The 55,944-nt window shown below is 73.8% G+C and carries 46 protein-coding genes; 21 read left to right on the top strand and 25 right to left on the bottom strand.

What is annotated here, in order from left to right; genetic code table 11:
- Positions 1 to 158: 158 nt before the first annotated feature.
- Together fabG and ABZ234_RS25475 are read right to left on the bottom strand one after the other, a co-directional pair.
- The gene (gene fabG / locus ABZ234_RS25480) at positions 159 to 923 is read right to left on the bottom strand and encodes a 3-oxoacyl-ACP reductase FabG (protein ID WP_355013720.1); all 765 of its coding nucleotides are present in this window, start codon (positions 921 to 923) and stop codon (positions 159 to 161) included.
- A gap of 462 nt (positions 924 to 1,385) precedes the next feature.
- Positions 1,386 to 2,564: a beta-1,3-glucanase family protein gene (locus tag ABZ234_RS25475; protein ID WP_355013719.1), complete on the bottom strand. Its 1,179-nt coding sequence runs from the start codon at positions 2,562 to 2,564 to the stop codon at positions 1,386 to 1,388.
- Between the two features lie 337 nt (positions 2,565 to 2,901).
- Between ABZ234_RS25475 and ABZ234_RS25470 the strand changes: the two genes are divergently transcribed.
- Positions 2,902 to 3,504 carry a hypothetical protein gene (locus ABZ234_RS25470; protein ID WP_355013718.1) on the top strand — a complete coding sequence of 201 codons (603 nt, stop codon included), beginning with the start codon at positions 2,902 to 2,904 and terminating at the stop codon, positions 3,502 to 3,504.
- A 110-nt stretch (positions 3,505 to 3,614) separates the two neighbouring features.
- On the opposite strand, the gene prpB is transcribed toward ABZ234_RS25470, so the two are convergent.
- Positions 3,615 to 4,508, bottom strand: coding sequence for a methylisocitrate lyase (prpB, locus tag ABZ234_RS25465; protein ID WP_355013717.1), 894 nt, complete (start codon positions 4,506 to 4,508; stop codon positions 3,615 to 3,617).
- A 307-nt stretch (positions 4,509 to 4,815) separates the two neighbouring features.
- Here prpB and ABZ234_RS25460 point away from each other — a divergent pair, with 307 nt between their 5' ends.
- Positions 4,816 to 5,181: a hypothetical protein gene (locus ABZ234_RS25460; RefSeq protein ID WP_267946934.1), complete on the top strand. Its 366-nt coding sequence runs from the start codon at positions 4,816 to 4,818 to the stop codon at positions 5,179 to 5,181.
- A gap of 41 nt (positions 5,182 to 5,222) precedes the next feature.
- Positions 5,223 to 5,399, top strand: coding sequence for a hypothetical protein (locus ABZ234_RS25455; protein ID WP_355013716.1), 177 nt, complete (start codon positions 5,223 to 5,225; stop codon positions 5,397 to 5,399).
- 55 nt (positions 5,400 to 5,454) lie between these two features.
- Here the strand turns inward: ABZ234_RS25455 and ABZ234_RS25450 are convergent, their stop codons facing one another.
- Together ABZ234_RS25450 and ABZ234_RS25445 are read right to left on the bottom strand one after the other, a co-directional pair.
- Positions 5,455 to 7,044 carry a serine/threonine-protein kinase gene (locus tag ABZ234_RS25450; protein ID WP_355013715.1) on the bottom strand — a complete coding sequence of 530 codons (1,590 nt, stop codon included), beginning with the start codon at positions 7,042 to 7,044 and terminating at the stop codon, positions 5,455 to 5,457.
- A complete protein-coding gene (locus tag ABZ234_RS25445; protein WP_355013714.1) occupies positions 7,041 to 8,789 on the bottom strand; it encodes a serine/threonine-protein kinase in 1,749 nt (582 codons plus the stop codon). The genes ABZ234_RS25450 and ABZ234_RS25445 overlap by 4 nt, the downstream gene beginning before the upstream one ends.
- A gap of 204 nt (positions 8,790 to 8,993) precedes the next feature.
- On the opposite strand from ABZ234_RS25445, the gene ABZ234_RS25440 reads away from it, so the two are divergent.
- Together ABZ234_RS25440 and ABZ234_RS25435 are read left to right on the top strand one after the other, a co-directional pair.
- Positions 8,994 to 9,968 carry an ATP-binding cassette domain-containing protein gene (locus tag ABZ234_RS25440; protein ID WP_355013713.1) on the top strand — a complete coding sequence of 325 codons (975 nt, stop codon included), beginning with the start codon at positions 8,994 to 8,996 and terminating at the stop codon, positions 9,966 to 9,968.
- Positions 9,965 to 10,756: an ABC transporter gene (locus ABZ234_RS25435; RefSeq protein ID WP_355013712.1), complete on the top strand. Its 792-nt coding sequence runs from the start codon at positions 9,965 to 9,967 to the stop codon at positions 10,754 to 10,756. The genes ABZ234_RS25440 and ABZ234_RS25435 overlap by 4 nt, the downstream gene beginning before the upstream one ends.
- Positions 10,757 to 10,760: 4 nt before the next feature.
- On the opposite strand, the gene ABZ234_RS25430 is transcribed toward ABZ234_RS25435, so the two are convergent.
- The 3 genes from ABZ234_RS25430 to ABZ234_RS25420 all read right to left on the bottom strand — a co-directional run bounded on the left by ABZ234_RS25430 (position 10,761) and on the right by ABZ234_RS25420 (position 13,438).
- Positions 10,761 to 11,378, bottom strand: coding sequence for a response regulator transcription factor (locus tag ABZ234_RS25430; RefSeq protein WP_355013711.1), 618 nt, complete (start codon positions 11,376 to 11,378; stop codon positions 10,761 to 10,763).
- A complete protein-coding gene (locus tag ABZ234_RS25425; protein ID WP_355013710.1) occupies positions 11,375 to 12,673 on the bottom strand; it encodes a histidine kinase in 1,299 nt (432 codons plus the stop codon). Before ABZ234_RS25425 ends, ABZ234_RS25430 begins: the two co-directional genes overlap by 4 nt.
- A gap of 273 nt (positions 12,674 to 12,946) precedes the next feature.
- On the bottom strand, positions 12,947 to 13,438 hold the full coding sequence (locus ABZ234_RS25420) for a GreA/GreB family elongation factor (RefSeq protein ID WP_267946926.1): 492 nt from the start codon (positions 13,436 to 13,438) through the stop codon (positions 12,947 to 12,949).
- A gap of 201 nt (positions 13,439 to 13,639) precedes the next feature.
- On the opposite strand from ABZ234_RS25420, the gene ABZ234_RS25415 reads away from it, so the two are divergent.
- Positions 13,640 to 15,280 (top strand): helix-turn-helix domain-containing protein, encoded by a 1,641-nt coding sequence (locus tag ABZ234_RS25415; protein ID WP_355013709.1) that lies wholly within the window; start codon positions 13,640 to 13,642, stop codon positions 15,278 to 15,280.
- A 203-nt stretch (positions 15,281 to 15,483) separates the two neighbouring features.
- Here the strand turns inward: ABZ234_RS25415 and ABZ234_RS25410 are convergent, their stop codons facing one another.
- Entirely contained in the window at positions 15,484 to 16,638 is a 1,155-nt protein-coding gene (locus tag ABZ234_RS25410) for a hypothetical protein (protein ID WP_355013708.1), read from the bottom strand.
- Positions 16,639 to 16,980: 342 nt separating this feature from the next.
- On the opposite strand from ABZ234_RS25410, the gene ABZ234_RS25405 reads away from it, so the two are divergent.
- From ABZ234_RS25405 to ABZ234_RS25395, 3 genes are all read left to right on the top strand, one after another.
- Entirely contained in the window at positions 16,981 to 18,330 is a 1,350-nt protein-coding gene (locus ABZ234_RS25405) for a GAF domain-containing protein (RefSeq protein ID WP_355013707.1), read from the top strand.
- A 173-nt stretch (positions 18,331 to 18,503) separates the two neighbouring features.
- Positions 18,504 to 20,027: an aldehyde dehydrogenase family protein gene (locus ABZ234_RS25400; protein ID WP_267946922.1), complete on the top strand. Its 1,524-nt coding sequence runs from the start codon at positions 18,504 to 18,506 to the stop codon at positions 20,025 to 20,027.
- The gene (locus ABZ234_RS25395) at positions 20,027 to 20,422 is read left to right on the top strand and encodes a DUF779 domain-containing protein (RefSeq protein WP_355013706.1); all 396 of its coding nucleotides are present in this window, start codon (positions 20,027 to 20,029) and stop codon (positions 20,420 to 20,422) included. The genes ABZ234_RS25400 and ABZ234_RS25395 overlap by 1 nt, the downstream gene beginning before the upstream one ends.
- Before the next feature lie 138 nt (positions 20,423 to 20,560).
- On the opposite strand, the gene mnhG is transcribed toward ABZ234_RS25395, so the two are convergent.
- The 6 genes from mnhG to ABZ234_RS25365 are packed head-to-tail and all read right to left on the bottom strand — an operon-like array spanning position 20,561 to position 27,332.
- Positions 20,561 to 20,968 carry a monovalent cation/H(+) antiporter subunit G gene (mnhG, locus tag ABZ234_RS25390; RefSeq protein WP_267946920.1) on the bottom strand — a complete coding sequence of 136 codons (408 nt, stop codon included), beginning with the start codon at positions 20,966 to 20,968 and terminating at the stop codon, positions 20,561 to 20,563.
- Positions 20,965 to 21,285 carry a monovalent cation/H+ antiporter complex subunit F gene (locus ABZ234_RS25385; RefSeq protein WP_344182378.1) on the bottom strand — a complete coding sequence of 107 codons (321 nt, stop codon included), beginning with the start codon at positions 21,283 to 21,285 and terminating at the stop codon, positions 20,965 to 20,967. Before ABZ234_RS25385 ends, mnhG begins: the two co-directional genes overlap by 4 nt.
- Positions 21,282 to 21,896 (bottom strand): Na+/H+ antiporter subunit E, encoded by a 615-nt coding sequence (locus ABZ234_RS25380; protein ID WP_355013705.1) that lies wholly within the window; start codon positions 21,894 to 21,896, stop codon positions 21,282 to 21,284. Before ABZ234_RS25380 ends, ABZ234_RS25385 begins: the two co-directional genes overlap by 4 nt.
- On the bottom strand, positions 21,893 to 23,551 hold the full coding sequence (locus ABZ234_RS25375; protein WP_355013704.1) for a Na+/H+ antiporter subunit D: 1,659 nt from the start codon (positions 23,549 to 23,551) through the stop codon (positions 21,893 to 21,895). Before ABZ234_RS25375 ends, ABZ234_RS25380 begins: the two co-directional genes overlap by 4 nt.
- A 2-nt stretch (positions 23,552 to 23,553) precedes the next feature.
- Entirely contained in the window at positions 23,554 to 24,384 is an 831-nt protein-coding gene (locus ABZ234_RS25370; protein ID WP_267946916.1) for a Na(+)/H(+) antiporter subunit C, read from the bottom strand.
- Positions 24,381 to 27,332, bottom strand: a complete 2,952-nt coding sequence (locus ABZ234_RS25365) for a Na+/H+ antiporter subunit A (RefSeq protein ID WP_355013722.1) — start codon at positions 27,330 to 27,332, stop codon at positions 24,381 to 24,383. The genes ABZ234_RS25370 and ABZ234_RS25365 overlap by 4 nt, the downstream gene beginning before the upstream one ends.
- Before the next feature lie 248 nt (positions 27,333 to 27,580).
- Between ABZ234_RS25365 and ABZ234_RS25360 the strand changes: the two genes are divergently transcribed.
- Positions 27,581 to 28,057 carry a MarR family transcriptional regulator gene (locus ABZ234_RS25360; RefSeq protein ID WP_267946915.1) on the top strand — a complete coding sequence of 159 codons (477 nt, stop codon included), beginning with the start codon at positions 27,581 to 27,583 and terminating at the stop codon, positions 28,055 to 28,057.
- Positions 28,058 to 28,133: 76 nt separating this feature from the next.
- Here the strand turns inward: ABZ234_RS25360 and ABZ234_RS25355 are convergent, their stop codons facing one another.
- Together ABZ234_RS25355 and ABZ234_RS25350 are read right to left on the bottom strand one after the other, a co-directional pair.
- Positions 28,134 to 28,535, bottom strand: a complete 402-nt coding sequence (locus tag ABZ234_RS25355) for a multidrug efflux SMR transporter (RefSeq protein WP_355013703.1) — start codon at positions 28,533 to 28,535, stop codon at positions 28,134 to 28,136.
- Positions 28,532 to 29,290 carry an SDR family oxidoreductase gene (locus tag ABZ234_RS25350; RefSeq protein WP_267946913.1) on the bottom strand — a complete coding sequence of 253 codons (759 nt, stop codon included), beginning with the start codon at positions 29,288 to 29,290 and terminating at the stop codon, positions 28,532 to 28,534. Before ABZ234_RS25350 ends, ABZ234_RS25355 begins: the two co-directional genes overlap by 4 nt.
- 161 nt (positions 29,291 to 29,451) lie before the next feature.
- On the opposite strand from ABZ234_RS25350, the gene ABZ234_RS25345 reads away from it, so the two are divergent.
- Both ABZ234_RS25345 and ABZ234_RS25340 read left to right on the top strand, forming a co-directional pair.
- Positions 29,452 to 30,069, top strand: a complete 618-nt coding sequence (locus tag ABZ234_RS25345) for a helix-turn-helix domain-containing protein (RefSeq protein WP_355013702.1) — start codon at positions 29,452 to 29,454, stop codon at positions 30,067 to 30,069.
- Between the two features lie 223 nt (positions 30,070 to 30,292).
- Entirely contained in the window at positions 30,293 to 30,694 is a 402-nt protein-coding gene (locus tag ABZ234_RS25340; protein ID WP_355013701.1) for a helix-turn-helix transcriptional regulator, read from the top strand.
- Positions 30,695 to 30,895: 201 nt separating this feature from the next.
- Here the strand turns inward: ABZ234_RS25340 and ABZ234_RS25335 are convergent, their stop codons facing one another.
- Both ABZ234_RS25335 and ABZ234_RS25330 read right to left on the bottom strand, forming a co-directional pair.
- Positions 30,896 to 31,516 carry an ATP-dependent Clp protease proteolytic subunit gene (locus tag ABZ234_RS25335; RefSeq protein ID WP_267946911.1) on the bottom strand — a complete coding sequence of 207 codons (621 nt, stop codon included), beginning with the start codon at positions 31,514 to 31,516 and terminating at the stop codon, positions 30,896 to 30,898.
- Positions 31,513 to 32,178 carry an ATP-dependent Clp protease proteolytic subunit gene (locus ABZ234_RS25330; protein WP_355013700.1) on the bottom strand — a complete coding sequence of 222 codons (666 nt, stop codon included), beginning with the start codon at positions 32,176 to 32,178 and terminating at the stop codon, positions 31,513 to 31,515. Before ABZ234_RS25330 ends, ABZ234_RS25335 begins: the two co-directional genes overlap by 4 nt.
- Positions 32,179 to 32,642: 464 nt before the next feature.
- Between ABZ234_RS25330 and ABZ234_RS25325 the strand changes: the two genes are divergently transcribed.
- Complete coding sequence (locus ABZ234_RS25325) at positions 32,643 to 35,762, top strand: BTAD domain-containing putative transcriptional regulator (RefSeq protein ID WP_355013699.1); 3,120 nt, start codon at positions 32,643 to 32,645, stop codon at positions 35,760 to 35,762.
- Positions 35,763 to 36,289: 527 nt separating this feature from the next.
- Positions 36,290 to 37,462 carry a hypothetical protein gene (locus tag ABZ234_RS25320; protein WP_355013698.1) on the top strand — a complete coding sequence of 391 codons (1,173 nt, stop codon included), beginning with the start codon at positions 36,290 to 36,292 and terminating at the stop codon, positions 37,460 to 37,462.
- A 378-nt stretch (positions 37,463 to 37,840) separates the two neighbouring features.
- Here ABZ234_RS25320 and ABZ234_RS25315 read toward each other — a convergent pair whose 3' ends face one another.
- Positions 37,841 to 39,994, bottom strand: a complete 2,154-nt coding sequence (locus tag ABZ234_RS25315) for a tetratricopeptide repeat protein (protein ID WP_355013697.1) — start codon at positions 39,992 to 39,994, stop codon at positions 37,841 to 37,843.
- Between the two features lie 237 nt (positions 39,995 to 40,231).
- Here ABZ234_RS25315 and ABZ234_RS25310 point away from each other — a divergent pair, with 237 nt between their 5' ends.
- Positions 40,232 to 40,495 (top strand): GlsB/YeaQ/YmgE family stress response membrane protein, encoded by a 264-nt coding sequence (locus ABZ234_RS25310; RefSeq protein WP_267946905.1) that lies wholly within the window; start codon positions 40,232 to 40,234, stop codon positions 40,493 to 40,495.
- An 86-nt stretch (positions 40,496 to 40,581) separates the two neighbouring features.
- Here ABZ234_RS25310 and ABZ234_RS25305 read toward each other — a convergent pair whose 3' ends face one another.
- From ABZ234_RS25305 to ABZ234_RS25285, 5 genes are all read right to left on the bottom strand, one after another.
- Positions 40,582 to 41,493, bottom strand: a complete 912-nt coding sequence (locus ABZ234_RS25305; protein WP_355013696.1) for a Gfo/Idh/MocA family oxidoreductase — start codon at positions 41,491 to 41,493, stop codon at positions 40,582 to 40,584.
- A gap of 98 nt (positions 41,494 to 41,591) precedes the next feature.
- A complete protein-coding gene (gene galK, locus ABZ234_RS25300; protein WP_267946903.1) occupies positions 41,592 to 42,728 on the bottom strand; it encodes a galactokinase in 1,137 nt (378 codons plus the stop codon).
- A gap of 175 nt (positions 42,729 to 42,903) precedes the next feature.
- Entirely contained in the window at positions 42,904 to 43,863 is a 960-nt protein-coding gene (galE, locus tag ABZ234_RS25295) for a UDP-glucose 4-epimerase GalE (RefSeq protein WP_355013695.1), read from the bottom strand.
- Positions 43,860 to 44,945 carry a galactose-1-phosphate uridylyltransferase gene (gene galT, locus ABZ234_RS25290; RefSeq protein ID WP_355013721.1) on the bottom strand — a complete coding sequence of 362 codons (1,086 nt, stop codon included), beginning with the start codon at positions 44,943 to 44,945 and terminating at the stop codon, positions 43,860 to 43,862. Before galT ends, galE begins: the two co-directional genes overlap by 4 nt.
- A gap of 125 nt (positions 44,946 to 45,070) precedes the next feature.
- A complete protein-coding gene (locus ABZ234_RS25285; protein WP_352983658.1) occupies positions 45,071 to 45,865 on the bottom strand; it encodes a DeoR/GlpR family DNA-binding transcription regulator in 795 nt (264 codons plus the stop codon).
- Positions 45,866 to 46,058: 193 nt separating this feature from the next.
- On the opposite strand from ABZ234_RS25285, the gene ABZ234_RS25280 reads away from it, so the two are divergent.
- The 6 genes from ABZ234_RS25280 to ABZ234_RS25255 all read left to right on the top strand — a co-directional run bounded on the left by ABZ234_RS25280 (position 46,059) and on the right by ABZ234_RS25255 (position 55,663).
- Positions 46,059 to 47,357: an ABC transporter substrate-binding protein gene (locus ABZ234_RS25280; RefSeq protein ID WP_344182402.1), complete on the top strand. Its 1,299-nt coding sequence runs from the start codon at positions 46,059 to 46,061 to the stop codon at positions 47,355 to 47,357.
- A 22-nt stretch (positions 47,358 to 47,379) separates the two neighbouring features.
- The gene (locus ABZ234_RS25275) at positions 47,380 to 48,369 is read left to right on the top strand and encodes a sugar ABC transporter permease (protein WP_267946899.1); all 990 of its coding nucleotides are present in this window, start codon (positions 47,380 to 47,382) and stop codon (positions 48,367 to 48,369) included.
- An 86-nt stretch (positions 48,370 to 48,455) separates the two neighbouring features.
- Positions 48,456 to 49,286: a carbohydrate ABC transporter permease gene (locus tag ABZ234_RS25270; protein ID WP_267950545.1), complete on the top strand. Its 831-nt coding sequence runs from the start codon at positions 48,456 to 48,458 to the stop codon at positions 49,284 to 49,286.
- On the top strand, positions 49,283 to 51,457 hold the full coding sequence (locus tag ABZ234_RS25265) for an alpha-galactosidase (RefSeq protein ID WP_355013694.1): 2,175 nt from the start codon (positions 49,283 to 49,285) through the stop codon (positions 51,455 to 51,457). Before ABZ234_RS25270 ends, ABZ234_RS25265 begins: the two co-directional genes overlap by 4 nt.
- A 1-nt stretch (position 51,458) precedes the next feature.
- Positions 51,459 to 54,398, top strand: coding sequence for a glycoside hydrolase family 2 TIM barrel-domain containing protein (locus tag ABZ234_RS25260; RefSeq protein WP_355013693.1), 2,940 nt, complete (start codon positions 51,459 to 51,461; stop codon positions 54,396 to 54,398).
- A 200-nt stretch (positions 54,399 to 54,598) separates the two neighbouring features.
- Entirely contained in the window at positions 54,599 to 55,663 is a 1,065-nt protein-coding gene (locus ABZ234_RS25255) for a ferric reductase-like transmembrane domain-containing protein (RefSeq protein WP_355013692.1), read from the top strand.
- Positions 55,664 to 55,944: the final 281 nt, after the last annotated feature.

Raw genomic sequence — 55,944 nt, 5'->3', positions numbered from 1 at the left:
GGGCCGGGCGCCGGCCCCCCTCCCCGGCGCGCGCCGGCGGTGGGCGTGGGTGCCGGCCCCCCCGGGCCGGGCGCGGGGGGGGGGGGGGGGGGGGGGGGGGGGGGGGGCGGGGGGGGGGGGGGGCCCCCCCCCCCCCCCACGCCCCGGAGCGCGGGGCGTCAGTCCGAGCCGAGGGCCCGGCCGAAGGCCTGGCCGTCCTCGGGCAGCACCTGGCCCCCGTCCACCACGAGGGACTGGCCGGTGATGAAGGAGGCCCCGGCGCTCGCCAGGAACACGCAGGCCGCGGCGATGTCCTCGACCTCGCCGACGCGTCCGACCGGGATGGCCGCGCGCATGCGTTCGAGGTAGTCCGGGCCCATGTCGTCCAGGCCCTCGGTGCGCACGTTGCCGGGGAGCACGGCGTTGACGGTGATGCCGCGGGGCGCGAGCTCCAGGGCGGCGCTGCGCATGAACCCCAGCTGGGCGGCCTTGGTGGCCCCGTAGTGGGACCAGCCCGCGTACCCGGTCAGCGGCCCCGTGATGGAGGACGTGATCACCACCCGCCCCCGGCCCGAAGCCGTCAGGGCCTCCACCGCGGCCTGCACCATCAGCACGGTGCCCTTGACGTTGGTGTCGAGGACCCGGGCGAGCTCGTCCTCGCCCATCGACACCAGCGGCGAGGAGGGGAAGATCCCGGCGTTGGCGCAGAGCACGTCCAGCCCGCCGCTGCCCTCCACGACCTCCTCCACCACGCGGGCGCAGTCGGCGGCCCTGGCCACGTCCCCGACCACCCACCGCGCCCCCGGGACGCCCTCGGCGGCCTCACGGGTCCTGGCCTCGTCGCGGCCCATGATCACCACCCGGTCCCCGGCCTCCGCGAACCCCTTGGCGATGCCGAGCCCGATGCCCTTGGTACCGCCGGTCACCAGAACTGTTCTGCTCACAGCCGTCTCCCGCCATCCCGTTGGTCACTACCCTCCCGGTGCTCTCGGACAGTGCCGTCCCGCCCGCTCCGCTCTTCCGGCCCTTCCGGGCCTTTCCTCGCGTGCCACCGGGCCCGTCCACCATCCCCCCTCCGGTCGGCGCGGTGGCGGTCGGCCCCCGGGTTCCGTGCCCACAGGATCCGGTTTCCGCAACCGGGTGGGGAAGGAGCGGGCGCGGGGCCGTGTCCGGAGCAAGGGGACGCCCCCGTGCCCGGCGGCACGGGGGCGTCCCGGTCCCGGCCCACCGCGCCGCCGCGACCCGGCCCCGCGCCCCACACGCGGAACGGGCCCCGGCGACGGCCGGTGGGCCGGGCGTCGGAAGGGCTCGCCCCCGGGCCGGGCACGGGGCCGCCGCGGGCGGCTTCCCGGATCCGATCCCGGCCCGGGAGCCGCCCGCGTGCGCGGGCGGTGCGAGCCGCGGCGTCAGAACGCCGTGAGGGTGATCTCGAACGCGGAGGGCCCGTGGTCCTGGATGTAGGACGCGAAGTCCTCCACGTCGTCGAAGGCGAACCCGTAGGCCTTGCCGTCCACGGTGTTCGCGTGGAAGACGGCGGCGTAGTGGTTGGCGATCTCCGACTGGTAGAAGCCGGCCGGGTCGTCGGTCGGCTGCTGCGCGGCGGTCAGCAGGGTCGCCCTGTTGAACGCCGCGCCCAGGATGGCGGCGACGGGCCCGGTGATCCCGTCGTTGGGGGCGGCCAGGTTGCCGTCGCAGAAGAGGACGTCCCTGGTCGAGGGCCGGGAGATCGGCGCGACGCCCCCGTCGAAGACCAGCTGCTCGCCCTGCACGCGGCCGGTGAAGGTCCCGGCGTTCGTGGTGACCGTCAGGTCGGTGGACGCGTAGTGCGACCAGACCTGGTCGATGTAGGGGTCGAAGTAGTCCGAGGGGAACAGCCCCTGGTCGAGGGCGTGCCCGGGGGCGATCACCCGCAGGTCGTCGTACACCAGCGACGAGAAGACCGGGTCCGCCGAGAGCGTCTCGAACACGGCGGCCCGCCCGCCCGGCTTGAACGTGCCGGTGGTCTGGTCGGCGTCGCCGGTCAGCCGGATGCCGATGGGCACGCTGAACTGGTCGACCATGCTGGTGTTGCAGAACATCCCGGCGTCGTTGTGGGTGAACTCGACCGAGTCGTGCAGCACGTCGAAGCCGTGGTCGCTCTCCACCCAGCCGGCGGGGAGTTGGAGCGCGGGCGTTCCGTCTCCCCCGATGACGATGCGGATGCCGAGCTTGCCGCCGAGGGCGAGGTAGATGCGCCCCGACATGTAGGGGAGCGTCATGCCGGCGAGGGCGTCGAGCGGGATCGAGTAGTCGGTGTACCCGTTGTCGGTGTTGTCGCCCTCGCTGACGGGGTGGGGCGTCCCGGAGGCGTCGACCCAGACGTGCTGGTTCGTGGTCAGGTCGGTGCCCACGACGTAGACGAGCACCTCTCCGTCGGCGAACCGGCCGGTGTTGTTGACGATGCTGACTGGGAGCGCTCCCGGGTTGGCCAGGGCGGAGGAGTCCGACCTGAGCGACGCCTGGGTCGGGGCCGGGGCGCAGCCGCCGAGGAGGGGGACCCCCACGGCCAGGGTCGCGCCCCCGAGGAAAAGCCTGCGGTCGATCATGAGGTCTCCTTGGTAGCGGGTCAGAGACTGGAAACTAAGTGATCATTTAGTCACGCTTGAGTCAACAGGGGTAACGGTGCGTGCTTCTGGTGCGGGGGAGTTTTCCGAGGCCGGAGGCTGTGCGTGTGATGCAGCTCACATCTCATGGGGGGTGGAGTGCTCGGAATCCCCTGTGGCGGCGCTTGGCGGGCGCGGCCGACCGCCTCCGGGAGGGGCCGTACCCTCGGGGGAACCATCGGTCGCGCCGGGGAGTCGTATCACCGGCAACGCCCGCGGATCGTCCGTGATCCCGACGACAAGGAACCTCCCCGTGTATCCCCCTGCTCCCAGACCTCCCATGCCGACCGCCCTCAAGGCGGTCAGGGTCATCCTGATCATCCGGGCGGTCATCGCCGTCCTCCTCTACGGGGCGGCCTTCCTCGGCCTCCTCGTCCTCATGACGCTGCCCGCCGCCGAGGTCGAGGCCGAGGCGGGCATGCCCATGGCGGCCCTCGTGGCGGTCCTGGTCATCGGCCTCCTCATCACCGCCTTCGAGGTCTACGTCATCGTGGAGATGGGCAAGGGCGGCCCCCGGGCCCGCAACCTCCTGCGCGTGGTGATCGGCCTCGCGCTGGCCAACGCGGTCCTCAGCATCATGACCGGCTCCAACCCCGCACTCGGGCTGGGTCTGGCGATCTCCGTGCTGTGCCTGATCGAGGGCCCGTCCTCGAAGGAGTGGTTCCGGGCCACCGACCCGAACGCCCCCGTCGGCCACCTGCCGGTCCAGGGCGGCTACCCGCAGCCGGGCCATCCCGGCCAGGGCGGATACCCCGGTCACCCCGGGCAGATCGGCCAGGGCTACCCGCAGCCCGGCCACCCCGGCCAGGGCGGATACCCCGGCCACCCCGGGCAGCCCGGATATCCGGGGCAGCCGAACCAGCCCGGCCCGGGCGGCCACTAGCCGTTCCGGCGTCCCGGGGAGCCCGCCGTCCGCGCGACGGACTCCCCGGGCGGGACCGCCCGGCAGGTCCCCGCCGATCGCCGTGCCGACCACCGTCCCACCGCGACCGTTCAGACCGTGAAGTCGAAGACGCCGCCGTCGAAGGCGTTGTAGGCGGGGTAGTCGAGCAGTTCGTAGAGGCGCTTGCGGGTCTGCATCCGGTCGACCAGGCCCGCCTGGGTGCCCTCGTCGCGCAGGGTCCGCAGCCCCTCCTCGACCGCGCCCATGGCCAGGCGGAGCGTGGTGACCGGGTAGATCACCATGTTCATCCCGAGGGACTCCAGCTGTTCGGCGGTCAGCAGCTCGCTCTTGCCGAACTCGGTCATGTTGGCGAGCAGCGGCACGTCCACCGCCGCGCGGAACGCCTCGAAGTCGGCGGGGCCGCGCATCGCCTCCGGGAAGACCATGTCGGCGCCTGCGTCCACGTAGGCCCGCGCGCGCTCGATCGCGGCGTCTAGGCCCTCGACCGCGGCGGCGTCGGTGCGCGCGCAGATCACGAACCCGTCGTCGCGCCGGGCGCCGACCGCCGCCCGGATCCGGCGGACCATCTCGTCGGCGCCGACGACCGCCTTGCCGTCCAGGTGGCCACAGCGCTTGGGGTTCACCTGGTCCTCCAGGTGGCATCCGGCGAGCCCCGCGTCCTCCAGGGCCTGGACGGTGCGGGCCGCGTTCATGGGCTCCCCGAAGCCCGTGTCCGCGTCGATGAGCGTGGGCAGGTCGGTCACGCGGGCGATCTGGCCGCCCCGCGTCGCGACCTCGGACAGCGTGGTCAGGCCGATGTCGGGCAGGGCCAGGTCGGCGGCCACGACCGCACCCGACACGTACGCGCCGTCGAAGCCGAGCTCCTGGACGAGCACCGCGGTGAGCGGGTTGACCGCGCCGGGGACGCGCATCAGGCGTCCCGAGGACAGGGCCTCGCGCAGGGCGCGGCGCTTCTCGTGCGGGGCTGTACGGGCGTGCAGCATCAGAGGATTCCTTCCGATCCGTGGAGGGCGCCGGGCACGGTCGCCCGGTCCTCCCCGAAGGACAGCAGACGGCCCTTCTCGGCGGTGGGCCCGGGGTGGCGCCTCGGGGGGCGGCCACGGCGGACGGCTCCGTTCCCCGGTTGCCGCCTCTCCGTGAGACGGCCACGCCAGCCTGGGGAGAGTTCGGCCTCCGGCGCACGGGGACGGGCCGCGCAGGTGTGTGCGAGCCCCCGTGGGGCGACTTGCCGTGAACCGGCGGCGGACCGCTGCCCCGGGGCCCTGCTCGCGTCCGGGATCGGGGAATGGGATGGGTTCGGAGACCGCTCGTGGAACTGTCGGCCACGACCAACCGCTGTTCCCGACGCCTCCCCTGACGGAAAAGGCGCTCAGGGACGCGCTTTCCGGGATCGACCCGGCGGAGTCCGTCCGCTTCGACGCCGAGTTCCACCGGGCGTCGCACGAAGCGCTGCGGACCGGCAGCGCCGTTCCCTTGCACACCTGTCTTTTCCGATGGGCGGTGTTCGTCGAACTCCGGAGCTGTCGTCGGCGTGCCGACCGCCTCCGCGAGCTGGAGGGGATCGTGGGCGGGGCCTCCGATGCCGACGCGGCCCGGGACGCGGCGAAGGAAGCCGCGCAGATGATCGGCGAGGCCGCCCAGCGGGTCGGCCGGTGACGGGCCGGGGCCGGGCGCGCCTTCCCGACGCCGGACACCTTGTGGCGGGCACGGATCCGGACGACCGGATCCTTCGCCACGACCCGCGGGCCGGAGGGTACGTGGCGCACGCGGTGGGCGTCGGGGCGGCCTCGCAGGGCGAGACCGGGGAGGAGGCGCTGGCCGCTCTCGCCGAGGCGTTGGAGCTCTACTTCGAGGACGCCGGGCCAACCGGGTGACCGCTGAGGAGCTGCGCGCCCTTCCCGTCGGCGAGGACACCGGTGCCGTCACGCCCTACCCGGTGGCGGTCTCCCCGTCGCACGAGGCAAGGTCGGAGGACAGGGTCCGCTCGGACGCGTCGTAGCAGAGCCCGGTCGGCGGGACCCCGGACACGTTCGGGACGTAGCCCGGGCTCGCGAGGACGAGCAGGCCCTCGTCGGGCGCCCCGTCGAAGGTGACCGCGAACGCGCTGCCCGCCCCGACCTCCCCGTCGGCCTCCACCCCGGACGGCGCCAGGGGCTCCTCCCCGTCGGTGACGGCGAGCATCGACGGGACGTCGTCGCCGAGCTCGACCTCCATGAGGTCGACGGTGAACGCGAACCGGACGCCGCCGGGGGTGGCGTCGACCGAGTCCACGGACATGCTGAACGCGCTCTCGAACGAGTCGGACGAGGCCGCGAAGGACGGCCGGTCGCCGGGTGCGGCCTCGGCGGGGCTCACCACCGTGTCCGCGCCGGTCTGGGCCCCGGTCCACCACTCGACGTTGTGCCCGTCCGTCCGGACGTCCGACCGCGTCCAGCCGGCGTGCGCCTCCGCTCCGCTCCCGGCCGTGTCCTGCGCGGGTCCGTCCGCGGCCCCGGCCGCGCCGTCGCCCGGCCCGGCTCCGGGAGCGAGGACGCGGGCCGCCACCGCACCCGCCGCCACGGCCAGTACGAGGAGCAGGGCGGCGCCCGCGGCGAGGAGCGCGCGGGGGCGCCGGGGCCGGGGCGCGGCGGGGAGGACCGCCCGGATCTCGTGCCAGGAGCGGTCCAGGGCCCTGTCGACGCACGCCGCCACCTCGTCCGAGGGCAGGTCGGCGGGGGTCCCCGTCAGGGACGACACCAGCCGGGCCGCGGTGGGCCTGCGCCCCGGCTCCTTGTCCAGGGCGGCTGCCACGAGCGGGAGCAGCCGGGCCGGGACCGCGGACAGGTCGGGCTCCTCCCTGAGCACCCGGTACACGAGCGCGTCCGCCGGCCCCGTCCCGAACGGCGGACGCCCGGACGCGGCGTGGGCGACCAGCGCGCCCCACGCGAACACGTCGGCGGCGGGGGAGGGCGGCGCTCCGCGCAGCAGCTCGGGCGCGATCCACCCGGGCGTGCCGAAGAGCCCCCCGGTCCTGGTCAGCACGGTCTCGTCCAGGGCACGCGAGATGCCGAAGTCCAGCACCTTCGGCCCCTCGGGGGAGAGCATGACGTTGCCGGGCTTGAGGTCGCGGTGGACGATCCCGGCGGCGTGGACGGCGCGCAGCGCCTCGGCGGTCCCGACCGCCAACCCGTCGAGCGGGGGGCCGGTGAGCGGCCCGTGGCTCCGCACGTGGTCGGACAGGGTCCGGCCGGGCACGAACTCCGTGGCCAGCCACGGGTTCCCGCCGTCGACGCCGGCCGCGACGAAGGCGGGCACGGCGCGGCTGCGCACGCGTCGGAGCAGGCGAACCTCGCGCGTGAAGCGGTCCCTCAGGGCGGGGTCCTCCGCCAGGTCGGCCCGGATGACCTTGACGGCGGCGTAACCGCCCCGCCCGGCCGTGCCCGCGTAGACGGTGCCCATGCCCCCGCTGCCGATCCGGCCCACGACACGGAAGGCGCCCACGGCGGCCGGGTCGCCGGGGCGGACGGGTGCGAAGCTCACAGGCCCTCCTCCCCCGCCACCGAGTCGAAGGTGGGGCAGGGGTCGCCGTCGAACGACCCGTCCATGGTGCTCGTCGAGATCTGGGTCCAGGCGGTCCCGCACATGTAGGCGCCCTGGCTCCGCACCGCCGCGTACTCCCCGCTCGGGGCCTCCCCGGGGTCGGGGAGGTAGGCGACCAGGACGGAGCTGGGCGCGTCGGGCACGTCGAACGAGAACTCGGCGGTGGGGTCGGACGGCGTCAGCTCCGCGAGCGTCCGGCCCTCCACGCGGTAGCCCTCCCTGCCGTCGTCGGGGTCCTCGGGCACGGATTCCAGGCCGGGGCCGACCTCGTAGAGGGTGATGTCGTCGGAGCGGAGCGTGTAGCCGCCGCTATCGGGCAGGTAGGTGATGTCCCCGCTGACGGTGAGGCCGTCCGACTCCTCCATGGCGGCGGTGTCGAGGTAGGTGACGTAGATGTTCATGGTCGCGATGGCGTGGTCCTCGCGGGCGAACCCCTCGGGTGGCTCGTACGTCCACCCGGCGAACCCGTCGGCGGCCCCCATGCCCCCGGAGGGGTCCGCGAGGACCATCATCACGTTGTCGCCGGGGACGGCCACCGCCAGCTCCCCGGAGGGGGAGGCCGGGGCGCCGTCGCCCCCGTCGTCGCCCTCCGCGGCCTGGCCCGCCCGGCCGAAGCGGTCCCCCGCGTACCAGGAGCCCCCGACGACCAGCACGAGCGCGGCGAGCGCGGCGCCGACCGCCGTCCACGGGCGGCCCCCGCGACCGGGACGTCCGGGCGGACGGCCCGCTCTCCGGGCGGGGGGCGCGGAGGGGCGGGTCGGGGGAGGGGCCGGCACGGCCGGGGCCGGCGGCGCCTCCCATCCGTCCGCGATCACCACGGTGACCAGGGCGGTCGTCTCCTCGTGGCCGGCGCCGGCGTCGAGGCGCGGCCCGAGGAGGCCCGCCAGGAGCGCGGGGACGGTGAGGCGCCGGCCGGGGTCGCGGGTGAGCGCGCCCCGCACCAGGCCGAGCAGGTTCTCCGGCACGCCGTCGAGGTCGGGTTCGCCCTCCAGGACGCGCAGGGCGGCGGACTCGGCGGAGCCCGCCCCGAACGGGGCCCGGCCGGTGGCGGCGAAGGCCACCAGGCCGCCCCACGCGAACACGTCGGCGGCCGGGCCGGGCGGCGCTCCGCGCAGCAGTTCCGGGGCGACCCACCCCGGAGTGCCGAACAGACCGCCGGTGCGCGTGATCGCGGTCTCGTGCAGGGCGCGGGCGATGCCGAAGTCCAGCACCTTGGGCCCGTCCCCGGAGAGGACGACGTTGCCGGGCTTGAGGTCGCGGTGGACGACCCCGGCGGCGTGGACGGCCCGCAGCGCCTCCGCGACACCGGTGGCGAAGGCGTGCAGCGGGGCGCCGGACAGCGGCCCGTGTTCGTCCACGTGCCGCCGCAGGGTCGGGCCCGGAACGTACTCGGTGGCGAGCCACGGCTGCGCGGCCCGGGTGTCGCTCGCCACGAACCGCGGCACGCAGGGGCTGACCACCCGCCGGACCAGCGAGGCCTCCCGGTGGAACCGGGCCCGGAAGTCGCGGTCGGCGGCCAGGTCGGCGTGGACCAGTTTGACGGCGACCAGCCGGCCGGAGGGGTCGGCGGCGGCGTAGACCGCGCCCATGCCCCCGCTGCCCAGGCGGCCGACGGTGCGGTAGCCCCCGACCGTCCGGGGGTCGCCCGGGAGGAGGGGAGGGAACGGCGGGTGGTGGGGCGACACGGGACTCCGATGGGACCGGCGAAGGGGTGGGCGGGGGTCAGAATGCTACCCCCGGCCCAGGGGGAGCCGGGATCGGAGGGGGAGCGCCGCCCTGCCCAGGGCGCCGCGGCACCCCTGACACCTGTCACGGTCACCTCCTGACGGACGGCCTACGCCCTCCCCTCCGATCCGGGACAGCCTGGAGGCAGACACCGGAGGAGAGCGATGATCAGCGTTCGCGGACTGACCAAGAGGTACGGGGAGAACCTGGCGGTGGACGGCCTGACCTTCACCGTGGCCCCCGGCCGGGTGACGGGCTTCCTCGGCCCCAACGGGGCCGGGAAGAGCACGACCCTGCGGATGCTCCTGGGCCTGGACACCCCCACGTCGGGGACCGCCCTGGTCGGGGGGACCGCGTACCGGCGTCTCGCCGCGCCCGCGCGGGAGGTCGGGGCCCTGCTCGACCCCGCCGCCGTCGACCCCGCGCGCACGGGGGCGAACCACCTGCTGTGGCTGGCCCGCGCGGGCGGCATCGGCCGCGCGCGGGTGGACGACGTGCTCGGCCTCGTCGGACTGGAGGAGGTCGGCGGGCGCAGGATCCGCCACTACTCGCTCGGGATGCGCCAGCGGCTCGGCATCGCCGCCGCGCTGCTCGGGGACCCGGGCGTGCTCCTGCTGGACGAGCCCCTCAACGGACTGGACCCCGAGGGCATCGTCTGGACGCGCCGCCTGCTGAAGGGGTTCGCCGAGGAGGGGCGCACCGTCCTCCTGTCCAGCCACCTGATGAACGAGATGGAGGCCACCGCCGACCACGTGCTGGTCATCGGCGGCGGCAGGCTCGTCGCGGACGTCGGCCTCGCCGAGCTGGTCGCCACCGGTGCGGGAACACGGGTCGAGGCCGTCTCGCCGCGCGCGGACGAACTGGCCGCCCTGCTGCGCCGCGAGGGCGCGACGGTGGACGGCGGACGGGGCGGCCGGATCGCCGTGACCGGGGCCGACGCCGCCCGGGTGGGCGACCTGGCCGCCCGGCACGGGATCCCCGTGCACGAGCTGGTGCCGGTCCGGGCCCGGCTGGAGGACGCGTTCATGGCCCTCACCAGGGGCCGGGGCCGACACGAGGGCCGGACCGGGGAGCCCGGGTCCACCGGCGCCGCGAGCTCGGACATCCGGAAGCCGCAAGGAAGGGGAACGGACCGATGACCGCCGTGGACCACCGTCGACCCGCCGCCCGGGACACCGTCGCGGCGGAGTGGACCAAGCTGGCGGGCCTGCCCCGCAACCGCCGGACGGCGGCGGGAGCCGTCGCGCTCGCGCTCCTGGTCGCCGCCCTGTTCTGCCTGACCTTCGGCGCCACGACCGGCGTCCCGCTGGCCCAACAGCCGGTCTTCGACGTCCTGACCGCCGGACTGCTCGGCGTCGACGCCGCCGCCCTGGTGCTGGCGGTGCTCGCCGCCTCGGCCACGGGGGGCGAGTACGCGACGGGGATGATCCGGACGACGTTCACGGCCACGCCCTCCCGGGGGCGCGTGCTCGCCGCCAGGGCCCTGGTCGCGGCAGCCGCCTCCTGGGCGGTGTCGCTCGCCGCGGCGGTCGGCGCGTCCCTGGTCAGCCTGCTGGTCCTGGAGCTCTCCGGGCTTCCGGTCTGGGACGCGACCGACCCGGCGGTGTGGCGGGTCGTGTTCGGCGCCTCGCTGATGGGCCCGTTCTACGCGTCGGCCGCGGTGGCCCTCGCCGACCTCACCCGGTCCACCGCGGGCGGCGTGGCGGGGGTGGCGGCCCTGCTGGTCGCGCCCACCGTCGCGGGCTGGCTGCCGGGAGGGCCGGCGGTCGTGCCGTTCCTGCCGGGGGAGGCCGTCCACGTGCTCGCGGGGATCGCGGGACCGGGCCAGGGCCACGCGAGCCCGTGGTCCGCGCTGCTGGTCCTGGCGGTGTGGGCCGTCGCGCTCCTCCTGCTCGCCCACGGCGCGAACCGGCGCAGGGACACCTGAGGGCTCAGAGCCAGCCGTTGCGCTCGGCGACCCGGGCCGCCTCCGCGCGCGTCCGGGTCCCCGTCTTGCCGATCGCCGACGACAGGTGGTTGCGCAGCGTCCCCCGGCTCATCCCGAGGGAGCGGGCGAGCGCCGCCACGTCGTCGCCCCCGCCCGCCACGGCCGCCAGGACCTCGCGCTCGCGGGGGGTCAGCGGGCTCGTGCCGTGCGCGAGCGACTCCACCGCCAGGGCGGGGTCCACCACCCGCAGCCCCCGGTGGACCCGGCGGACCGCGTCCACCAGCTCCTCGGGGGAGGCGTCCTTGACCACGAACCCGGTCGCCCCCGCCGCCAGGGCCCGGGACAGGTAGCCGGGGCGGCCGAACGTCGTGCACATGAGCACGCGGCAGCCGGGCAGGGCCGCCACCAGCTCGGCGCAGACGCCGATCCCGTCCCCGTCCGGCATCTGCACGTCCAGCACGGCCACGTCGGGCCGGACGCGGCGAGCCTCGGCGAGCGCCGTCGCGCCGGACCCCGCCCGCGCCACGACCTCGATGTCGGCCTCCAGGTCCAGCACGGTGGCGAGGGCCCCGCGCACGAGGGCCTGGTCGTCCGCGACCAGCACCCTGATCGTCCCGCTCATCCCCGCTCCCCGCCGCCGTCGGCGCCGCGCGCCGTGTCCGGTTCCGTGTCGTCCCCCGGTGGGCCGCCGGTCGCGCCGTCCGACCGGGGGACCTCCTCCCCGGCGCCGTCCGGGCCCGCCGGGAACTCGGCCCGGACGAGGAGCCCGCCCCCGGGCCGCGGCTCCACGGTCAGGGCGCCGCCCGCCCCGGTGACGCGGTCCTCCAGTCCGAGCAGGCCGCCGCCCGGCACGACCCCGCCGGGCCGGGCGCGGCCGTCGTCGCCGACCTCGATCCAGCCCGGCCCCAGGGCGACGCGCACCCGGGACGCACCGGAGTGGCGGACCACGTTGGTGACCGCCTCCCGCAGCACGAACCCCAGGACCTCGTCGACCCCGTCGGCGCCGCCCGAGGCGCCGGTCCCGTCGCGGCGGAGGACGGCCGGTCCCGCCGGGCCGCCGGGCCCGGAGCCCGCGGGGTTCGCGCCCGGCGACAGTTCGAGGGCGACGCCGGCCGCGCGCAGCACCGACTCGGCGCGCAGGAGCTCGGCCGACAGGGTGACCCGGCGCGACCCGGAGACAGCGGCGCGCACCTCGGCCAGCGACCGCCGGCCCAGGTCCTCCAGGTCCCGCAGCTCCGCCGCCGCCAGGTCGGCGTCACCCGTGGATTCGAGGATCCGGCGGCCCACACCGGCCTTGAGCACGATGGTCGTGAGGCTGTGGCCGAGCAGGTCGTGCAGGTCGCGGGCGAAGCGTTCGCGCTCCCGGAGGACGGCGAGCTGCGCGGCCTGGTCGCGGGCGCGGCGGAGCTCGGCGTTGGCCTCCACCAGCCGCACGGCCAGGGCCGTGGCGACGGTGACGGTGGTGATGATGACGAGGTTGCCGAACTGCTCGCCCACCCGGCCGGTGGCCAGCGCCACGGCGGTCACGCCGACCACGGCGAGGACGGTGGCCCACAGCGTGGGGCGCAGGGGCAGGATCGCGGCGGTGACGGCGAGCCCGAAGACGAGGACCCACGAGTGCGGCAGCCCGAGGACCGCGAACAGCGCACAGCCCAGCAGGAGCAGGGCGGCGCAGGCCAGGTGGCGTGCGCCGCTCCCCAGGCGCGGGGCCAGGGGGACGGCCGCGGCGCACCCGGCGACGTAGGCCGCCGCGAGGACGGCGGCGAGCGTGCGCAGGGCGGGGGAGCCGGCGCCGTCGAGGGCGCGGAGCCACTCGGGCAGGATCACCGCGTTGAACAGCAGTGTCAGGCCGACCGACAGCACCAGGGTCCGGCCGGGGCCGGACCCCTCCGACACCGTTTCCGCAGCCTCGCCCATGCGTCGCATCCTATGGGGCGGAGTCCCCCGGCGGGCGCGTGGCCGTACAGGGGGTTCGCACGTCACGGGAGGGTTCGCGCGTCCTCGGCCGCGTGCCGGGAGGCCGGCGCGGCTGCGGGGGAGCGGCCGTGGGATGGGAACGGGGGCGGCCCCGCCTCCGGAGAGGAGGGGCCGCCCCCGTGTCGGCCCGTCCGCCCTCCCAGTCGGGCGGACGGGCCTGGGGGCGGTCGCCCGCTTTCCCGGGGGCGGCCGCCCGGTCGATGGGGCCCGGCGTCAGCCCGCCACGAAGGCCCGGTACGGTTCCGCGCCCAGCAGGGTGACCCCGATGACCGCGCCGCGCGGAGAGGTGAACGTGCGCCGCTCGCCCCGGCGGGCGCCCAGCAGGGACGCCCCCAGCGGCGACTCCGGCGAGTACACCGTCATCCGGTCCGCGACGGACGCGTCCCGCAGGCCCAGCAGGAACTCCTCGGCCTCGTCCTCGCCGTCGTAGCGGATGGTGAGCACCTTGCCCGGCGCCGCGATCCCGTCGTCGGGGGCGGCCTCGTCCACCACGGCCTCGCTGAGCAGGCGCTCGATGGTGTGGACGCGGGCCTGCCGCACCGCCGGGTCGTGAATGTAGCGGGGCGCGGGGACAGTGCTCCCCGCGCCCCCGTCCGCCCCGGCGGTGTCCGGGTCGTCGTCGGGGAGGCCGCGCAGCACTCGCAGCTCCTCCTGGAGGCGTTCGTAGCCCTCCCTGGTCATCCATCGGTCGGTGGTCCTGGTCATGGAACGTTCCTTGTCTTCACGGGCCCACGCCACGGCTCGGTCCGTGGGTGGAGAAACACAGCGAGGGCCGGCGAGGGGGGTGCTGCCGCTCATTACCGAGTGTGTCCACGGCGGAGGGGGACGGGGTTATCCTGGGCCGACATTCCCGTGACCTGGTTTTGTCGAGATCCGACAACATCGTGGTGGGAGGGGGAGCGGGAGATGATCAACCTCGACCGGCTCGTCAACGTGCTGGGCGGGTACGGCGCCAGGCTGGTGGGCGCCGAGGGCCTGCGCCGCAGGGAGCTGCGCAGCGTCGCCATGCACGATCCCACCGACGACGCCCCGCCCCTGGGCGACGCGTTCCTCGCGGTCGGGGTGGACTCCGCGGCCGAGGCGGTCCGCCTCGCGGAGCAGGCGCGCGCCACCGTCGTCCTCCTCCGCTCCGCCGCGGACCCCGCGGACGACGTGCGCGAACACCTCCGGGCGCGCGGGCTGGCCCTCCTCGTCGTCGACCCCGCGGTGTCCTGGAGCCAGATCTCCGGCGTCGTCTACGGCCTGGTGCTGGAGGGCCGCGAGACGGAGGCGGGACGCGGGCCGAGCGACCTGTTCACCCTCGCGGACACGGTCGCGGCCGAGGTCGGCGGACCGGTCACGATCGAGGACCGCTCCTCCCGCGTCGTCGCCTACTCCGCCTCCCAGGGGGACACCGACCGGGTGCGCCGGGCCACCGTGATCGACCGGAGGGCCCCGGAGGAGGTCCGGGAACGCCTCGACGCCGACGGGGTGTTCGCCGGGCTGGCGGCCTCCGCCGAGCCCCGCTTCGTCCCCGGAGTGCCCGAACTCGGGCTGGGCGGGCGCACGGCCGCGCCGATCCGCGTGGGGCGCGAACTCCTGGGCTCCCTGTGGGTGGTGTGCGACGCCCCGCTGGACGCCGGGCGCTCCCGCGCCCTGCGCGAGGGGGCGCACACCGTGGGACTGCACATGCTGCGCGCGAGGGTGAGCAGCGACCTGGAACGCCAGGTGGAGTCGGAGTCGGTGATCGACCTGCTGGAGGGGTCGGCGGACCCGGCGCAGACGGCCGGCCGCCTCGGCCTGCCCGCCACGGGCCTGCGGGTGATCGCGTTCCAGGCGAGGGCCAGGACCGAGCCGGAGGCGGCGATCCTGCACCTGTTCGAGCTGGTCACCACGGGTTTCGGGTGGTCGCGTCCCGGTCGCAGCACCCTGCTCGGAACGACCGTCTACACGGTGCTGCCGTGCGGGGACGACCCCTCGCCGGCGGTGGAGTGGGTGCGGTCGACGGTGCGCGGGCTGCCGGACCAGCTGGGCGTGGCCGCCGGCGTGGGCGGCGCCGCCGACCCCTCCGGACTCCCGGCCAGCAGGCAGGAGGCGGACGAGTGCCTGACCCTGCACGGCCGTGGGGTGCGCACGGCGCCCCCGGGGCGGAGCGGGGCGCGCGGGGCGCCGGCCGCGGGGCCGGGGTCGCCGGGGACCGCCGGGCCGGTGGTCTACGACGACGTCTGGCACGCGGTGCTGCTGCGCCGCCTGCGGCTGGTGGCCGAGACCGGCAGGCTGCCCACCCGCAACCCCGTCGCGGAACTGGTGCGCCACGACGCCGCGCACGGGACGGACTACGCGCGCACGCTGCGGGCGTGGCTGTACGCGCACGGCGACCTGGGACGGGCCGCGGAGGAGCTGGACCTGCACCCGAACACGGTGCGGTACCGGCTGCGCCGCATGGGCGGGGTCGCGGACCTGCCGCTGGACGACCCGGAGGCGCGGGTGGCGATGACCATCGCGCTCGCCGCACTGGTCGAGGAGCCCCCCGCTCCCCCGGCCGGGCGCGGCCCCGGGCCCGCCTGAGGCCGGCCGCGCGCACGGTCCCGGAAGGGAGGGGACTCCAGGGGAGGGACTCGGGCGCCGGGCCGCTCCACGCCGTGGCGGGGCTCCCGGCGCGGCGAGGAGGGACCCGGGCGCCGGGGTGCGGCGCCGGCGCCCGGCCGCCCTCGCACCTCCGGACGGGAAACGACGCCCGGGCCGGAGAAGGCCCTCCGGCCCCGCCGACGTCACTCCGGCCGCGGCCGGCCCTCCGGGTCGGGGGGGACGATGGTGATGCCGTGGTCCCGGTAGCGCGGGTCCGCGCCGCCTCCGGCCGCAGGACCGGGCGGGGGGCCGGGGGGTGCGGCCGGGCCGGGCCGTCCGTCGGAGGCGCCGTGCGCCTCCCGCCCCGCCTCCTCGCGCAGGCGGGCCTCGCTCCGGCCCCGCCTGACCGCCGTCACGACGATGACGACCGGTCCGGCGACGATCCCCGCCAGGGACAGCAGCAGCAGGGCCCAGAGCCCGGAGTCCCGGCGGGAGTTCGCGGCCTCCGCCGTGGCGATGTCGCCCACCGCGTAGGAGACGCCCGGGTCCCCGTCGCAGACGAGCGTGTACTCGCCCGGGACCGGGGTGTCGATGGCGTCGACCAGCCTCCAGCCGTCGGACTCGTAGGAGAGGCCGGGGAAGCTGAAGGGGTGGTCGGCCGGGTCGCTCCCCTCCACCGTGCAGTCGTAGTGGTGGGAGGCGTCGCCGGGCGACACCCACAGCCCCCAGGCGCCGTCCTCGCCCTCGGCCGCCTCGAAGGCGATCTCGCCGCGGGACTCGACCTGTCCGGCGAAGTCCGGGAGCGCACTGCCCGAGGCCGTCATCGCCCACATGGCGAGGGCCCCGGCCGCGATGCCCCCGGGGACGCACAGCCCGCCGATCCAGAACCACCGGGGGCGGGGGCGGATCGCCCTCCGGTCGATCCGGGGACGGAACGGGGGAGGCGGCGGTCCCGCGTGGACCGGGCCTGCGCCGTACGCCCCGTGCGCGGCGGGCCCTCCGTGGGCGACCGCCCCCTGGGGCGGGTACGGGTGCGGGTACCGCGCCCGGCGGAGCGCCGCCTCCCGGCCGGCGCGCACCAGGAAGACGACCAGGAGGACGACCAGGCTCGCGATGAAGCCGAGCACCGGCGTCACGATCCCGAAGAAGATCTCCGGCGGCGTGTCCTCCTCGCCCGAGAGGAGGAGGACGCCGAAGAGGAGGGTGGCCGGGAAGATCAGGCCGCCCACCCAGTACCAGTGCTTGCCGGGGCGCAGCGCGGGCTCGGGGGAGGCGGGACCGCCCCGGGACGGTCGGACCGGGGGCTCGCCCGCGCCGTGCGGCGCCGGGGGAGAGGAGGGGGAAGGGGGAGAGGACATGGCCCGTATTGTGCCACCGGGCGACGACGGAGCGTGGACGTCCGGACGGCGGCGGGCCGCCGCGTTCCGCCGTCCAGGGCCGCTGCCTGCGGGGATCCCGCCCGGACGCCCGCCGCATCCGCCGTGCGCGGGGCGGCACGACGGCCGGCACGCGCACGTCCGGGCCCCCGAACCGTCCCGGGCCGCTTTCCTCCGCCCAGGGCCCTGCTGCCCGGACCGGGACGGACCTCCGTCCGTTCTCGCGGAACCACTTGTCAGGAGGGGCGGGCGCGGCTTCAATCGGGGTGTCGGGGCGGTCCGCCGGCACGGTCCGCCGTCGTCTCGACGAAGGGGAGCGCCGTGATGTCCGGGACGTGGAACGCGTGGTCGTGGGACACCGACCCCGAGGCCGTGCGCCGCGACGTGGCCGCCGCACACGAGCGCTTCACCGGCTCCGGCCGGGTCAGCGGCCCCGTCCGGGCGGTCGTCGGCGAGTCCTGGAGGCGCAGCGTCCTGCACGGCGTCGACCCCGACACCACCGTGCCCCGGATCGAGCTCGCCGGGCACGCCCTGCGCGACCACCGCGCCGCCCACCCGCTGGCCGCCGCCATGCCGCTGCTGCGCCGGCTCCTGGTCGACACCGCGCCCGGTCCGCAGATCGTCGCGGTCGGCGACGCCGCGGGACGCCTGCTGTGGGTGGAGGGCGACCGCCGGCTGCGCGACAGCGCGGAGGACATGTGCTTCGTGGAGGGCGCCAACTGGCACGAGCGGTCCGCGGGGACCAACGCGCCCGGCACCGCCCTGGCCCTCGACCACGAGGTCCAGGTGTTCGCGAGCGAGCACTTCTCCAGGGGCGTGCAGCGCTGGAGCTGCTCGGCCGCGCCCCTCCACGACCCCTGCACCGGCGAGGTCCTGGGCGTCCTCGACATCACGGGCGAGGACCACCTCGCCTCCCCGCAGGCCCTCGCCCTGGTGCGGACGGCCGCCGCCGCGGTGGAGATGGAGCTGCGGGCCCTGCGCCTCGGCGCGCGCCCTCCGCGCTCCCGGACCGCGCCCGGGGACCGCGGCGCGCACCGCGCCCCGGGTGTGCGGGAGGCCGTCGGCGCCCGTCCCGCGCCTCCCCCGGGACGGGGTCCGTCGGCGGGCCCCGCGCTGCGGGTCCTGGGCCGCGCCGGGGCCCTGGTCGCCCTCGACGGCCGGGAGGCGGAGCTGAGCGTCCGCCACTCCGAGATCCTCCTCCTGCTCGCCCGCAGTCCGCGCGGCCTCACCGGTGAGGCGCTCGGGGCGCGGCTGAACGAGCACGACGCCTCCCCGGTCACCGTCCGCGCGGAGATGTCGCGGCTGCGCCGCCTGCTCGGCCCCGGCCTGCTCGCGTCACGCCCCTACCGCCTGCTCCGCCCGCCGTCCACCGACATCGACGAGGTCCGGCGCCACCTGGCCGAGGGCTCCTACCGGAGGGCGCTGGAGGTCTACGCCGGACCGGTCCTGCCCCGGTCGGAGGCGCCGGGGGTGGCGGAGATCCGCGACGCCCTCCAGGCGGAGGTGTGCGAGGTGCTCGGGGCCAACGCCCCGCCGAGCGTGCTCCTGGCCTGGTCGGAGGACCCCGAGTGGCGCGACGACCCCCGGGTGGTCACCGCGGCGCTGCGCTCCCTCGACCCCGGGTCCCCACGCCACGCCGCCCTCCGGGGAAGGCTGCGCTGGCTCGGCGGCTGAACCCGCCCCGCCCCCGCCCCGCTCCCGGCCCGCCCCGCCCCCGCCCCGCTCCCGGCCCGCCCCGCTCCCGCAACGTGGTCGCAACGTCGCCGTGACTAGCGTCACCGGCCCCAGACCCCTCGGAAGCGGGCGCCGGCCGCACCACCGGCGCCCCACCGAAGAAGGAGGCCACCATGGCGGTCTACGCTCCCCCCGGACAGCCGGGGAGCATCGTCGAGTACGCGCCGCGCTACGACAACTGGATCGGCGGCGACTGGGTCGCGCCCGTGCGGGGCCGCTACTTCGAGAACCCCACGCCCGTCACCGGGCAGACCTTCACGGAGGTCGCGCGCAGCGGTGCGGAGGACGTCGAGCTCGCGCTCGACGCCGCCCACGGGGCCGCCCCCGCCTGGGGCCGCACCTCTCCGGCCGAGCGGGCCCTCGTCCTCCACCGCATCGCGGACCGGATCGAGGACAACCTGGAGAGGCTGGCCGTCGCGGAGTCCTGGGAGAACGGCAAGCCCGTGCGCGAGTGCCTGGCCGCCGACCTCCCGCTGGCCGTGGACCACTTCCGCTACTTCGCCGGGGCGATCCGCGCGCAGGAGGGGCACAACTCCCAGATCGACGGCGACACCGTCGCGTACCACTTCCAGGAGCCCCTGGGCGTGGTCGCGCAGATCATCCCGTGGAACTTCCCCCTGCTCATGGCCACCTGGAAGCTGGCGCCCGCGCTCGCCGCGGGCAACGCCGTGGTCCTCAAGCCCGCCGAGCAGACCCCGGCGTCCATCATGCTCCTGGTCGGGCTGGTCGCCGACCTGCTGCCGCCCGGCGTGCTCAACGTCGTCAACGGCTTCGGCGTGGAGGCGGGGAAGCCGCTGGCCGCCAGCCCCCGGGTGCGCAAGGTCGCCTTCACCGGCGAGACCACCACCGGGCGCCTGATCATGCAGTACGCGTCGGAGAACCTCGTCCCGGTCACCCTGGAGCTGGGCGGGAAGAGCCCCAACCTCTTCTTCGCCGACGTCGCCGCGGCCGAGGACGCGTTCTACGACAAGGCGCTGGAGGGCTTCGCGATGTTCGCCCTCAACCAGGGCGAGGTGTGCACCTGCCCCTCCCGCGCGCTCGTGCAGGACTCCTTCTACGACAAGTTCATGGGCGACGCCCTGGAGCGGGTCGGCCGGATCGTGCAGGGCGACCCGCTCGACACCGGCACCATGCTCGGCGCGCAGGCGGGCAACGACCAGATGGAGAAGATCCTCTCCTACGTCGACATCGCCCGGCGGGAGGGCGCCGAGGTGCTCGCCGGGGGCGAGCGGGTCGACCTCGGCGGCGACCTCTCCGGCGGCTACTACATGGCCCCGACCGTGTTCGCGGGGCAGAACGGCATGCGCGTCTTCCAGGAGGAGATCTTCGGCCCGGTGGTGTCCGTCGCCCGCTTCGACGGCTACGACGACGCCGTCAAGACCGCCAACGACACCCTGTACGGGCTGGGGGCGGGGGTGTGGACGCGCGACGGCAGCACCGCCTACCGCGCGGGCCGCGACATCCAGGCCGGCCGCGTGTGGGTGAACAACTACCACGCCTACCCCGCGCACGCCGCGTTCGGCGGCTACAAGCAGTCGGGCATCGGGCGCGAGAACCACAAGATGATGCTCGACCACTACCAGCAGACGAAGAACCTGCTGGTCAGCTACTCGGACCAGGCGGCGGGGCTCTTCTGATGGGCGCCCCCGGCAGCGGCGGGGAGGTGGAGCGGGTCGCCGTCACCGAGGAGGCCGCGGCCCTGCTCCGCGAGCTGCGCGACGAACACGGGCCGCTCATGTTCCACCAGTCCGGCGGGTGCTGCGACGGCAGTTCGCCGATGTGCTACCCGGCGGGGGAGTTCCGCACGGGCGACTCGGACGTCCACCTGGGCGACCTGGACGCGGGCACGCCCGAACCGGTGCCGGTGTGGATGTCCCGCTCGCAGTTCGCGGTGTGGAGCCACACCCACCTGACCATCGACGTCGTCCCGGGGCGGGGCGCGGGCTTCTCCCTGGAGGCGCCGACCGGCCGCCGGTTCCTCGTCCGGTCGAGGCTGATGACCGACGGCGGGGCCGAACGCCCCGCACGGTGACCCGTGCGCGCGGACCCCGGTCCGCGCGCACGCGCGGCCGCCCGCTGGGGCGCGGTGGGCGGCGGCACGCGGAACGGCCGGGGGAGGACCTCCTCCCCCGGCCGTTCCCCTCTCCGGCGCGGACCGGGTCCCCCCGGCTCAGGCCCGTGTCTCGGGAGGCCCCCCGCCGCCGTCGGCCCGGCGTTTGGCGGCCAGCCGCTCGGCCAGCTCGTCGCGGACGATCAGGTCCGCGTGGACCCGCCCGGTCCGGTAGGCCACCCGGGCGGCGATGTGGCCGGCCACGGGGACCGTCACCACCTGGAACAGGCCCACCAGGATCAGCGTCCCGATGTTGAACACGTTGGTCTCCTCCGGGATCAGCCGGATGCCGATCCCGACCAGGACCAGCAGGAGCCCCAGCACCTGCGGCTTCGCCGCGGTGTGCATGCGGGAGAGCAGGTCGGGGAAGCGGATCAGGCCCACCCCGGCGACGAGGGAGAGCAGCGCCCCGGCCAGCAGGCACAGGATCGCGATCCAGTCCAGGACGGCGACGACCTGGTCGCTCATGACGAACCCCCTTCCTCAGGGGCCGGGGCCGGGGGCTCGGTCGGCGTGGCCACGTGCTCCTCCGGGCGGCGGGCGACGAACTTGGCGATGCTGATCGAGCCGATGAAGCCCAGGAGCGACAGCACCAGCAGGGTCGGCAGGACCGTCGGGTCGCGGTGGAAGGCCGCGTAGGCGCCGATACCGGTCAGCGCCGAGGCGAGCAGCACGTCCACGGACAGCGCCCGGTCCAGGATGCTGGGGCCGATCACCATACGGGTCACGCCCAGCAGGACGGCCGCCCCGAGCAGGAGGCCGATGGCGATCCACAGGATGTTCACGCGTCCTCCCTCCGGTCGTCGACGGTCGGTCCGGCACGGAGCGCGTCGACGTCCTCACGGGTGCCCAAAGCCATCACGATCCGCTCCTCCAGCTTCCAGATGTCCTCCCGGCCGGCCTCGATGCCCTTCTCGTCGTCCGCGCCCAGCAGGTGCACGTACAGGATGTGGTTCGGCTGGGAGACCTCGACGATCACACTGCCGGGGATGATCGAGCTGGCGATCGCCGTGCACACCAGCATGAGGTCGGCCTCGGTGCGCAGCGGCACCGCGACCACCGAGCTGCGCACGGGGCCGGGGGAGAGGGTCTGCACCGTCACCCGGAAGCTGGCCACGGCCATCTTGCCGAACACGTACACGAGCATGCGGACCAGGTACACCGGCCGGAACCGGAACCCCGGGGTGATCGGCGGCAGCGGGAAGACCAGCATGATCACGACCGACACCAGGAACCCCAGGACCAGCAGGCCGAGGGACTCGAAGCGCAGCCGGAAGCCGTCGAACAGCAGGAGCCACACCAGGGTCATGCCGAGCGCCACCGGGACCTGGACCTTGCCCAGGCGCCGCCGCAGTGCGGCCAGACCCATCCTCTTCTTCGCCTTCAGGTCGATCACCGGGTGCCTCCGAGAACCGCCTCGACGTACGGGGTCCGGGCCATCAGCTCCACCGCCGCCTCCGAGGAGTAGTGGATCAGCGGGCCCGCGAACACGGTCAGGGCCAGGCCGAACGCGACCAGCGCGACCGTGGCGCCGACCATGCTCTTGGGCAGGACCACGGACGTCACGACCGGGCCCGCCAGGGTCGAGGTGTCGCCGAGTCGGGAGGACGGGCCGACCGCCTCGCCCGGCCCCAGGGCCGCGGTCGACGCGTCGTCGGCCTCGACGTCCTCCAGCACGGTGCCGGGCTCGGCCACCATGCCCTCGGAGGGCGTCCGCCAGAACGCGTAGTTCCACACCCGCGCGATCACGTACAGGGTCAGGAGGCTGGTGAGGACCGAGGCCCCGACCAGCGTGTAGGAGAGCGGCGTGCCCGCCTCCACACCGGCCTGGAGCAGGCCGATCTTGCCCAGGAAGCCGGACAGCGGCGGGATGCCGCCCAGGTTCATCGCGGGGATGAAGAACAGGACCGCCAGCACCGGCGCGATCCGACCCAGCCCGCCCAGCTGGTCCAGCGACGTCGACCCGCCCCGGCGCTCGATGAGCCCCGTGACCAGGAACAGCGTCGTCTGCACGGTGATGTGGTGCGCCACGTAGAACACCGCTCCGGCCAGGCCGTGCTCGCTGCCGAGCGCCACGCCGAACAGCATGTAGCCGATATGGCTGATCAGCGTGAACGACAGCAGACGCTTGATGTCGGTCTGCGCGACCGCGCCGAGGATGCCCATGATCATGGTGGCCAGGGCCACCCACATGAGCAGGTCGTTGAGGACCTGGCCCGGGAAGAAGAGCGTCTGGGCGCGGATGATCGCGTACACGCCCACCTTGGTGAGCAGGCCCGCGAACACCGCCGTGACCGGCGCGGGGGCGGTCGGGTAGGAGTCGGGGAGCCAGGCGGCCAGCGGGAAGACCGCCGCCTTGATGCCGAACGCGAACAGCAGCATCACCTGGAGGACGACCCTGAGGTCGGGGGAGATCTCCGGGAGGCGCTCGGCGAGCTGCGCCATGTTGACCGTGCCGGTGGCCCCGAAGATCAGCGCGATGGCGATCAGGAACAGCACCGACGACACCAGCGACACGACCACGTAGATGGCGCCCGCCCGCATCCGCGACTGGGTGCCGCCCAGGGTCAGCAGCACGTAGCTGGCGGTCAGCAGGATCTCGAACCCGACGTACAGGTTGAACAGGTCACCGGCGAGGAAGGCGTTGGAGACGCCGGCCACCAGGATCAGGTAGGTCGGCTGGTACACCGACAGCGGCGCGACCTCGGCCTTGCCCGCCATGCCCTGGCCGATCGAGTAGACGAGCACGGCGAGCGTGATCGCCGCCGAGACCGTCACCATCAGGGCGGACAGCTGGTCGGCGACCAGGGTGATGCCGATGGGCGCGTCCCAGCCGCCCACCTGCACGGCCTGCGGTCCGAACTCGTAGGCGCCCAGCATCAGCGCGAACCCGATGACCAGCACGAGGGCCAGCGAGATGACGCTCAGCCACTGCTGGACCCGCGGCCAGCGGATGCCGAGGGCCAGCTTGACCCCGGCCGCGAACAGCGGGAGCACCACCGGCAGGGGAATGAGGTAGTGCACGAAACCGACGAGGTATTCCCCATCCATGATCAGTCACTCCCTTGCAGGTCGCTGTCCTCGGCGCGGGCCAGGCGCTCGCGCTCGGCCGACATGGTCTGGCGCGCCTGGCGCCGCTGCGAGCGGATGCGGCGGCGCAGCTCGCGCCACAGCTCGCGCTCGGCGGCCCGGTCGGCGCGGCGGTGCTCGCGCAGCCGCCTGCGTCCCAGGCGGATGCGCCCGCGAAGCTCCTGCACCTGGGCGGTCATGCTCTCCGTGCGGTCGGTGAGCCTGCGCATGGTCTCCTGCGACCGCTCGTCCGGCCCGCTCTCCTCGGCCTCGACCTCGTAGCGGGCCAGTTCGGCCTGGGCCGCCGCGATCTCCGCCTTGATGCGGGCCTGCTCGGCCAGCTCCTGGGCGTCGGCGGCGGCGATGGTCGCCTGGAGCTCGGCGCGCTGGCGGCGGATGTCGGCCTGGAGCCTGCGGCGCTCCTTGGCGAAGCGCTGCCGCACCGCGCGTCGGCCCTCGCCCTGCACGATCCTGATGTCCTCGGCGTCGTCCTGGACCTCGTCGTTGCCCTCGAGCTGCCAGTTCCGGTACGCCATCGCCAGCAGGAACGCGGTGATGCCGAGGGTGATGACGATCGCCGTCAGGATCATCGCCTGCGGCAGCGGATCGGTCATCTCCTCCGGCTCGGACAGCCACAGGATCGGCGGCTCGCCGGCCTCCCCCGCCATCGACAGGATCATCAGGTTGACGCCGTTGCTCATCACGATGAAGCCGAGCAGCACACGGGTGAGGCTGCGCTCCAGCAGGAGCACCACCCCCACCGCGACGAGCACGCCGACGAGGACGACGAGGATCAGGCTGGGTGACTCGTTCACGAGGTGACCTCCTCGGCCCGGGCCAGCGCGTCTGCCCTGGCGTCCTCTTCCGCGTGTGCGGCGTCCCTCTCGATCTGTTCGTCGATACGGGCGCCGAGGCTGCGCAGGATGTCCAGGATCAGGCCGATCACCAGCAGGTACACGCCGATGTCGAAGATCATGGACACGGTGACATGGGCCTCGCCCAGGATCCAGAGGTCGATGTAGGCGTCCCCTCCCGCGAGGACGTCGGTGCCGAAGATCGCCCCGCCCAGCGCCGTGCCGGTGGCCAGCGCCAGCCCGGCGCCGATCAGGGCCCCCGGCTGCACCCACGCCGTGGCGTACAGCTCGAACCGGCCTCCGGCGAGGTAGCGGACGATGAACGCCAGCCCGGCGACGATGCCGCCCGCGAACCCGCCGCCGACCGCCGTGTGGCCGGTGAGCAGCAGGTACACGGAGATCACCATGATCACCGGGAAGAGGAAGCGCGAGACGACCTCGAAGATGACCGACCGGCGCTCGGTGGGCAGGGCGTCCGCGCCCGGCAGCCAGGCGTTGTTCCACCTGGGCTTGATGTGCATGCTGTCCGGCGCCATCCGCAGCTCGCCCAGGTCGATGCTGCTCCGATCGCCGGCGGGCTCCGGGGACTTGGTGACGGACACCGCCATCACGCCGCCCGGAGCCTTGCGGGGCTGTGCCCGGCGGCGCACGAACATGAGGCTCGCGACGCCGGCGGCCGCGGCGGCGAGCACCGAGATCTCGCCCATGGTGTCCCACGCGCGGACGTCGACCAGCAGCACCGAGATGATGTTGTACCCGCCGGCCTCCTCGGCGGCGGCGGGGTACCCCTCGGAGACCGAGGGCGCCTGCCGCGCGGCGAGGGCGAACCAGGTCATCGTGGCGACCAGGATGCCGGTGGCGGCGCCGATGGCCATGTTCCACACCCGGCGGCCGCGCAGCGCGGGCGCCGAGAAGAGGGAGGGCAGCCGGCGCAGGACCAGGACGAAGACCACCAGGCTGACGGTCTCCACCAGGAACTGCGTGAGCGCGATGTCCGGCGCGCCCATCAGGTAGAAGAGGGCGGCGATGCCGTAGCCGCCGGTGCCCACGAGGATCACCGCGAACAGCCGCCGCCGCACGAACAGGGCCAGCAGGGCCGTCCCGGCGACGATCACCGCCGGGATGACCTGGACCGGGGTGTCCCACAGGCGCACCTCGGGGTGCGGCCCCTCCCAGATGCGGCCGCTGACCATCCACCAGCCCGCGGCGACGACCAGGGAGACCAGGACGGTGCCGAGGTAGACCGGCAGCGAACCGCGCTGGGTCCGTCCGGTGACCTGGAGCGCCAGGTTCTCCAGGGCCGCGAGCATCCGCCGGTAGACCCGGTCGGGGTCGACGAAGGAGGTGCGGGTGCCGATCCACACGACCTGGTGGCGGAAGTAGAACAGCACGAGGCCGACCGCGACGCAGACGGCGGACAGCAGGAGGGGGAGCTCGAAACCGTGCCACAGCGCCAGGTGCGTGGCGTACGCGCCGGGTGCGAGGGGCACCGTGTCCGCGTAGCGGGCGAGGAGGACGTCGAGCGCGTGGGAGAGGGGTCCGCCCAGGAGGCCGAGCGCGGCCATGGCCGCGGCGGGCGCCAGGAAGAGAGCTCCGGGGGCGTGCACCGGGGTGTCCGGGACGTCCTCCTTGACGGCGAACGCCCCCCACAGGAAGCGCAGGCTGTAGGCGACCGTGAGGACGGAGCCGGTGACGATGCCGACGAGGACGGCGGTGTCGAAGGGACCGCCCTCCGTGAAGGCGCCGAAGGCGAGCTCCTTCGCGGCGAAACCGAGAGTGGGGGGCAGGCCCGCCATCGAGGCGAGCGCCAGGACCGAGATCCAGAAGGTCCCGGGCATGGAGGTGCGCAGGCCGGACAGCTCACGCAGGTCGCGGGTGCCGGTGCTGTGGTCGATGATGCCGACCACGAGGAACAGCGGCGCCTTGAACAGCGAGTGCGCGATGAGCATGGACACGCCGGCGAGGGCCGCGGCCCGGGTGCCCGCGCCGAGCAGGACGATGAGGAAGCCGAGCTGGCTGATGGTGCCGTAGGCCAGGACGAGCTTGAGGTCGTACTGGCGCAGCGCCTTCCAGCCCCCGAGCAGCATGGTGAGCACGCCGAAGAACAGCGCCGACCAGGTCCAGACGGCGGAGTCGGGGAAGGCCGGGGTGAGCCGGGCGACCAGGTAGACGCCGGCCTTGACCATCGCCGCGGCGTGCAGGTAGCCGGAGACCGGCGTGGGCGCGCGCATGGCGGCGGGCAGCCACAGGCTGAACGGGAAGAGCGCCGACTTGGACATCGCGCCGACCATCACGAGGGCGAGGGCGACCTCGACCAGGGTTCCCGAGGGCGGGGCGGCGACGAGCTCGGAGATCACGTAGGTCCCGGCGGTCTCGCCGAGGATGATCATGCCGACCAGCATGGCCAGGCCGCCGAAGGTGGTGACGGTCAGGGCCGTCATCGCCGAGCGGCGGCTCTCCTTGAGCTCCGTGTTGTGCCCGATGAGGAGGTAGGAGAAGACCGTGGTCAGCTCCCAGTACACGAAGAGCTGGATGAGGTCGTCGGCCAGGACCAGGCCGAGCATGGCCCCGGCGAAGGCGACGAACACCCCGGCGAAGCGGCCCAGGCCGGGCTCGGAGTCGTTGAAGTAGCGGGCGCAGTAGACCAGGATCAGCGTGCCCACGCCGGCGGCGATGAGCGTCATGACCAGCCCGAGCGTGTCCATGTACAGGCCGAGCCTGAGCGAGAACTCGGGGGCCCACTCCACGGAGGCCGAGAGCTCGCCGCCGCGCAGGACGGCGGGGGTCTGGAAGAGGGCCCAGACGGTGGACGCGCCGGGGACGACGGCGAGGGCGAAGAACGCGTTGCGGCCCCACTGGCGTACCAGTAAGGGTGCGATCGCCGCTGCGATGAAATGCGCGATCAGCACTGTTGTCAATGCGCCCCTCCCGGACCGGTCCGGGCCCGCCCGGTGCCGGGCGGACGTCCACTGCCCCCAGCGGCGGTCCTCGTCGTCCACAAGCGGACGCGTGGACGGGGTGTCGCTACGGTTTGTGGGGGCATGGATGCTTATGAACTTGCGTGCCTAAGCTATTTAATAGTTAGACTACACAAACGTCAAACCACCGCGCGGGTCGGAGGACCCGCGGCGCCCGCCCAGCCTGCGAGGACCGTTTCGTGCCCGACGAGACCCACGAGCCAAGTGCCGAGCAGCCAAGTGCCGAGCTCGAAGAGTTCCAGCGTGCCTGGACCGAACTGATCAACGCGGCCATACACGCGCGCTCGCGCAGCGGCCACGGACACCGGGGTGCCGAAGAACTCACTCTGACGCAGGCCCTGCTCATGGAGGCGGTGCGGGGCATGGACAACCCGAGTGTGGGCGCCGTCGCCCAGATCGTGGGCGTCTCCTCTCCTTCCGCCACCCGCATGATCCAACAGCTGGAGCGCAAGGGCATGATGGCGCGCCGCCGCTCGGAGCGGGACGAGCGCAGCACGGTGGTGGCGCTCACGGAGGAGGGTGAGCGGGTCCTCGCCATCCGGCGCAAGGAGATGGAGCGCAAGCAGCGGCAGGTCTTCGACGCCATAAGGCCTTCGCTGCGACCCGTCGTGCTCACGCTCCTGCGGGACCTGCGAGCGGCGGTGGACGACACCTGACCCGCGGTCGGCGGACCCGACGGGCGCCGGCCGCCGCCCGCGGTCGGCGGACCCGCCCCTCCGCGCGGGGCCGCGGTCAGCCCCGGTCGCCGGAGGCCTCCGGCGACCCCTCCCGCGAGGGCGGCGCCGCCCCCTCCACGAGGTGCAGACCCGCGACGCCGGCCAGGATCAGCACGACGAAGCCGATCCGCAGCGGGCTGACGGCCTCGCCGAGGAGCGCGATCCCGGCCAGGACCACCCCGGCCGCGCCGAGCCCGACCCACACCGCGTACGCCGTGCCGACGGGCAGGTCGCGCAGCGCCAGGGACAGCAGCGTGAAGCTGGTCGCGGCGGCGCCCACCGCCAGGGCGCTCGGCCAGAGCCGGGAGAAGCCGTGCGACTCCTTCATCGCCAGCGCCCACACCACCTCCAGGGCGGCGGCGGCCAGGAGCAGCGCCCAGGGGAGAGGGAGCCACTCGGAAGGGTGCGGCGCGCTCACGCGTTGGCCCCGGCGTCGACCAGGATCGACGTCCCCGTGATGCTCCGCCCGCCCGGCCCGGCCAGGTGGGCCACCGACGCCGCCACGTCCTCCGGGTCGGTGTAGCGCCCCAGGGCGGTCAGCGCGCGCTCGGCGTCCGCGCCGGGGCCGTCGGCCGGGTTCATCTCCGTGTCGGTGGACCCCGGGTGGACGAGGTTCACGGTGATCCCCCGGGGGCCCAGCTCGCGGGCCAGCGAACGGGTCAGCCCCACCAGGGCCGCCTTGCTCGTCGTGTACAGGGTGGCCTCCGGGAGGGAGGCGCGCTCGCTCAGGTTGGTCCCGACGCCGATGATCCTGCCCCCCGGCCCCATGTGCCGGACGGCGGCCTGGGCGGCGACGAACGCGGCGCGGGCGTGGACGGCCATCGACCGGTCGAACTCGGCCACGGTGGCGTCGCCGAAGGGGCCGAAGACGGCGATCCCCGCGTTGTTCACCAGGATGTCCGGTCCGCCCAGGCGCGCGTGGACGAGGTCGACCGCCTCGCGGATCCGGTCCGGTTCGGCGGAGTCGGCGCGGACCGCGAGGGCGCGGACCCCGGCCGCCTCGGCGTCGCGGACCAGCGCCTCGGCGCGCTCCCGCGCGTTCAGGTAGGTGAACGCCACGTCGGCGCCGTCGGCGGCCAGCCTGCGGACGATCGCGGCGCCGATCCCGCGGCTGCCGCCCGTGACGAGCGCGACCCGTCCGGCGAGGGGACTCCGTGTGCTGTCGTGGGCCATGTCGGCTCCCTGGTGCGTTGCTGGGGGTGGTGTGTGTCCGGGGAGGGTTCCCCGTGCGGCCGATACTAAGTGGAATTTTTTCCACTTACAAGGGGGTGGCGGGGTTCTGGCTATACTCGCCGCGTGTTCGCAGGTCACCAGGAACCCCCGCAGGCGGCCCCGTGAGCGGCCCCGCGCCGCGGCGCCGGACGCTCCCCATGGCCGGAGCGGCGCGCCCCGAGCGCGCCGACGCCGCCCGCAACCGCCGGGCCCTCCTCGCCGCCGCACGCGAACTCCACGCCGAACACGGCACGGAGGGCCTCACCCTGGAGGCCGTGGCGGCCCGCGCGGGCACCGGGGTGGGCACGGTCTACCGGCGCTTCGGCGACCTGGCCGGGCTCACCCACGCGATGGTCGACTCCCAGGAGTACGAGTTCCAGAGGGGCTTCCTCGAAGGCCCGCCGCCCCTCGGGCCGGGAGCGCCGCCCCTTGAACGGCTGCACGCCTTCGCCGACGCCTTCGTCGACCGCCTGGAGGCCCAGGCCGAACTCCTCGCCGTCGCCGAGACCGCCTCTCCCCGGGCCCGCTACCGGAGCGGGGCCTACGCCGCCCACCACGCGCACCTGGTCTCCCTGGTCGCGGAACTGCGCCCGGACGCCGACCACGCCTACCTGGCGGACGCCCTGCTCACCCCCCTGGAGGCCGCGCTCCACGCGCACCAGCGCCAGGGGCGCGGGATGTCCGAGGAGCGGGTCCGCGCCGGGGTGCACGGGGTGGTCGACCGCATCGCCCGCCCCTGAGGCCGGGGGAGGGCCGTGCGCGGCCCGGACGGCGGGCGTCCCGCCGCCCCCGGGGCCGGGGGCGGCGGGGGCGGCGGGGAGACGCCGGAGGGTCCCCGGGCGCGGTGGCGCGTCCGTCCCCGGCCGGTTCTGCCTTCCGCAGAAGGGCGCCGTGCGCCTCCCGGCCGCGCCGGGCGCGGCGTACGCTCGGAGGAGACCACCGCTCACCCACCGGGAGGACCCGATGACCGACGTCCTACGCTCCCTGGACGAGGCCCGGAGGGGTCACCGCGCCGAGGAACCGCCGGAACCGCTCATGCGGGACCTCATCGGCGACCTCCTGCGACGGACCCGGACCGAGCAGGGCCGGACCCTGCGCGAGGTGGCGGAGGACGCCCAGGTCTCCCTCCCCTACCTGTCCGAGATCGAGCGCGGGCGCAAGGAGGCCTCCTCCGAGGTCCTCGCCGCCGTCTACCGCTCCCTCGGCCTCAGCATGGCCGACGTGCTCGCCGCACTGTACGAGCGGACCGTGATGGTCCCGCTCACGCGAACACGCTCCGGCCCGGGCGACTTCCGGCGCGCGCCGGCCGCCCCCGTCGCCGCCCCCGCCCACCAGGCCGGGGTGGTCCTCTCCCTGGCCGCGTAGCGGCCCGCGGTGGGGCCGCCGCGGGCCCAGCCGCTCTTCGCTCTCCCCGGCCGCGCAGCGGCCCTGCTCCGCCCCCCGACGAGGTCGGGGGGCGGAGCGCGTCCGGGGCGACCGGTCCGTGCGGGGCCCGGTCCGCGCGGACCGGCGCCGGGAGGCCCCGGGGACGGCGGCACGCCCGCCGGGCCCCGGGCCCACGGCCCCTCAGGACGCGCCGACGGCCTCCGGTGCGACCTGGCGGGTGGTGATGATCCCGTCCACCAGGCCGTACTCCTTGGCCTGCTGCGCGGTGAAGATCTTGTCCCGGTCGGTGTCGGCGCGCAGCCGCTCCACCGTCTGCCCCGTGTGCCGCGCCAGGATCTCCTCCACCTGCGAGCGCACCCGCAGGATCTCGCCCGCCTGGATCTCCAGGTCGGCGGCGACGCCCTGGCCCTCGCCCGAGGGCTGGTGCAGCAGGACCCGCGCGTGCTCCAGCGCGAGCCGCTTGCCGGGCGCGCCCGCCGCGAGGAGCACCGCCGCCGCGGAGGCCGCCTGGCCCATGCACACCGTGGCGACGTCGGCGCGCACGAACCGCATGGTGTCGTAGACCGCCGTCAGCGCGGTGTTCGAGCCGCCCGGCGAGTTGATGTACAGCTGGATGTCGGCGTCGCTGGACTCGTAGTCGAGGTGGAGCATCTGCGCCATGACCACGTTCGCGACGTCGTCGTCGATCGGGGTGCCCAGGAAGACGATCCGCTCCGACAGCAGCCGGCTGAAGACGTCGAAGGACCGCTCGCCGTGGGGCGTGCGCTCCACGACCATCGGCACCGTGTACCGCCCGCTCATCGGGTTCCCCTCGCCGTGCCCGTGGCGAAGCCGGGGGCGTGCGTGCCCAGCCGGATGCCGCCGCCGTCGACCTCGGCCACGGACGCGACCACGTGGTCGACGAACCCGTAGTCCCTGGCCTCCTCCGCGGTGAACCAGGCGTCGCGGTGCTGGTCCCGGGAGATGGTCTCCTCCGACTGCCCGGTGTGCCGGGCGATCAGCCGCACCATGGTCTGCTTGGTGTGCGCGAGGTTCTCCGCCTGGATGGCGATGTCGGCGGCGGTCCCGCCGAGCCCCCCGCTGGGCTGGTGCATCATGATGCGCGCGTGCGGGAGGCTGTAGCGCTTCCCTGGGGCGCCGACGCAGGCCAGGAACTGGCCCATGCTGGCGGCGAACCCCATGACCAGCGTGGACACGTCGTTGGGGATGAAGTTCATCGTGTCGTAGACGGCCAGCCCCGCGGAGACGGATCCGCCGGGGCTGTTGACGGCCAGCGTGATGTCCTTGTGCGGGTCCTCGTCGGCGAGCAGCAGCAGCTGGGCGCAGACCCGGTTCGCGCTGGTCTCGTCGACCTGGGTGCCCAGCAGCACGATGCGGCTCCGCATGAGGCGCGCCGCCATCTGGTCGTCGAAGGCCGCCCCCGCCGCCTCGTGCGAGGCGACGGGAAGTGGGTGGATGGACATGGAACCCTCCTCGTCCGGCCCTCCGTGGCGGGATGGTCGCCCGCCCGGCCGGTGGTTCCAGCCTGCGGCCGCGGCCCCCGCGGCTTCCACCGTTTCGGCCCGCCGCAGATCTGCCCCTGGCAGACCCCGTTCCGCGCCCGAAGGGGGAAGGGGCCCACGTCCGGGGGTGTGCACGTGCGAACAGGCGTGCATCGGTTTATGCGGTGGAATGCGCCGATGCCCGTGTGCAATTGTCGTGCATGCGGGGAGAGCTTATAGATTTCCGATCGAAATGTATACCCCGGGGTGATACATCCCTGTCCCGAGAAGGTTTCTTGTGAAGTCGGTGGCGGGCATCTCGGCTGTTCATGGTCTCGGAGGTGTATTTTTGGTCGACCTCTGACAGTGTTTATGTTCCTGGAAACAGGAAATGGAGGGTGCGATTATGCTCCGATGTTGAGTGGTGGCCATTGGGTGGTGTTCGGTTGGAGATACAAATCCTCTCCCAGGAGCCCCGGATACTGGTCGGCGGTCGGCTGGTGGAGCCGGGACCCCCGAAGGAACGGCTCGTCCTCGCGATCCTTGCCCACTCGGCGGGAAAGGTCGTGCCGGTCCGGGTGCTGATCGACCGGGTGTGGGGTCAGGACACACCGGCCTCGATCCGCACCAGCCTCTACTCGCACATCACCCGCATCCGCAGGCGCCTGCGGGAGGCGGGGGCGGAGAACCGGCTGGAATCCCGGTCCCACGGATACGTCTTGGAGGCCACTCCCGACTCCGTTGATCTGTATCGAGCTCAAAGACTGTGCGGGGACGGCGAGAAGCGCCTACGGGAAGGGGAGCACCAATCTGCGGCCGAACTCCTTTCGCAGGCTTTGGGGCTCTGGAAGGGTGATCCGCTCGTCGGGGTCCCGGGGGCATGGGCCGAAGCTACACGCGACCGTATCGAGGAGATCCGTCTGAAGGTGCTCATGCGCTGGGCCGAGGCCCAGGCGGAGCTGGGTGAGTACGACGAGGCCGCCGATCGCCTTGCCGAGGCCTGCGCTCAGAGTCCTGGAAACGATTCGCTGGTCCACACCCGGATGCGCGTCCTTGCTGCGGCCGGCCGCCAGAGCGAGGCCGTCGAGTGCTACGGGGAATTGCGTGACTTCTATCGGGAGGAACGCGGAGTCGAGCCGAACCCGCGGACACGAAGACTCTTCCAGGAGCTTCTCGAGGGGGACCGGCGGACGGAGGAAAGGGCGTCCGCTCCCGAACGGCGAGTGGACGGGCCGGGTCCCGTCGTCTTCGACAACCTCGAAGCCGGGCTGCCGGACTTCGTCACCCGTGAGGCGGAACTCGAGATGCTCCTTGCCGGAGCCCGGACCGCTACCGCCACCACTGTCGTCCAGGTGGTGGAGGGAAGCGCGGGTGTCGGTAAAACGTCGCTCGCCGTCAAAGCGGCCCAGATCCTGCGCGAGGACTACGACGTCGTCATCCACTTGCTCCTTCGTGGGACGAATGGTCCTGTCCAGCCCGCGCACGCGCTCCACCGACTGTTGCTCATGCTGGGGGTGCCTCACGAGCAGATACCCCAGGGGGTCGGGGCCCGAGCGGACCTGTGGCGGACCCGTCTCTCCCGGCACCGTGCACTCATCGTCCTGGATGACGCCGTCCGGGGGCAGGTGGCGCCACTGGTCCCGGGGGTGGCAGGCAGTACCGTCCTGGTGACCAGCCGCCAAAAGCTCACGGAACTGGACGGCGCGCGCACCTTGACCCTCGGACCGCTGTCCCCCTCCGATTCCGTCCGGATGCTCTCGGCCCTCACGGGCAAGGCCGCCGAGCCGGAGGCGGCCGGACGGCTGGCGTCGCTGCTCGGCGGACTGCCCCTCGGCCTCCGCCTGGCCGCAGGCCGCTTGCGCCGACACCCCACATGGCCCCTCGACTACCTCGCAGACCGGATCGCACGGAACGGCATCGAAGAGGTATCGGCCGGTGAGCGGGATCTGACCTCGGTCTTCGAGCTCTCCTACACGGACCTGAGTCCGAGAGCACGGTCCGCGTTCCTGGCCATGGGGATGCACCCGACGGCGGAGGCCTCTCTCCACGTGGTCGCCGCAGTACTGGGGGACTGGGATGGAGCAGAGGGGGCGATGGAGGAGCTCCTCGGCGTCCACCTGGTGGAGGAGGCGGAACCGAATGCGTATCGGATGCACGAGCTTCTGAGGAGCTTTGCGCGGCATCGGGCAACCGAAGTGCTGTCACCGGGCGAGCGCCGCAGTGTAGGGCACAGGTTCCTCGACCACTACCTCGCGATCGCCGACGTGGTGGACCGTGCGGTCGCGCCTGGCCGTTCCCGTCTGGACGTACGACCGACACACGCGTCGCGCCTCCCCTGTTTCGAGGACGCCCGTGAGGCGGGGCAGTGGTTCTCGACACATTTCCCGGAGATAGAGGCTGCGGTCGGGTACGCACACTCGCACGGATTCATGGGGCATGCGGCCCGCATCCCCCTGGCATTGGCCGGCCTGTTGGACAAGTACGGTCCGTGGGACGGTGCCGAGGCCCTCTACCTCGGGGCCGTCGAGGCGTGGCGCTGGATCGGCAGGGGGCCGGGGCTCGGCAGGGCCCTGTACGAACTGGGCCGGGTGCGGTGGCGACTGCGCGATCTTCCCGCCGCGGTGGAGGACATCCGGGCGGCCCTGGCGGAGAGCGAGCGGCGAGGCGACCGCACAGGCCATGCCTGGGCGATGGACCAGCTCGGTCTGATTCGCCAGCGTTCCGGCGACGACCGGGGCGCTCTAGCCGAGTACCGGGAAGCACTGACGGAGTTCCGTGCCCTGGGTGACGACCGGGGTGTGGCCCAGGTGTTCAACCACATGGGGATCAGCCAGAGCATCTTGGGGCAGTACGAGGCTTCCGAGGCATCCCTCACGACGTCGGTCGCGCTCCACCGCTTGCTCGGTGACATCAACTCTGCAGCCCAGGTACAGATGAACCTCTCGAGGGGGCTCTACCTGAACGGATACCACCGCGACGTGAGAAGGGCGTGTGAGCGTGGTCTGGCCGTCTTCAAGCAGACCGGCGACGACCGCTCCGTCGCAAAAGTCATGCAGGGCATGGGCCTGGTGGCCGAGTACAAGCACCAGTACGAGGAAGCGCTCGACTGTTTCACGGAGGCACGGCGGCTGCTCCGGAGCCGGGAGGACGAGGCCGAGATCATCGAGGCCGACGCCGGCCTCGCTGCTGCCCTCCTCGGCCTTGGCCGGCACGATGAGGCCGACGCGCTTCTGGAGTCGGCCCTGAGGCGCGTTCGTGCCCTGGGAGTGCCGGAACTCGAGGCGCGACTGCTGCTCGTCCAGGGCGACGCGCGTGTGGAGGATCGACGCTTTTCGGAGGCGCGCCTGTGTTACCGCAACGCCCGTGAGTTGGCCAGGCGCGGAGGGGAGCGCTCGTACGAGGCGAGGGCTCACGACCTTCTCGGTGACCTGCTCCGCCGCGAGGGGCGTGAGAGTGAGGCGCTCGAACACTGGAACCGCGCGATCACCCTTCTCAAAGGGGTGCAAAACCCCCATTTGGGATCGATACGCATCAAGGTGGAAATGTGTTCTCGATTCGGTAGTTGAGTACTAGGTCGCCTAGGCGTAATGAGCGTGGTTTGTCCGCTAGGATCTGGTGCATCACCCCGTAGGTTCTCTGCGGTCTGGTGAAGCGGTTGGGGCTCTGTGTCTGACCGGTGAATCATGATGATCCGATAGTGGGGGAGCAAAGGCGCTCATGCCTCCTGAGGTAAATTCCGACCTTCGTAAACTTGGCGCGGCCCAGTCGCGTCGAGCGAAGGCAAATTCCGGCCCTCGTGAGCTTGGCGCGGCCCAGTCGCGTCGAGCGGTGGCCCACATGTGGCCCTGGTTCTTCTAGGGCTCCGAGCAGGGTGTTCAGGCTGACGCAAGTTCTCGGTCAGCCTGACTCAAGGTCCCGCAAGGGGGCCGCAAGGGTTTTTTCATAATTCCCCCAGATGGGTGCTTCATTGTTGCTTCCAGCTTGATCTTAGAGCTGGAAGGGGAAAGCAATGGGATATGGATTTCAAGGTTGGCGGGGAGATTCTGTCGGGCCTGTCGCCCCAGTTACCTTCGAAGTCGAGAGAACTCTTCTCGTGCTTCTCGAAAACAGGCAGGCGGCAAACAGGGTCGATGATTTTCTCGGAATTTTCGAGCAGGACAGGCGTATCCAGGTGGTTTTCGCTGTAGGTCGGGGCTCACGTTTCGAGCGGAGTGCTGAGGCCTACACCCGGAACCTCGACGGCCTCGTCCTGACAGCCGATCAGGTGGAGCGCTTCGAGTTCGACCTGGCTATCGCAGCGAACAACAGTCACAACAGCCACCTTGAAAAGGTGCGGGCACCGACCCTCGTCATACCGCACGGGGTCGGTTTCTCCAAGATCGTCAAGGCTGCGACCGGCTACGGGCCTCCACTGGTGCGTCCGCCGGTGAACGATGCTGTTTATTCCAACCTTGTCCGATACGGCAGGGTCATTCCAGCGGCGATCGGTGTTTCCCACGAGAATCATCGTGCCATCCTCGCCAATGTGGTTCCTGAGTCTCTTGAGGTGACCCATCTCGTGGGTGACCCGTGCCTCGACAGGGCTTTGATGTCTCGTCCCGAACGGGAACGCTACCGGCAAGCCATCGGAGTGGGAGACGGTGAGAGGCTCGTACTCCTGTCGAGTTCTTGGGGAAGGCGCTCTCTTCTGGGGCGTCACCCCGGTCTGCTCGAACAGCTCATGGACGACCTCCCGCATGACCACGTCGCCGCTGTGAACATCCATCCGGGAGTCTGGTCCGCTCACGGAGGGCGTCAGGTTCACGCCTGGCTCGCCGGAGCACGTCGGCGCGGCCTTCGGGTCCTCGCCGAGAACTCCCCGTGGCTGGGTCTGCACGTCGCCGCAGACGTTGTCATCGGCGACCATGGATCCACCACCTATGTGTCCAGTGCTCTCGGAACTCCAGTGCTCCTCGCCAGTGGTGACCTCACCTACCTGGCTCCCGGATCACCCCTGGAGGCGTTGCACCGGTATGCGCCCGTCTACGAGCCGACTCGACCCCTGATGCCGCAGATCGAGAAGACTGCCGAAAGCCACGACCCCCAACAAGCCTCCCTCTTCACCTCGTTGCTCACCTCCGCCCCTGGGCGGTCCGCAGAATTGCTGCGCGCACTCGTCTACCGCCTGATGAACCTGTCAGAGCCCGTTGGCGCGGCCTCTCTACCGGAGGTTGCGGTACCGAGATTCGTCGGTGGAGGGGCAGGAGAGGGGGTGTCGGTCGCGTGAAACCGACAAGGGCGCGGGCGGCGCTGTCCAGAGTGACCCTTTTTCCCGCCCTCGACCGCAGCACCCCGCTCCTCCTGGACGAGCACCTTGTGGTGGTCGCAGGCCCCCATACGGAGCGATGTTGGCTCTTGGCGGCGGACGTCGTCCTTCTGCCCAGGGACGGTGACCTCAGCCCCGAAAGAACGTTCGGAGACCTTGTTGGAAGCAGTGTGGTCGCAAGCCTGGGTCTGCCCTCGTCGGTGCATGTGCGAGGAGTGCCGGACGGCTTGACGGTGGCGGCAGACGTCCCTGCGTGGGTAGTGGCTTCCGTTGCCTATGCCTGGTTGACGGCAGGGGGGTGCGTTGAGGGGCTGGAGGCTTTCCTCGCGTCAGCCGAGCTCAGCTCTCCTCGAGTTGTCGGAGGGCGTCCAGACCTCGCCGCGTCTCTTCGGTCTGGGGAGCGGACAGCGAGATGTAGATGGAGAGCGCTCGTGTGAGCTGACGTCGCGCTTCGCCGAACTGCCCGGATTCCCGGGCAGCATCGGCGAACATGACCCGGACACGGGCCTCCTCCGTTTCCGCCCTCAGGTCACGGCTGAGCCCGAGCGCTTCCTCCAGAACAGGCACGGCGTCCGGAAATCGTCCTGCGCTGATGTACGCAGAGGCAAGACCGACCAGGGCTCGGAGGCGCATATAGGCTTCAGTGCTTTCAGGAAGATCCTTCAGGGCTCTGGTGAAGTAACGGACGGATGCTTCGTGGTCTCCCATTGCGGAGGCGGCCTGGCCCAGGCGTCGGTGGACCAGGACGATGCCGCGCTCCATCCCGATCTCCTGGTAGATGCGTAGGGCCTCTCGGAAGCAGTCAAGGGCTTTCCTCGGTCGACCACGGTCGAGCTCGAGCACGCCGTAACCCTCCAACGCGGCGGTACGGCCGACGACGTGGTCGGCCCGTCGCCACAACGGGAGAGCTCGGTGATAGCTGTCACCGGCCTGGTCCAGTCTTCCGAGTGTGCGTTGGAGGGCGGCCAGGACCGACAGGAGATACGCCTGGGCGGCGGGGTCGTCGATGGCCTCGGCGGAGGCCAGGCCGGTCGTGTAGGCCTCCTCCCAGGCGGTGTAGTGCTTGCGCAGCATGAAGAGGTTGCGCAGGGCCTCGCACAGCTGCCAGCACACGGAGTGGCGGCCGGTGCCGTGGGCGAGGCGCACGCACGCGCGCAGGCACTCCAGTTCGGCCTCCAACCAGTCCAGGGCCTCGGCGCGCGAACCGAACGCGCGCCGGGGCGGCCGGTCGAACACGGGCGCCAGGTGCCAGCGGCCCGGGTTGAGGGTCCGGTCGGCGGCGGCGGACGTCTCCAGGTAGAAGTCCAGCACCCGGTCCACGGCGGCCTCGCGTTCGGAGCCCTCCCCGCAGCCCTCCTCCGCCAGGGACCGGGCGTGCAGCCGCGCGAGGTCGTGCTGCCGGAGCCGCCCGTCGGCCCCCTCCTCCAGGAGGCTGGCGGCCACCAGGTCCGTAAGCAGGTCCTCGGCGTCGTCGTCCGGCACGCCGGCGAGGGCCGCGGCGGCCTCGGGGGTGAGGTCCCGGCCGGGCGCCAGGCCGAGCAGCCGGTACATGCGCCGGGCCGGCTCGGACAGGAGGGCGTAGGAGGCGTTGAACGCGGTGTCCACGGACAGCTCCCGTGTCTGGCTGAGCGCGGCCAGGCGCCCGTGCTCCCCCGACAGCCGCGACACCAGTCGGCTCAGCGGCTGGTGGGGGCGGTCGGTGAGGCCGCTGACGGCCGCCCTCAGGGCCAGCGGCAGCCGCCCGCACAGGTCCACCAGCTCCCTGGCCGAGGCGGGTTCGGCGCCGGTGCGGCCGTCGGAGAGCATGAGCGACACCAGGCGGACGGCCTCCGGCTCGTCCAGGGGCCGCACCTCGAGCAGTTCGGCGCCGTCGAGGCGGAGCCCGGCGAGGTGCAGGCGGGACGTGACCACGACCAGGTGCGGCCCCCGGCCCGGGAGGAGGGCGCGGACCTGGGCGGCCGAGAGCGCGTTGTCCAGCAGGACGGAGATCCCCAGGCCGTGGGTGCGGGAGCGGAACGCCGCCGCACGCGCCCCCGTGTCGTGCGGGATGGCGCCGGGGTCGACGTGCAGGGCCCGCAGGAACCCGTCCAGGACGTCGCCGGTGTCGGCGGGGCCCGGCTCGCCGAACCCCTGGAGGTCGGCGTAGAGCGCTCCGTCGGGGAAGGCCCCGGCGTTCTCCTCCAGGAAGTGGGTGGCCAGCGCGGTCTTGCCGACGCCGCCGGTCCCGCTGAGCACGACGACGCGCCCTCCGCCCCCCTCGCGGGCCTGTCGGCCGACGGAGTCCAGGAGGCGGGACTCCCGCTCGCGGTCGGTGAAGAACCGCGGGGTGTGCGGGATCTGCCGGGGGACCCTGTGCCGGTGCGGCGGTCCCGCGCCCACGCCCACGCCGCCGTACACGGTGCCCACCTGGATCACCGTGCCGTGGTTGTCACCGGTGACGCTGTTCCCGGGGGGCCCGGGTCCCGTCCGGTCGCGGTCCTTCTCGGGGGGCATGGGCTTCTCTCGATGCCAAGAGGCCGACAGAGGGAAGACCTACCCCCTGCCGTTCCCGGTCAATCCCCCCGCTGCTCCCGGCCGGTCCGCGGCCCCCGTACAGGCCCGGGTCCTGCCGGGATGAGCGGAGAAGGGGCAAAAAAAGCGGCAAAAGAGTCGTTCAGGGGATGGACTCGCCGTGTTTTCCCCTCCCGGCAATGGGCACGGGGAGAGGGCATCTACGTGGGGGAGGAACCTGTGGAGATCACCGGAATCATCAGTGCGATCATCGTCGGCCTCATCATCGGAGCACTGGGCCGCCTCGTCGTGCCGGGGAAGCAGCATCTGCCGATCTGGCTCACCCTGCTCCTGGGCATCGTGGCCGCCTTCCTCGGCGGCTGGATCGGGGCGATGATCTGGGACCAGTTCCTTTTCATCCTGGTCATCCAGGTTCTTGTCGCCGCCGGAATCGTCTACCTGGCGGACGGGATGTACTCGAAGAACGCGAGGGGGACCGCCTAGCGGAACCGCCCCGGCCGGTGCTCCCGGCCGGGGCGGTCCTCCCGGGGCCGCGGCCCCGGGGCACACGTCCGGAAGGCCACCGGGTCCTACCCGGTGGCCTCGTCCACGCCCACGGCCCGGCCCAGCGACACGGACCTCTCGGCGGCCTCCAGCACCGCGACCACGTCCCGGCCGAAGCGCACGTCGCACGGCTCCTCCGCGCCGCCGATCCGGGCGGTCAGCCGGTCGACCGCCGTGCCGAACGCCTCCACCGCCGACCGGTCGCCGCCCGGCACCGGGACCCAGCCCCGTTCGCCGTGCAGGACGATCTCGAAGGCCTTCGCCTCCGGCGGGGCGTCGAGGGTCACCGCGAACGAGCCGACGGCCCCGCCCTCGTGCTGGGTGAGCATGTGCGTGGTGTGCCTGGGTCCGGCCAGGGCCGTCACCCGGGTGACCGGGCCGAGCACCGGCAGCACCACCGACAGCACGTGGGGGCCCACGTCCCACAGGCCGCCCCGCTCCCGGCGCCACGGTGAGGCGCCGTACGGGTTGCCGGGCTGGAAGATCGACGCGAACAGGGTCGCCCGGACGCCGTGCCACCCGCCCTCGGCGGCGGCCGAGCGCACGAACTCCTCGACGCTGTCCGAGAAGCGGTTGGTGAAGAACACCACCGACGACAGGTCCCGCGCCGCGACCTCGGCGGCGAGTTCTCCGGCGGCCGCGGCCGAGAGCGCCACGGGCTTGTCGAGCAGGAGGTGCTTCCCGGCCCGCGCCGCGCGCAGGGCCAGCTCGGCCTGCACGTCGGGCGGCAGGGCGATCGCCACGGCGTCCACGTCGGCCAGCAGCGCGTCCACGTCGTCGTACGCGCGGGCGCCGTAGCGGTCGGCGAGCGCCGCGGCCTTGGCCGGGTCGCGTCCCCACACACCGGCGAGGACGGCGCCGGGGTGCGCGTCCAGTGCCGCGCCGTGCGTCTCCGCCGCCCAGTGGCCGGTGCCCAGCAGTCCGAACCTGAGGCCCATACGGTTCTCCCTTGTTGTCGTTCGGCCGCCATTGTGCAGGGGGGCGCCCCCGCCCCGGACGACCGGCCCCTCGCTCCCGCGCTGCGGCCCGGGAGGTGTCAGACGACGCGGCGCGCCCCCGCGGAGGGGACGGCCTCGAAGACCCCGGGTTCGGCGAAGCCCCGCTCCCGGTAGGCCTCCCGTACGGCCTCCTCGCAGCGCCGCGCCCCGTCGGCCGCCACGAGCGCGATCACGCAACCGCCGAACCCCCCGCCGGTGATCCGCGCGCCCAGCGCCCCGGCGGCCAGGGCGGCGTCGACGGCGGTGTCCACCTCGGGCACGGTGACCTCGTAGTCGTCGCGAAGGGAGGCGTGCGAGGCGGTCAGCAACGGGCCGACCGCGCGCACGTCGCCGGAGCGGAGCAGCGACACGGCCTCCAGCACCCGCGCGTTCTCGGTCACCACGTGGCGCACCCGCCTCCGGGACAGGTCGTCCGGCAGGGCCGCCAGGGCCCCCGGCAGGTCGGCGACGTCGCGCAGGGCCGCCAGCCCAAGGGCCCTGGAGGCGTCCTTGCAGGCGCGGTGCCGGTCGGCGTAGTGGCCCTCCACCAGCCGGTGCGGGGCGCGGGTGTCCACCACGAGCAGGGAGAGCCCGTGCTCGCCGGGGGCGAAGGGCACCTGCTCGGTGTCCATGGTGCGGGTGTCCATGAACAGGGCGTGGCCCTCGGTGGAGAGCATGGAAGCCGACTGGTCCAGGATCCCGCAGGGCATCCCCACGAAGTCGTTCTCCACCCGCTGGGCCAGGCGGATCACCCGGTCGGGCGGGAGGTCGGCGCCGTGCAGGGCGGCCGCGGCCATGACCACCGCGCACGTGAGCGCGGCGGAGGACGACAGCCCCGCGCCGGTCGGGACGGTGCTGTCGACCAGCAGGTCCAGCCCGCCCACCGGGTACCCCTCCCGCCCCAGGACCCACAGGGCGCCGGCCGGGTAGGCGGCCCACCCCTCGACCGCGCCGGGGACCAGCTCCGCCAGGGAGGCGCGGAACTCCCCGGCCGTCTGCCCGGACCGGAACCGCACGGCGCCGTCCGGGCGTCGGGAGGCGGCGGCGGTCAGGGCGAGGGGGAGGGCCAGCGGGAGCACGAACCCGTCGTTGTAGTCGGTGTGCTCCCCGATGAGGTTGATGCGGCCGGGCGCGGTCCACACGCCCTCCGGGCCGTGGCCGAACGCCGCGCGGAACGCGGACGACACGTCGCTCATGTGGTGGTGCCCTCTCGTCTGTCGGAGGCCTCGCGCCCCGTGCGCCGCCCGTGTCCCCGTCCCGCCCCGTGTCCCCGTCCCGCCCCGGTCTCCCGCCGCGGGCCGTGTCCGGGGGCAGCCGGACACGGACGGCCCGGGCCGTCCGCCGCCCCGGGGGAGGGCCCGTCCGCCGGCTTCACGGGCGGGGGAGCGCGCGGGCGAACGCCCACGCGTCGGCGACGGTCTCGTCCAGCGTGCGGGTCGGGGTCCAGCCCAGGTCCCGCCGCGCCCGATCGTTGGCGGCGACCAGCACCGCCGGGTCGCCGGGCCGGCGCGGGGAGTCCACCGCCGGGACCGGGTGGCCGGTGGCCCGCCGGACGGCGTCGAGGACCTCGCGCACGGTGTGCCCGCCGCCCGTGCCCAGGTTGACGGCGCGGTGGGTCCCCGGGACCACCCGCTCCAGGGCCCGCAGGTGCGCGTCGGCGAGGTCGGCGACGTGCAGGTAGTCGCGCACCGCCGTCCCGTCCCGGGTCGGGTAGTCGGTGCCGTACACGCGTGCGCTGTCCCGCTCCCCGGCGGCCACGCGCAGCAGGTTCGGGATCAGGTGGGTCTCGGGGTCGTGCCGCTCGCCCAGGCCGAGGTGGGCGCCGGCGACGTTGAAGTAGCGCAGGCTCACGGCGCCCAGCCCGTACGCGCGGGCCCAGGACGCCAGCATGTGGTCCACGGCGAGCTTGCTCGCCCCGTACGGGTTGGTGGGCACGGCGGGGTCGGTCTCCGCGATCGGCCCGGGCGACACGGGCTCGCCGTAGACGGCGGCGCTGGAGGAGAACACCATCCGGCGGACGCCGTGGCGCCGTACCGCCTCCAGGAGCGCGAGGGAGCCCGCCACGTTGGTGCGCCAGTAGGCCCCGGGGGCGTCCACGGACTCGCCGACCAGCGACTTCCCGGCGAAGTGCAGGACGGCCTCCACCGACGGGTCCAGCACGTCGGCGGCGTCCGCCAGGTCGGCGACCACCAGCCGCACGCCCCCGGGGACGGCGTCGCGGTGACCCGTGGACAGGTCGTCCAGCACCGTCACCTCGTGTCCGGACCGCAGGAGCAGTGCGGTCACCACACCGCCGATGTATCCGGCTCCGCCGGTGACGAGCAGTCTCACTGTGCGACCTCCCTGAGGCGCCGGGCGGTGGTCTCCGGGGCGACGTCGTTGATGAACACGCCCATGCCGGACTCGGTCCCGGCGAGGTACTTGAGCTTGCCCGGCGCCCTGCGGACGGAGAACAGCTCCAGGCGCAGGCGCGCCAGGCCGCGCCGGGGGTCCCGGACCGGGGCCTGGTGCCAGGCGGAGATGTAGGGGAGGGGCGCGTCGTACAGGGCGTCGAAGCGGCCCAGCACGTCCAGGTACAGGAGGCCGAAGTCGTCGCGTTCGGCGCCGGTGAGCGAGGGCAGGTCGGGCACCGCCCGGTGCGGGTACAGGTGCACCTCCACCGGCCAGCGGGCGGCGGCCGGGACGAACGCCGTCCAGTGCTCGGTCCGGGCCACGACCCGGCTCCCCGCCTCCTGTTCGGCGCGCAGGACGTCGGCGAACAGGTCGCCCCCGGTGCGCGCCCGGTACTCCTCGGCCGAGTCGAGGGTGCGCAGGGTGCGGGGGGTCACGAACGGGAGGGCGTAGATCTGGCCGTGGGGGTGGTGGAGGGTCACCCCGATCTCCGGCCCCCGGTTCTCGAAGCAGTAGACCTGCTCCACGCCCGGCAGGGCGGACAGGGCGAGGGTCCGGTCGACCCAGGCCTCCATCACGGTGCGGGCGCGCTCCGGGGAGAGGTCGGCGAACGACGCGCGGTGGTCGGACCCGAACACGAGGACCTCGCAGCGGCCCGCGCCCACCCTGCGGGAGGGCTCCAGCTCGCCGACGTCCTCCAGCTCCCGGCCGTGGTCGGGGACCAGGGAGGGGAAGCGGTTCTCGAAGGCCACCACGTCGTAGGAGGCCGCCGGGATCTCGGTCGCGCGCCCGCCGACGGAGGGGCACAGGGGGCAGTCGTCGCTGGAGGGCAGGTGGGTGCGCCCCTGCCGGTGGGAGGCGACGACCACCCACTCGCGCAGCAGCGGGTCCCAGCGCATCTCCGACCCGGTGGCGGACGGCGGCAGGTCGCGCGTGTCGGGCGCGGGATCGCGGGCGGCGCCGCCCTCGTCGAAGTAGACGATCTCGCGGCCGTCGGCCAGCTTCGCCGGGGTCCTGCGCAGGGGGCGGGCGGGTTCCGTGCCGGCGGGGCCGGGGGCCTCCCGCCCCGCGCCCCCGTCTGCGGCGCCCCCGTCCGCGGCGCCCGCTCCGTGCCGGCGCCCGGCCGGGCCGTCCTGCGGAGCGCGCGTCATCCCTGCTCCGTCCGGGGCCGCACGTCGGTGACCACGAGGCGGCCGACCCGCTCGGAGAGCGCGGCGCGTGCCGCGTCGGGGATCCCGGAGTCGGTGACGAGCACGTCGCAGCGGTCCAGCGGCGCGATGGTGCTGATCCCGACGGTGCCCCACTTGCTGTGGTCGGCGGCCACGACGAGGGTGGCGGCGGCCTCCACCAGGGCGCGGTTGGTCTCGGACTCCATGAGGTTCGGGGTGGTGAACCCGGCGCGCTCCTGCATGCCGTGCACGCCCAGGACCAGGGTGTCCAGGTTGAGGCCGCGGATCGAGGCGAGCGCGAGCGGGCCGACCAGCGCATCGGAGGGCGTGCGGAAGCCGCCCGTGAGGGCGACGGTCTGGTCCGGCCGGGCGGTGCGGTGGAACACCTCGGCCACGTGCAGGGAGTTGGTGACCACGGTCAGCCCCGGGGTGTCGGCCAGGTACTCGGCGACGAGGGCGGTCGTGGTGCCGGCCGACAGGCCGACGGCGCTGTGCGGTTCGACCAGGCCGGCGGCGGCGCGGGCGATCGCGTGCTTCTCGTCCTCCTGGCGGGTGGACTTGGCCTCGAAGCCCGGCTCCTCGGTGCGGGGGCCCTCCGGCGCGACGGCGCCGCCGTGCACCTTGCGCAGGGAGCCGCGGTGTTCCAGGACGTCGAGGTCGCGCCGGACGGTCATGTCCGACACGGCGAGGCTCTCGACGAGGTCGGCGACCCTGACGCCCCCGGTCCGCCTGACCTGTTCGAGGATCAGCTCCTGCCGTTGCGCGGCCAGCATCCGTCCCCCAAGCGATGAGTGGAAATGTTGAAAGGTGTTCGATCCAGTGTTGCAGGTTCCGCGTTCGTGTCAATAGGGGCGGTAGTGCGTGGTTTTCTGTTTGGAAAAGTTGTTAAGTGTTGACAAGTGGGAGTGATGTACCGAACATGTGGAGAACTGTGATCGCCTTCACACCTGTTCGGAGGAGTCCTCGATGCACCACAGACCTCCGGGACCGCCGGGCCTGCGGCGTCGCGCCCTTCTGGGCGGCCTGGCCGGGGCCGGGGCGCTCCTGGCCCTGCCCGGCCTCACCGGGTGCGGCGCCGCGGGCCGCGACGACCCGAACACGGTCACGATGGCCTCGAACCGGGCCAACCCCGCCCAGCGGGAGGCCGTCCGGGAGAGCCTCGGCGTGTACGAGGCCGCCTCCGGACGGACCGTCGAGGTCAACACCTTCGACTCCACCTCCTTCCAGGAGAGCATCAACAACTACCTCCAGGGCACCCCGGACGACGTCATCGGCTGGTTCGCCGGGTACCGGATGCGCTTCTTCGCCGAACGGGGCCTGATCAGCGACGTCACCGACGTCTGGGACCGGCACTTCGAGGGGGCCTTCACCGACCAGGTGAGGAGCCTGTGCACGGCCCCCGACGGCAGGCAGTACATGGTCCCCGACTCCACCGCGCCCTGGGCGGTCTTCCACCGCAGGAGCCTGTTCGAGCGCAACGGCTACGAGGTCCCCGCCACCAGGGAGGAGTTCGTCGGGCTGTGCGAGCGGATGCGCGCCGACGGGCTAGAACCCCTCGCCTCCGGGATCCGCGAGGGCTGGCCCGCGATGGGCATGTTCGACCACCTCAACCTGCGCATCAACGGCCCCGAGTTCCATCTGGAACTCCTCGACGGAGACCACTCCTGGGACTCGTCCGAGGTCAGGAGCGTCTTCGGGGCCTGGGCCGAGCTCCTGCCCCACCACCAGCCCGACCCCCTGGGCCGGGGGATCAACGAGGCGCAGACCTCCCTGGTCCGCGGCGAGGCCGGGATGATGCTGTGCGGCATGTTCATCACCCACGTCTTCCCCGAGGGGGAGGACCTGGACGACCTGGACTGCTTCGCCTTCCCCGAGTTCGACCCCGAGATCGGCGCCGACGTGGTCGAGGCGCCCATCGACGGGTTCATGGTCTCCGGCGACCCGCGCAACCCCGAGGGCGCCCGCGAACTCCTCGGCCACCTCGGCTCGCTGGAGGCGCAGGAGATCTACACCGCGATCGACCCGCAGGCGCTCCCCACCCACCTGGACGCGGGCACCGGCGGGTTCAGCCCGCTCGACGCGAAGGTCAACGACATGGTCGCGAGCGCCGGCGCGCTCACCCAGTACATGGACCGCGACACCCGGCCCGACTTCGCGTCCGTCGTCATGATCCCCGCCCTCCAGCGCTTCCTGCGCCAACCCGACGACATCGCCGACCTGACCGGCACGATCCAGCGCCAGAAGCTGTCGATCTTCGGCCGGTGAACCAGAAGTGAAGGAGACAGGCATGGCGTCGAACGGCCCCCCGCCTCCCCCCGCCGCCCGGACGGACGGGCCCCCGCCCCCCGCCCCGGCGCGGCGCACCGGACGCGCCCGGCGCCCGGGGACGGGCCCCCGCCACGGGCGCGCCGACCGCGCCGCCCTCGCCCTCATGCTGGGCGTGCCCGCCCTGCTCGTGGTCGGCCTGGTGTGGCTGCCCGCGGCGGCCACGGTCCTGCTGTCGTTCACCCGGTGGGACGGCATCGGCGGCCTGGACACCATCGAGTGGATCGGCGTCCAGAACTACACGGACGCGTTCACCATCTATCCGCCGTTCGAGCCCGCACTGCGCAACAACCTCGTGTGGCTGGTGGTCCTGTTCACGGTCCCCACCCTGCTCGGGATGTTCCTGGCGGTGCTGCTCGACCGGGAGCTGCGCGGCGGCTCGGTGTACCAGAGCATCTTCTACCTGCCCGTGGTGCTGTCGCTCGCCCTCATCGGGTTCGTGTGGCAGCTCATCTACTCCCGCGACCAGGGGCTGCTCAACGCGTTCCTCGCCATGGTCGCCGACGCGCCCGCCGTGGACTGGTTCGGCAACCCGGACATCAACCTGTACGCGGTGCTGGTCGCGGCCGGATGGCGGCACACCGGGTACATCATGCTGCTCTACCTGGCCGGGCTGAAGGCCGTCGACCCGTCCCTGCGCGAGGCCGCCGCCATCGACGGGGCCGGACCCGTTCGCACCTTCACCCGGGTCGTCTTCCCGGCGCTGCTCCCCATCAACCTGGTCGTGGTCGTCGTGACCGTCATCGACGCACTGCGCGCCTTCGACATCGTGTGGGTCATCAACCGGGGCCGCAACGGCCTGGAGCTGATCTCCGCGCTGGTGACCTCCAACGTCATCGGCGAGGCCAGCAGGGTGGGCTTCGGCTCCGCGCTGGCCGTGGTCATGCTGGTGATCTCCCTGGTGTTCATCGTCGTCTACGTGTCCACCATGCTGAGAGGGGCCCAGAGGTGACCGCCGAGACCCTCCCCGAGACCCGGCGCACCGGGCCCCCGACGCGCCGGAGCCCCGCCCGCCGGCGCCTCCGCCCGGCACGTGTACTGCTGCACGCGTTCCTCGTCGTGACGGCGCTGGCCTGGCTGTTCCCCGTGCTGTGGGCGGTGGTGAACTCCTTCCGCGACTACGACTACACGGCGGTGCACGGCTACCTGTCCCTCGGCGGGTTCACCCTCGACAACTACGCCAACGCCTGGAACCAGGGCGAACTGCCGGGCTACTTCCTGAACTCCCTGGTCATCACCGTCCCCGCGGTGCTGCTCACCCTGTTCCTGTCGTCGTGCGCGGCGTTCGTGCTCTCCGCCTACTCGCGCCGCTTCAACCTGGTGATGCTCGCGGTGTTCCTCGCCGCGAACCTCCTGCCGCCGCAGGCCCTCCTCGTCCCGCTGTTCCGCCTCTACAACGCCGTCCCCCTGCCCTACTGGATCAGCGGGTCCGGGTCGCTCTACGACAGCCACCTGGGCGTCGTCCTCATCCACACGGCGTTCCAGATCGGCTTCTGCACGTTCGTCCTCAGCAACTTCATGAGGGCGATGCCCGCGTCGCTCCTCGAAGCCGCCAGGGTGGACGGGGCGACCGTCTTCCAGCAGTACTGGAAGGTGGTGCTCCCGCTGTGCCGCCCGAGCCTCGCGGCCCTGGCCACACTGCTGGTCACCTGGATCTACAACGACTTCTTCTGGGCGCTCGCGCTGCTGTCCAGCGGCGACAAGCTGCCCATCACCACCGCGCTCCAGAACCTCCAGAGCGCGTTCTTCGTCGACTACAACCTGCTGTCGGCCGGGTCGGTCATCGTCGCCCTGCCCACACTGGTCGTGTTCTTCGTGCTGCAACGCCACTTCGTGGCCGGACTGACGCTGGGAGCGAGCAAGGGATGACGTACCGCACCGTCCGCCTGAACGCGGCGGGGACCGCGCTGGTCGTCGGGGTCCCCGACGACGGCCTGCCCCACGTGCTGCACTGGGGCGCGGACCTGCCCGACGACACCGGGCTCGCCGCCGCAGCGTCGCCGCCCGCCGCCCACAACGGGGTCGACGTCCCCACCTGGATGTCGCTGGTGCCCACCCAGGGGGAGGGCTGGCGCGGCCACCCCGGGATCGCCGGGCACCACGAGGGCCGGGTGACCTTCCCCGCCTGGACCGTCCGCTCCGTGACCGTCGACCCGCCGGAGGGGCCGGACGGCGGCGCGGGGGCGGGCGCCCCCGGGGACGGCGCGGGGGGCGCGGTCACCGTCCTCGCCGGGGCCGCGGGGCTGGAACTGCGCTGCGAGCTGAGGTTGGAGCCCTCCGGGCTGGTCCGCGCCCGCAACACCGTCACCAACACCGACGACGCCCCGTGGACCCTGGACTCCCTCCTGGTCACCATGCCCCTGCCGCGCGAGGCCGGGGAGGTCCTCGACCTCACCGGGCGCTGGTGCCGCGAACGCGCGCCCCAGCGCCAGGACCTCTCCATGGGCACGCGCATGCGCGCCTCCCGCCGCGGCAGGACCGGGCACGACGCCGCGCTGCTGCTCACCGCCGGGACGCCCGGGTTCGGGTTCCGGCACGGCGAGGTGTGGGGGGTGCACACCGCCTGGAGCGGCGACCACGTCCACCTGGCCGAGCGCCTGCCCGAGGGGGCCGGGCACGCCGACGCGGTCCTCGCGGGCGGCGAACTCCTCCACCCCGGCGAGGTCCGGCTCGCCCGGGGCGAGTCCTACTCCACGCCGTGGGTGTTCCTGTCCTGGTCCGACCGGGGGCTGGACGGGATGTCGTCGCGGATCCACCGCTGGCTGCGGGCCAGGCCGGGCCACCCCTCCACGCCGCGACCGGTCGTCCTCAACACCTGGGAGGCCGTCTACTTCGACCACGACCTCGACAAGCTCGAGCGGCTGGCCGACACGGCGGCCCGGATCGGCGCCGAGCGGTTCGTCCTGGACGACGGGTGGTTCCGGGGCCGCCGCGACGACACCGCCGGGCTCGGCGACTGGACGGTGGACACCGGGGTGTGGCCCGACGGCCTGCACCCCCTCTTCGACCACGTCCGCTCCCTGGGGATGGAGGTGGGGCTGTGGGTCGAGCCGGAGATGGCCAACCCCGACTCCGACCTGCTGCGCGCCCACCCCGAGTGGATCCTGGCTGCCGAGGGCCGCCTGCCCCCGCCCAGCCGCAGCCAGCAGGTCCTCGACCTGTCGCGGCCCGAGGCCTTCCGGCACGTGTTCGAGCACCTGGACGCCCTGGTCACCGAGTACCGGCCCGACTACCTCAAGTGGGACCACAACCGCGACCTGCTCGAACCCGTGCACGCCCCCACCGGCGCGGCGGGCACGCACCGGCAGACCCTCGCCGTCTACGAGCTCCTCGACCGGCTGCGCGAGCGCCACCCCGGCCTGGAGATCGAGTCGTGCTCCTCCGGCGGCGGACGGGTGGACCTGGGCGTCCTGGAGCGCACGGACCGCGTGTGGGCCTCCGACTGCAACGACCCCCTGGAGCGGCTGGCCCTCCAGCGCTGGACCTCCCTGCTCCTGCCCCCCGAACTGGTGGGCAGCCATGTCGGCGGCCCCGTCTCGCACACCACGGGCCGGGCCGCGGACCTGTCGTTCCGCTGCCTCGCCGCCCTCCTCTCCCACACGGGGATCGAATGGGACATCACCGCGTGCACCGAGGACGAGCTCGGCGCCCTGGCCTCCTGGATCTCCCTCTACAAGGAGCTGCGGCCCCTCCTGCACTCGGGCGACCCCGTGCACGCCGACGCGCCCGACCCCTCCGAACAGCTCGACGGGGTGGTCTCCCGCGACGGCGGCGAGGCGGTCTTCCGGTACTCCCGGCTGACGACCTCCGCCCGGGCCCTCCCGGGGCGGGTACGCCTGCCCGGCCTGCGCGAGGACCGCGTCTACCGGCTGGCGTGGCGCCGGGAGGCGGGACGGCCCTCCACCCTCCAGCAGGCGCTCCCGGCATGGTTCTCCGAGGGGGAGGCCGCCGTCTCCGGCGCGGTCCTCGCCCGCTCGGGGGTGCAGCTGCCCAACCTCAACCCGTCCCAGGCCCTGCTCCTGCACCTGAGGGAGGTCTGACATGACCGAGACCCGCAAGCCCGCCTACCTGGAGGACTTCGCCCCCTCCGCCGGGGCCCGCGCGCCCCGCGCCCGCTTCGACGGCGACGCCCCCGCCCTGGACCTCAACGGCACGTGGCGGTTCCGGATGCTCCCCGGGGCCCCGGCGGGCACGGACGGTTTCGAGCGGCCGGACTACGACGACTCCGGGTGGGAGGGGCTGCCCGTCCCCTCCCACTGGCAGCTGCACGGCCACGGGGCCCCCGCCTACACGAACGTCGTCTACCCCTTCCCCGTCGACCCCCCGCACGTGCCGGACGAGAACCCCACCGGGGACCACCGGCGGGAGTTCGACCTGCCGGAGGACTGGCCGGAGGGGGCCGCCGCGCTGCGCTTCGACGGCGTGGACTCCTGCTTCCGCGTGTGGCTCAACGGCACCGAACTGGGCTTCTCCACCGGGAGCCGCCTGGCCGCCGAGTTCGACGCCGGCCACCTGCTGCGCCCGGGCCGCAACGTCCTGGCGGTCCGCGTGCACCAGTGGTCGGCGGCCAGCTACCTGGAGGACCAGGACATGTGGTGGCTGTCCGGGATCTTCCGCGACGTCACTCTGACCGCCCTCCCCGAGCGGGGGATCGGCGACGTCGCCGTCCACGCCTCCTACGACCACGAGGACGGAACGGGCACCCTGCGCGTCGATGTGGCCGGATCGGCGGAGGCGCTGGTCAGCGTTCCGGAGCTCGGCCTGGTGGACGCCCCGGCCGGGGTGGAGCACGCGGTCGGCCCGGTGGAGCCGTGGACGGCCGAGGAGCCCCGCCTCTACGACGCGGTGGTCGCCGCGCCGGGGGAGCGGGCGCGGCTGCGCGTCGGCTTCCGCACCGTGGAGGTCTCCGGCGGCCTGCTGCGCGTGAACGGCAGGCCGCTGCTGCTGCGCGGCGTGAACCGCCACGAGTGGCACCCCGACCACGGCCGCGCCGTGCCCCGGGAGACCATGCGCGAGGACGTCCTGCTGATGAAGCGGCACAACGTCAACGCCGTGCGCACCAGCCACTACCCGCCCCACCCCGACTTCCTCGACCTGTGCGACGAGCTGGGCCTGTGGGTCGTGGACGAGTGCGACCTGGAGACCCACGGCTTCGAGCTGGTGGGGTGGCGCGGCAACCCCTCCGACGACCCGCGCTGGCGTGAGGCCTACCTCGACCGGATCGCCCGGACCGTGGGGCGGGACCGCAACCACCCGAGCGTCGTCCTGTGGTCCCTGGGCAATGAGTCGGGGACCGGCCGCAACCTGGAGGCCATGGCCGCCTGGGTGCGCGAGCACGACCCCTCCCGGCCGGTCCACTACGAGGGCGACCGCGACAGCTCCTACGCCGACGTGTACTCGCGCATGTACCCGCCGCACGACGAGGTGGACGCGATCGGCCGCCGGGAGGAGGAGGCCACCGACGACCCCGGGGCCGACGCCCACCGGCGGGGGCTCCCGTTCGTGCTGTGCGAGTACGCGCACGCCATGGGCGCCGGCCCGGGAGGGCTGGAGGAGTACCAGGAGCTGTTCACGCGGCACGAGCGGCTCCAGGGCGGGTTCGTCTGGGAGTGGATCGACCACGGGATCCGCCGCCGCGAGTCGGACGGCGCCGAGTGGTTCGCCTACGGCGGCGACTTCGGCGAAACGGTGCACGACGGCAACTTCGTCGCGGACGGCCTGCTCCTCCCCGACCGCACGCCCGGGCCCGGGCTGCACGCCTACAAGAAGACGATCGAGCCGGTGCGGGTCGTCCCCGACCCGGACGCGGGGACGGTGGGGATCGCCAACACCTGGGACTTCCGGGACACGTCCGGGCTGGTCCTCCGGTGGTGCGCGGAGGAGGAGGGCGTGCCGTTCGCGGAGGGTGTGCTGGACATGCCGGTGCTCGGCCCCGGGGCGGACGCGGACGTCCCCCTGCCCGGGATGCCCGAGCCGCCCGGCGGCGGCGAGGCGTGGCTGACGGTGTCGGTCCACCTGGGCGCGGACCAGCCCTGGGCCCCGGCCGGGCACGAACTGGCCTGGGGGCAGGCCCGGCTCGCCACCGGGAGACACGGCGCTGCCGGGACGGCCGGGGCCCCGGGGCCGGTCGGGCCCGCCGCGCCCGCCGCCGGCACGGAGGGCGCCCTGCTCCGACTCGGCCCGGGTGTCCTCGACACGGGAACGGGCGCCCTGCTCTCCGTCGGAGGACTGCCGGTCGGGACCCCGGCGGTGGACCTGTGGCGCGCGCCGACCGACAACGACCAGGCGCGCCACGGGGTGTCCGTCGAGGTCCCCTGGCGGGCGGCCGGGCTCGACCGGATCACCTCGCGCCGCCTCTCCGCCGGGCGGGACGGCGACGCGTACGTCGTGCGCGACCGGCTCGCCCCGGCGGGCGCGGACTTCGGGATGCTCGTCGCCTACCGCTGGACCGCGGAGGGCGGGCGCCTGCTCCTGGACGTGGACGCCGAGGCCGAGGGGGAGTGGCCCTGCCCCCTGCCGCGCTTCGGCGTGCGCATGGACGTTCCCTCCTCCCTGGGCGGGGTCGAGTGGTTCGGGCGCGGCCCGGGCGAGGCCTACCGCGACGTGGACCAGGCCGCGAGGGTCGGCCGGTTCACCAGCTCGGTCGACGGGCTCCAGACGCCCTACCTGCGGCCCCAGGAGAACGGCAACCGGGCCGACGTACGGTGGGCCGTCCTGCGGGCGGAGGACGGCACGGGACTGCGGATCGACGGGGACCCGGTCTTCGGCCTCTCCGCGCGCCGGTGGGACACGGCCGCCCTCGACGCGGCCCGGCACCCGCACGAACTGGTGCCGGACGGGCGGATCCACCTGCACCTGGACCTGGAGCACCACGGCATCGGCTCGGCCTCCTGCGGCCCGGGCGTGCTGCCCGCGCACCGGCTGGCCGCCGGTCGGCACCGGCTCCGGCTCGGGTTCTCCCAGGCGGCCCCGACCCCCTGAGGCCTGCCCCCTGCGGCCCGCCTCCCGGGAAGCGCGGCGGCGGGGAGGTGCCCTGCCCGGGGCGTCCTCCCCGCCGAGGGGCGAGCCGTCCGGGGGGACCGGTCCGGACCGGCCCCCGGACACCCCGGGAAGAGGGGTGGCCAGGCGGGGGAAGCGCTGCTGTCATAGGGGTTCCCTCTCACGAAAGGCACCCCCCGCCCATGGCCGACACCACCGGACCCGAACGCGCCCGCCCCGGGCGCAGACCCTCCCGGATCGACGGCGCGGCACTCCGCGCCGACCTGCGGCGCGTCGTTCCCGACAGCGCCGCCGCCCTTGTCGTCACCCTCGTCATCTTCTTCGTCCTCTACGCACGCATCGAGGCGGGGACCTCGATGACGCTCATGGTCATGCCGTTCCTGTCCGACGCCGGGGAGTACTGGCTGTACTGGCTCTGCCAGGCCTTCGGGTGGTCGGGGCTCCTCTGGGCCTGGATCACCGTCATGCTCGGGCTGCTCCGCTCCACCGCGCCCCCGGCGCGGGCCCCCGTCCCGCACGCCCGCATCGAGCGCTGGCACCGCGTCACCAGCCTCACCACCATGGGCCTGATGTTCGCCCACGCGTTCGCGTTCTTCCTCGAACTCGTGCGGGACAACGAGGAGGGGCTGGCCTGGGGCGGACGCCTGCTGTCCGCGTTCGTGGACGTGTTCGTGCCCGGCGGCTACGCCACCGGGACCGGGCAGGTCGCGATCCTCATCGGGCTGATCGCCCTCTACCTGGCCGTGCCGCTCAGCCTCGCCTACTACTTCCGGTTCCGGACCGGGACGCGCACGTGGCGGGCGCTGCACCGGTTCGTCATCGTCGTCTACGCGCTGAGCGTCTGGCACACCCTGCTCTACGGCACGAACGTGTGGTTCGACGGCTGGTTCCGCACGTTCGTGTGGGCCCTCCAGCTCCCCGTGGCCCTGCTGCTCCTGGCCCGGCTGCTGGCGCCGCTGCGCGCGGACGAGCGCTTCACGCTCCGCGACCTGGCGGGCGGGCGCAGGCTCCGGGCGCTCGCCCGGCTCGGCGCCCGGCTGGCGGCCGCGGCGACCGTCGTCGTGCTGCTCGCCGTGACGATCACCGGCCGGGACGGGGGCCGGACCCCCGGGGCCGAGGGCGGGGAGATGCTGATCGGCCAGGACATGGTCTGGGGCGGGCTGGCCGTCCTGCTGACGGTGATCGGCGCCGTCGTGCTGTCCCTGCGCGGCCGCGAGCGCCCGGAACGGGGGGCGCGCGTGGGATAGCGGGCCGTCCGGATCCGCCGCCGGTGCGGCGCGGGCCCCGCCCCGGTGGTCTCGTACCCGTGGCCGGCCCCGGCGCCCGGCCCCGCAACGGGTACGAGGCCCCGGCGGAGGAGCCGGGGACTTCCGCGCTCCCGGGCGCCCGGGCCGGAGCGGAGCCCCGGGCGGGCACGGCACGCGGCGGGGGCGGGGCGGCCGGGGGGGGCGTGACCCCGCGGGGGGCGGCCGGGGCCAGCTCACCGGGGGGGTTTGGGGATGGGCGGGGGATAAGGGGGTGTGCAACC

The organism is Nocardiopsis sp. NPDC006198 (genome assembly GCF_040613895.1).
GTDB classification, from domain to species: domain Bacteria; phylum Actinomycetota; class Actinomycetes; order Streptosporangiales; family Streptosporangiaceae; genus Nocardiopsis; species Nocardiopsis tropica.
The sequence above is the reverse complement of the archived record's forward strand: the minus strand, read 5'-3'. Positions and strand labels throughout refer to the sequence as shown.

Bases quoted from the DNA above. Each gene is read 5' to 3' on its own strand.
- ABZ234_RS25475 (WP_355013719.1), bottom strand. From the start codon at position 2,564: ATGATCGACCGCAGGCTTTTCCTCGGGGGCGCGACCCTGGCCGTGGGG.
- ABZ234_RS25470 (WP_355013718.1), top strand. From the start codon at position 2,902: ATGCCGACCGCCCTCAAGGCGGTCAGGGTCATCCTGATCATCCGGGCG.
- prpB (WP_355013717.1), bottom strand. From the start codon at position 4,508: ATGCTGCACGCCCGTACAGCCCCGCACGAGAAGCGCCGCGCCCTGCGC.
- ABZ234_RS25460 (WP_267946934.1), top strand. From the start codon at position 4,816: ATGGGTTCGGAGACCGCTCGTGGAACTGTCGGCCACGACCAACCGCTG.
- ABZ234_RS25440 (WP_355013713.1), top strand. From the start codon at position 8,994: ATGATCAGCGTTCGCGGACTGACCAAGAGGTACGGGGAGAACCTGGCG.
- ABZ234_RS25435 (WP_355013712.1), top strand. From the start codon at position 9,965: ATGACCGCCGTGGACCACCGTCGACCCGCCGCCCGGGACACCGTCGCG.
- ABZ234_RS25430 (WP_355013711.1), bottom strand. From the start codon at position 11,378: ATGAGCGGGACGATCAGGGTGCTGGTCGCGGACGACCAGGCCCTCGTG.
- ABZ234_RS25425 (WP_355013710.1), bottom strand. From the start codon at position 12,673: ATGGGCGAGGCTGCGGAAACGGTGTCGGAGGGGTCCGGCCCCGGCCGG.
- ABZ234_RS25420 (WP_267946926.1), bottom strand. From the start codon at position 13,438: ATGACCAGGACCACCGACCGATGGATGACCAGGGAGGGCTACGAACGC.
- ABZ234_RS25415 (WP_355013709.1), top strand. From the start codon at position 13,640: ATGATCAACCTCGACCGGCTCGTCAACGTGCTGGGCGGGTACGGCGCC.
- ABZ234_RS25410 (WP_355013708.1), bottom strand. From the start codon at position 16,638: ATGTCCTCTCCCCCTTCCCCCTCCTCTCCCCCGGCGCCGCACGGCGCG.
- ABZ234_RS25405 (WP_355013707.1), top strand. From the start codon at position 16,981: ATGTCCGGGACGTGGAACGCGTGGTCGTGGGACACCGACCCCGAGGCC.
- ABZ234_RS25400 (WP_267946922.1), top strand. From the start codon at position 18,504: ATGGCGGTCTACGCTCCCCCCGGACAGCCGGGGAGCATCGTCGAGTAC.
- ABZ234_RS25395 (WP_355013706.1), top strand. From the start codon at position 20,027: ATGGGCGCCCCCGGCAGCGGCGGGGAGGTGGAGCGGGTCGCCGTCACC.
- mnhG (WP_267946920.1), bottom strand. From the start codon at position 20,968: ATGAGCGACCAGGTCGTCGCCGTCCTGGACTGGATCGCGATCCTGTGC.
- ABZ234_RS25375 (WP_355013704.1), bottom strand. From the start codon at position 23,551: ATGGATGGGGAATACCTCGTCGGTTTCGTGCACTACCTCATTCCCCTG.
- ABZ234_RS25350 (WP_267946913.1), bottom strand. From the start codon at position 29,290: ATGGCCCACGACAGCACACGGAGTCCCCTCGCCGGACGGGTCGCGCTC.
- ABZ234_RS25340 (WP_355013701.1), top strand. From the start codon at position 30,293: ATGACCGACGTCCTACGCTCCCTGGACGAGGCCCGGAGGGGTCACCGC.
- ABZ234_RS25335 (WP_267946911.1), bottom strand. From the start codon at position 31,516: ATGAGCGGGCGGTACACGGTGCCGATGGTCGTGGAGCGCACGCCCCAC.
- ABZ234_RS25330 (WP_355013700.1), bottom strand. From the start codon at position 32,178: ATGTCCATCCACCCACTTCCCGTCGCCTCGCACGAGGCGGCGGGGGCG.
- ABZ234_RS25315 (WP_355013697.1), bottom strand. From the start codon at position 39,994: ATGCCCCCCGAGAAGGACCGCGACCGGACGGGACCCGGGCCCCCCGGG.
- ABZ234_RS25305 (WP_355013696.1), bottom strand. From the start codon at position 41,493: ATGGGCCTCAGGTTCGGACTGCTGGGCACCGGCCACTGGGCGGCGGAG.
- galK (WP_267946903.1), bottom strand. From the start codon at position 42,728: ATGAGCGACGTGTCGTCCGCGTTCCGCGCGGCGTTCGGCCACGGCCCG.
- ABZ234_RS25285 (WP_352983658.1), bottom strand. From the start codon at position 45,865: ATGCTGGCCGCGCAACGGCAGGAGCTGATCCTCGAACAGGTCAGGCGG.
- ABZ234_RS25280 (WP_344182402.1), top strand. From the start codon at position 46,059: ATGCACCACAGACCTCCGGGACCGCCGGGCCTGCGGCGTCGCGCCCTT.
- ABZ234_RS25275 (WP_267946899.1), top strand. From the start codon at position 47,380: ATGGCGTCGAACGGCCCCCCGCCTCCCCCCGCCGCCCGGACGGACGGG.
- ABZ234_RS25265 (WP_355013694.1), top strand. From the start codon at position 49,283: ATGACGTACCGCACCGTCCGCCTGAACGCGGCGGGGACCGCGCTGGTC.
- ABZ234_RS25260 (WP_355013693.1), top strand. From the start codon at position 51,459: ATGACCGAGACCCGCAAGCCCGCCTACCTGGAGGACTTCGCCCCCTCC.
- ABZ234_RS25255 (WP_355013692.1), top strand. From the start codon at position 54,599: ATGGCCGACACCACCGGACCCGAACGCGCCCGCCCCGGGCGCAGACCC.